This is a genomic window from Chromohalobacter sp. 48-RD10 (genome assembly GCF_029889785.1).
Classification (GTDB): domain Bacteria; phylum Pseudomonadota; class Gammaproteobacteria; order Pseudomonadales; family Halomonadaceae; genus Chromohalobacter.
On record NZ_JARANX010000014.1, the window covers coordinates 1 to 55,729 of the forward strand.

Consider the following 55,729-nt stretch of genomic DNA (forward strand, 5'->3'; position numbering starts at 1 on the left):
ACTGCGGCCTTACGTTCTTCGGAGTACCTTGGCATGGAAGCTCTCATACCACCCTCTCTGAGTGGGATTCAGGCGAAATCGCCATCTGGACAACTAGGCTGGCAGAGAGGGTCATCTTGTGGATGATAATAAAATATTTTAAACCCTTTTGCTTTTATATAACGTGGCTGTCTAGAAAATGCGTTGGAAATAATCCGTTTATAATCACGTCCGTTTAGCTTGCTAAAAATCTCACCATCAGCAGAAATGTTTGGATGCGAATTAAGTAATGAGACAAGGAGGTTTGAGCCGGTACGCGATCTCGTCAGCACGATAAATTTACGGTAGCGATTATCACCGATAACGCTAGCCCCTTTATAACGCACAACCCGTATAGCTTTTTTTGGGTTCCGGAACGCCTTCGTAACTATATTCACCATGTTAAGTCTCCTCCAGTGCTGCCTAACAGATATTAGACAGCGTGCTCGTTTATTGACTTGAACGAGCACGCGTGTTCAACAATCTTATCATCGCAAGCTTTTACCAGCTAACCCCTTGATCTCATGATTCCCAAAGAAAAACTTGGCCACCTATACAAAATTCGCACGCTTGCGCGTTTTGCCAGCGTCAATAACACTGTATGGACATCCATGAATCGGGAGGACGGGAGTATGGATACGCACAGCAAACCGCCGAAGCTGATGGACCGGGTCAGGGCCACCCTGCGACCTGAATCCGTGATGCCGGCGTCGACACTTTCCCTATCGCCGTCAGCGAGCATTTTTTGACCTCCGATTCCGTCTCAACCGCCGAATGCATCTCTGCCATGGCCAACCATAGCGGCATCGGCCGGCGACGATGCCCCGTTTGCTCATGCATTGCTACCCGCCGGGTACGGTGATGCTGGCTGCCGGTGACCGTCAGCCCTCTGCGTGGTGCCTTTGTCCGACAGACGATCGTTAGGCGGTCAAGCCGGACATTGTCCGAGAATAGCCTTGCTTGATGAGTTTTCGGACAATAAGATAGCCGGACGGATTAACGGACAAAAAGGCGGCCCATGGCACTGATCGGCTATGCGCGGGTCTCGACGGCGGAGCAGGACGCCGCCTTGCAGACCGATGCGCTTCACAAGGCAGGTTGCGAGCGAATCTTCGATGACACCGTCTCCGGGGCCAAGGCGGAACGCCCCGGCCTGACGGCCGCCCTGGAGTTCCTACGCGACGGGGATGTGCTGGTCGTATGGCGACTGGATCGACTGGGACGCTCGCTGCCGCATCTGATCGAGGTGGTCAGCACCCTGGAGGCGCGTGGTGTCGGCTTCCGGTCACTGACCGAAGCCATCGACACCACCACCCCCGGTGGGCGGCTGATCTTCCACGTGTTCGGCGCCCTGGGTCAGTTCGAGCGTGACCTGATCCGTGATCGCACCAAGGCGGGGCTGGCGGCTGCCGCTGCCCGTGGGCGCAAAGGGGGACGCAAGCCCGTCGTCACCGACGACAAGCTGAAGCGGGCAAGGGAGCACCTGGCCAATGGGCTAAACGTCCGTGAAGCCGCCACACGCATCAAGGTCAGCAAGACGGCCCTTTACGCCGCCTTGAAGGCCAGCCAGTCCGATGTCTCAGACCACAGTGCAGCCGACTCCTGACATGCCGTGTAGTCGCCTTATGAAAATGATGAAGAGGAACCTGGCCCTGACTCAGGGCTACTTCTCCTGCCGCCGTAGAGCGTCCACCAGGCTTCGCCAGTTCGGGGCGGTGTCGTCGGCTGGGGTGTCGTCCTTTCGCGGCTCCTGCGGCTTCTCCGGGCGATGTCGAGGGGTGTCTACCGTGTTCACCTCGTCCACCCTGGGCGGAGCCGGCAGAGCGCGCAGAGCTGACTCTAGCCGCTCGATGCGCTGGCTCATCTGCTCGATGATCGCGGTTTGCCGTCGAAGCTCGTCCAGGAGGGCCTGTTGCGGCTGTTGCGCGGTGTCGTCAGGAGGCGTTGCGTTCTGTTGCGTTTCGGGCGGCGCGTTGGGCGGTTCACCCCACAATCGAATCAACTCAGACAGGGCGATCACCCTCACGCCATCGCCCCGCACGCTGCATGACAGGCGGCCTGCGTCGATAGCGCGATGGATGGTAGAGCGGGCCTTTCCGTAGAGCTTGGCCGCCTGAGATATGGTCTGTTGCAAGGTGCCGCATCCTGTTGCGTTGCGTCTGTTGCGTCAGCACAGCATGGCGGCACCTAGGCCCGGTGTCACCTCGCACCGGTTCGCTGGGATCTCACCAGCTCGAGCTGCCACTGGTGAACTTCAACTGGCCCCGCATTCTGACGAAAGACACCGCCACGACGAGGTACCCGCTCATTTGTTCTCCGACCTGCTGGCAAAGTTGAATGCCCGCGTTGGGAGACGATAGAAGTCCTCCTTGGTGAGGAGGTGTGATATCTCGCCCCTCAGAAATGATAGGCTTATTTCTGTATTTATGCTTTTACGACTTTCCGTATTTCTCCATCAGCAGCTCCCTGACCTCATCGGCCATCTTGCGGCCGCGCATCGCACAGTCGGCCTTGAGCTTGGCATGTAGCTCGGCGGGGATGTCGATGGTCAGTCGCTTCATCGGCTCCTTGGAAGCCTCTTGGCCTCTGGAGCCAACCCAGGCATCCACGGCGGTATCGTCAGAGGCTTTCTTGGCGGAGGGCTTACCCCCGATAGAGACCTTCTTGCTGCTCATGCGAAACGCTCCTGTAGCTCACTCACCACTGCCTTGATCTCTTGTGAGGCCACGCCATCCCGGTCCTGCTCATAGATGGCCTTGCCGACAGCAGCCGCCTCAGCGAAGGCCACACGTTGCACGATGCTGGCTTCGAGGGTTGGAAGGTCATAGGCCTCCAGGGCCTCGCGGACATCGCGCCCGATGGCGGTATTGGCAATTTTACGGTTAATTACAAATACAGATTTCAAGTTTTCTTTAAATACAGAAGCTTCCTGGATGAGCTTCACCACTTCGTCAGCGGCCCAGATGTCGTAGGGCGACGGCTGAACCGGGATCAACACGATGTCGCTGGCCATGATGGCGGAACGAGCGAGATCCGTGACGCGGGGTGGGCCATCGATCACCACGACGTCATAGCCTTCGCCCACCAGGGCAAGCTCCTTGTGGATGCTGGGCTTGGGTAGGCCGACGACAGCGAACAGAGGGTCGCCTTCTCGAGCTGCCGCCCAATCCAGGGCGCTGCCCTGCGGGTCGGCATCGATCAGCAGCACGCGCTTTCCCGTGCGTGCCAGTGCCGCGGCGATATTGACGGCGAGCGTCGTCTTGCCGACGCCACCCTTCTGGTTGAGCACTCCGATGATCACGAGTTTTCCTTAAAGCTGTAAATACGCTTTTCAGTAAAGTCGTAAAAACGTGACACGTCAATCGTGCGAGGTCATCCCGCACAGTCCGGTGCTACTGGCTTGGGCGCGGCGTGCTATACTTGTATATCAAATTGCCTGCCTGTTGGAGGGCTTGAGCATGTTGGCGTTACGCCTACCTAGCGAAATTGAGGAGCGTCTTGAGGCCCTGGCCAAGGCGACCGGCCGTACCAAGAGCTTCTATGCCCGTGAGGCTATCCTGGAGCACCTGGACGACCTCGAGGACATCTACCTGGCCGAGAAGACCCTGGAGCAAGTGCGTCGGGGTGAGATGACGACCCACAGCCTGGACGACGTGGAGCGTGACCTTGGCCTGGCGGATTGAACTCACGGATGAAGCGGTCAAGCAGCTCAAGAAGATCGGTCATGCGGATGCCAAGCGCATCCGCAACTACCTGCGTGGGCGTATCCAGCCCCTGGAAGATCCGCGTCAGCTCGGTAAACCGCTGACCGGCCAGCTTGGCGAGCTGTGGCGATACCGGGTAGGCAACTACCGCCTCATCGCCAGCATCGAGGATGACGAGATCCGTGTGCTCGTCGTGCGGATTGGCCACCGTAGCAAGGTGTACCGGTAGCAGCGGGGGAGGAACCCGCTGCTGTTGGATCAGGCTTGTTCAGCCTCCACTGCCTGATCACGCTTCTTCTTCTGGAGGAGACGTAGTGCTGCATCCTCATAGCTCTCACCGGGGCGCGCCTGCTGCTCGATGAGATGGCGGGGAATGCCGAACAGTGCGCCTTGGCTGCCCTGGTCCGCGGATGCTGTGCGTTTGGGCTTCCGCCGCTTGTCAGTGATACCTGACGCCTTCTTGTCGGTCTTCTCTCCGAACATGAAGACGAAATGGCTGACACGTCGCCCGGTCTTTCGCTGACTCCACTTCACCCAGATAGGTGAATGCTCGTTGATCTGCTCAACGGCGGGCTCTATGACGCGCCGCTTGAAATCCTTGATAGCAGGGTACTTGTCGCCTAGCTGGAAGGATTCGCGTATCCACTCTATTGAGACTTCCCGCTGTCTGGTGTCCCGCCACTGGCATAGCAATTCGTAAAGGCGGATGGCGTGAGAGCTGGTCATCTTGGCTATGTCTTCCAGCGCATAGCGAGTGAACTGCTCAGTTAGCTGAGTCAAGTAGGGCAACATATCCTTAGAAAAACGCAGCTCTATACGGCCCTCTGACTCGATATATGCAATAGACTGCACCCACCCCGTTACTAATGTTCTGGGTCGTTTCCCGTTCCCGTTAGGATACTCCCTCAGCCATACTTCACGACGCTTGAGACGCAAGGCGGCATCTGCAAGCTCTTTATAGGTTGAATGAGAGGAAGTACCCACAAGAGAGGAATAATCGGAAACACTGACGCTGTACATCACCTCGTCGGTGATCGGTTGATCCCTTCGTACCTGAGAGATAAGTGCCTATTCAAAATTAATCGTGCGATCAGTTCCGTAGCCACCGAGCAGGCGGTGTACCTCATCACAGAGGCGGTCAAACGAGAGGTATGCACTCAGCGGCAGCCATGCGTACTTCATCTGCCGCCACAGAATCTCAATCAGGTTCAGCTCCGGCGAGTAAGCCGATAGGTAGACCAGGTGCACACGATGCGACATCCACTCCACAATCTTCCGCCTGAAGGCTTTGGAGCGATGCATGCTGGCATTGTCGAGCACTACGACGGCGAAGGTATCGGGGTCTTTCTGGGCTACAAACTGGTCAAATGCCTCGATAACCGTCTCGGTGGTCACGGATTCGGTGGTGGTGTGGTAGACCAGCTTCCCGGCTCGGCTGAGGAACCCCAATACGTTCAGCCTTCGGCTATGTGAGTAGGCGGTCACCTCGCAGGGTTTGCCGATGGGGCTCCAGGCGTACGGTACCGCCGATGATTGAGAAAACCCTGATTCATCAAAGTAATAGAGCTCATGATCACCTTGGTCTTCCCGCTTGTGAAGCGCCTTGAGGAGGCCCTGCGTGTTGCGGAAATCCGTCTCGTCACGCCTTGCCTTGAGTGAGTGCCGAATGCGCTTGAAGCTGAGATCATTTTTTTTTCAACGCCCGGCGAAGGGTCACCGTGCTGACCGTCTTGCCGGTCTCTTCTTGGAAGCGAGCCTGCAAGGATCGAATCTGGTGAGGCTGCTCGGCGACCAGTTCCTGCAATCGCTGGTGGTCGTGCTCATCCAGGATCGGCGTGCGGCCACTGCGGGGCTTGTCGATCAGCCCGTCGAGGCCTGAGGCTTCCCACTGCTTAAGCCAGCGTGATACAGCATCGCGGCGAACCTGCAGTATCTCACTGATTTGGTTGATTGTATGACCTTGATTACTCAACAGGATGGCATGCGCACGCCGACGTAGGGCGCGCTTCTCACCATGGTGATAGGCAGAGGTCAGCGTTTTTTGTTCAGATTCAGTGAGAGGGGCAACGAAGCGCCTTGCCATGGTTCCATCCGTGTCAGTGATCCTGAGGCGGATGATACTCGAAAATATCAGATCAGGCACTTAGTAGTTTACCAAGGCTGATGTTTGTCACTGTGGACCTTGCAGCTCTGTATGCCTCTTTGCCAATACAAAAAAGGTCAATATCCACTGACTCACGAAACTCGTGGAGTTCGAGGGCGATACGTGTACCTCCGCCGAATAGGATGTTGCTGTCGCGGAGAAAGTCAGGGTCAAATTTATTAAGTATTGCTTCAATTGCTTTGTGGTGGGGGCGTGTGAACATTACGCCACTAGCATATGGCCGTGGCCATAAGTCTGAGCCAGTTCCTTGATCAGAGCGCTCTCGTGATCGCGTAACCGCTCTTGCGCCACGAAACGCCATCTCTCCTCATAGAGATGGAATGCCACCTTGGGATCAATATACTTGTCGGCGCGGTCCCAAAGTATGGCATCGAGTTCTGGGTAATCATGTCGATTGATAGCGGCAGGTTTCATAGACTCACCAGTAAAAGACTGGATTACGCTTTTAAGTACTTGATATTCTAGTCTCCATTAGGCAGGACGTCAAAATGCGCCGAGCGCATCGGGTCAGGGGAGCATGTGAATCGTCCCGGAATTTCCGGAGGCTCCGAATCTTGAGAAGATGGAGCCATGAGCTCGTCGAAACGATACTCTCCCCAAGATATGCCAGCGGGCTGTCCGCATGGTCTTTGATCACAAGGCTGACTACCCATCCCAGTGGCGGCTATCGGCACCATTGCCCTCAGGATCGGCTGTACGCTACAAACCCTGTGGCGCTGGGCCCGGCAGGCTGAGCGTGATGCGAGGCGCCGTGAAGGCACCACGACGTCAGGGCGTGAACTGATCAAGGATTTGGAGGCGGATGGCTGGACGCTGGATCGCATCAAAGGCAGCCATCACTACTTTCGACATCCCACCAAGCCCGGCACCATCACGGTGCCCCATCCGAAGAAGGATCTGCCGACAGGCTTGATAAAAGGCATCAGGCAGCGAGCCGGTCTCAAGTGAAGCCGGCCATTGCGGCACGCCACAGGAGACACGACATGCACTACCCCATCGCCGTTGAAGTGGGGGATGAACATCACGCCTACAGCGTGGCTGTCCCGGACCTGCCGGGCTGCTTTTCGGCGGGAGACACCTTCGACGAGGCGGTCGACAACGCACGCGAGGCCATCGAAGGCCACTTTGAGAGTCTAGCCGATCACGATGACCCCATCCCCTCAGCCAGTGCTATCGAGCAGCACCTGGCGAATCCCGATTATGCTGGCTGGGTTTGGGCCGCGGTCGAGATCGACATGCTCCCCTGACTGGGGGAAAAGCCACAAGGTCAACGTTACCCTGCCAGACCTGCTCATCAAGCGTATCGATAGCGCCGTCGCGCGCCATGTCGAGTTCAAGAACCGCTCCGGCTTCCTGGCACGTGCGGCCCTGCATGAGCTTGAGCGCAGCGCGGGCTGACGTCCCTCGCTTACCACCCAAGCGCCCCGACCAATAGCCGGGGCGCTTGCAGTTACTCTGGAGCTAGCCTAAGGACGGCGCGACACATGGCGCTGGCAGGCAAGCAATCTGCAGGGATACAGCGACTAGGTGTCAGAGCCGAGGGCATAAGGCTCGAGCGCCGAGGTTTCGAAGGGCACGGGAAGAGGGCGATGGAGGCCTTGAGGGTCAATCGGTGAATCAGCCAATGTGAGGCGTTGGAATCACTCGTGCTCTGGTGAAGAGGTACACCGCCAGGAAGCGGGGACTCTCACGCCTCGGTATACCCTTCCAGCGCAAACGGATTCAGAAACTGCCTGCCCCACAGAAAGTCGCGGTCGACCGGGGTCAGGTCGGCCTCATCGCATACCGCATCCCAGTGGTCACGGATCGTGACGAGCTGATGGCTGATGATCTCCCGGGCGTGGGCATGGCTCAGTCCAAGCTGATCCGCGGCCGCCAGACAGTGAACGAGCTGGCTGCGGCGTTCCAGGCCATACAGTAGCATGGCCTGGGTGGCTTCCCCTCCGGTTCGTGACTGTGGGCAGATGTCATAGGCCGGCGTCAGTCGATAGCTCACGCCATCCCAGAAGGCAGCATGGTTGCGTGCATGGTCGTCGGTGTTGCCGCAAAGCACGTTGAAGACGATGCGGCCAAACAGCTCGCGTAGTGTTTGCCCTGGCTGGTCGAACTCGGCTCGGATTTGATGGGCGAGCTCCTCATAGCTGGCATAGCGTGCCGTCATCTCATCCAGTCCGAGCAATGTAAGTGCCGAGAGCACGATTTGTCTGCACCAACTGTTAGCGGTCTGCACCCTGTCGAAGCGTTCCACTAGCAGGACGTCTTTGCCCAGTGAGCGAGCCATCTCGACGGGAGCAACGTCAAGTCCCGCCAGCCTGGCGAGCCGCATGGCGACGAACTCCGCCTTCACGACGCTGTAGAGATCGGTGCTGGAGGAAAACTTTGCGACCAGCTTGCGATCCCGGTCGTCCAGCAGTGCTTTGGGACGAGCACCGCCGATGCTGCTGCCGTGTTGAATGGCCTGGTCCAGGGCAGGGGGTAGTGGCTCTCCTGCTTCCACGTACGCCGATGCTTCCTGCAATTCCGCCAGGGTCGCCTCCTGGTACTCACGCGGCCGGTAGTCGGTGGGAGAGAGTTGGAAATCAAGCGCACCGATCCTGTCCGACCCGGATTCCAGTAGGTAGACCAGCTCGTTGAAATTGACTTCACCAGCAGCTTCGCCCTTGTTCCCCGTCAGTCGGTTAATGATGACGCGGCGTCCCCACGCATCGGGAGAAGCGTCACGTAGGCAGGAGGGCAGTGCGCCATCTACCTGCTCCTGGCTCCCGGGCCGAAGAGGAAGCTCTCTTGGATAGAGGCTGATCGCGTCTTGACGCGCTAGATAGCGGCGACCATAGGTAAAGCGGTACCGATCTTGGTCATCACGCTCGACGAGACCGGCCACCACGGGGGATGCCTGGCCGGGCAGCCAGATCCAGACATAGGCGCGTCGGCTAGAAGTCATCATCTATGGGCTCTTGTGGCTGACGGCGAGCGCGCTTGGGCAGCAGCGTCAGCCGTTCCCGCTGGGTAGCATGCTCGCGTTTCAGCGTGTCCGGGTTATCGGTGAACAGCGACACGCCAACCAGCGCCGCCGCCTCGAAATAGGTGCCGATGGCCACACGGGGAGAGCCTTTGGCAACCTGGCGGATTGTCACTATGCCGACGCCGACGCGCTCGGCGAGTTCGTCTCGAGTCCACCCCTTGCGTAGCCGTCCCTCCTCGATTAGCCCGGCAAACAGGCTAAGCGACAGGGAAGCTTTGGGGCTTAGGGTGACGTGTCTCGTTTTCATACCGATAGTATGGCATCGCTTTGGCTATTTATCGACATTATAATGTCGATTCCTCCACGCATGCTGATCGCCGCCGAGCAGACCGCAGAGCGGCCTCGGGCGGCCTTTGAGCGCCCCGGCAGCCATCTGACGACCCGTCGGCGCTCGAGCGGAAGGCCTTGATGGCAGTGCTGGCCTGGCTGCTGATTGGCGAGTGGGCGTTGGCGCGAGATTTGGCGGAGCGGGACGAGGTGGTGGGCCGGTCGTTCGGGATAATGCGCGCTGGGCACTGTCCTGCTGCGCGCCGCTGTCGCTGCCTGGCGGGCCTGTACGGGAGGCTGGCATGGCAACTGGGGGCGTGCCGGTGATGATCGATGGCGGCTTACGGTACGGCAGCCAGGTGTTGAAGGCAAGGTCTTGGCGCTCTACCGCAAGCGCGGCAGCGCCGAAGCACACATGGGCGAGGTGAAGTCGGCGTTGGATGTGCATCTCTCGTCGACCGATCGCGGCGCCTCCACCGTCCAGGACGTCATGGCCCGCAACGAGGTGAGCTTGCTGCTGAGCCTCTACGCCTACCAGGTTCTGCATGGGCTGAGGCGCCTGCTGGAGAGCCGGGCGCGACAGGGTTGGAGCCTGATGCGGATGCGCGAATAGGTGCTTAAGGTCGCGGCCACGCTGACGGGACACGCCCGGCGTATCACTGTGCACCTCGGTGATGCCGCCGACAAATGGTGGCCCACCTTGCTGAAGGGACTGCCTCGGCTGACGGCCCTGGTCTGATCTTCGGCGTCACCACGTTCCATGCAGCAGGCAAGGCGACCACAGTGGAGGTCGCCGGCCACGGCTGTGCCGGCGATCGACATTGAGTCCTAAAAGCTATAAACAGGCCGGCCGAAAGCCGAGTCGGGTATAGATCAACCGGCTACTCAGTGGCCGCACGACGTTGAAGTGGGTCGATACCAGCAGGCCCTTGGCTCAACACCCTCATTCGGCACCCTGATGAATGAGGCGGGGTAAGGCAACAGGGAGCGGTTGAAGCAGGCCTGGCCGCCACTCCGGCCCCGCACCTTTTGCACCTTGACGGTGACGTCACCGATGCCGGTCTGCCCGGTACGTTCCGGCAATGGCCATGGCGCACCACCGTTTGTCGTCCGTCCTCCAGAGTCGTGTCGGCAAACTGGGCCAGGAACGTCGCCAGCTCGGCCTCCACGGCCTTGGTAATGAGGTCTCGTGCCCCTTGGCGCAGCAGCTCATGCTACGGGGAGGAGGTCTCGGATTCTGGCTGTGAAAGGGCTCGGAGGGTGGAATCGATCACGGCGTATCTGCACGTGTTGCGTGAGATCTTGGTCGTGATCCATCAACGGGATACGCCACCCTTCCTTCCTCCTCCCGCACACCAGAAAATCATTATAGCTCGGGCCGTTCGCGGGGGATGAGGAATGCCTACAGGTGTTTATCCGGGGAAAACACGACTTCTTTGGCACCATTGACCAAGGCCTGGAAGTCGGCGTGGTCAGGATTGACCAGATAGTTCGTTTCTCGGGGCACCACAACGCTCGGGACGGCCAGCACGAGACTTGAGTGGCTCTCGAGCCAACTGTCACCGATCTCAGCAGTCGAGGCTGACGCGGGCTCAACCATCCAGTCATCCCGAAGCCCGTCTTCAGGAAGATACATGAGCGCGTTGCTATGGAAGTTCACTTCCAGAAGCGCATACGACTCCAGCAGACGGTAGTCATCCAGGTGCAGCATGACCTCGAGCATGGCCAGAGACTGGGAACTCGCGAGGTACACGCAGGCCTTTCCTTTGCTGTTCCACCGGCCACCAAACAGGCGAACGCCTTCACCATCGAAGGCACTCTTGAGCCACTTTCTCTTGACGAGACGGTATCCATAAACCGAGCTCATGCGAAAACGCCGTGTTCAAGGCGGCCTATCAGGTCCAGCACGGCTTCCGCGCCAGCCGTCGTGGCAATCATCTCCACCGGGCGTTTCCCTCCCAGTCCGCGCACGGGATGGAGTAGCCACTTGCTCGCCTGTTCCTTGTCACCTTCGAACAGGTCGATCGCGCTCTTGTAAACCTCGGCGAAACGGTAGAGGCGATCTCCCTCATCCACGCTGAAGCGTCCTGCCTTGGCTCGACGTTGCAGCGTCGCCGGAGGGATGACGACGTAGCGCGCCAACTCCTTGTTCTCCAGGCCGGAAACCGAAGCGAGCTTGGTGTAGACCTGGTATGGGATGCCTTCACTCAGGGCTTCATGCAGTTTTGGCCCACGCGAGGGGAGGCCCAGGCTCTTCCAGAAGTCTTCCTTCCGAGCGGCGGCCTTCGGTCGATACGCTTTGATGTCGGTTTGCATGACTATCTCCCTGTCCAGTCAGGTGATGCATCATCATTGTATCAGTTGATCGAATGTGGCTTCCGGACTCACCGGATAGTGTATTCCCTGGGGCGCTACCGCCTGGGTGATTTCCTGCGAGTGAGCCTGACGGTCAGCGTGGCCTACTCGGTTGGCATGCTGATGCTGACGCTGGTCGTCTTGCCATTCACGCTGAGGCGGCGGCGTTGTGGGGTCGCCGTCGGCTATTTTCTGCGGCGAGGGATCGTGCGTGATCGAGCGCTGCTGGATTGGCTGTTCGCCGAGCAGGCCATCGAGGCGGTCGACCTGAAGGCGGTGGGCCGCCGCCCGGGACTTGCGATCTTCGGCGACGATTACCCTACCGAGGATGGCACCTGCGTACGCGATTCCCTGTACGTGATGGACCTGGCCGATGGCCACGTGGCCTCGCTGTCGAGCCTCGAGGCGCTTGACCTGCAGGTCTACAGCCGGGGCACGGGGCAGGGTGTCTCGGTACGGGAGATGGTTGAGACCTTCGAGCGGGTGACTGGCCAGCGGGTGCCGTACCGTATCGCGCCGCGACGGCAACCTGGTGGCGTTCTGGGCTGATGCCTCCAAGGCCGAGCGGGAGCTGGGCTGGCGGGCCGAGAAAGGCCTGGCCGAGAGGATGCGCGACACCTGGCGCTGGCAGAAGAAGAATCCGCAAGGCTATCGCGCCTAACCACAAGCTTCGGGCCACAAAACCGGGACGCAGCGACCAGACGGCAACTCGCTGCCCGACGTTTGCAGCCGGCCCGATGCATCGCCTCTCTCTGCAGCCAGCGTTAGAGGTCCCCATGTGTCCGGGGGAGCCTCGTCTGGCCTTTGGGGTGCCGAGACGATCGAGGTGGAATGCTATCTGGCCCCATGGAGAGAACGAACACCGATGATATAATTTCTGCACTGGCAGCGACTGACCACCTGGCTGTTGGGTGCCTTCGTCGCCTTGCTGATCATCGTGCCCTGGGGGTATGCCGTTGTGCCGCTGGCCTTCCTCGATTTCGGGCTGACCCAGTCCATGCTGCGCGATGTGCGCGGCTTGAGCGGGTATCTGGAGCTGTGCCCGGGGTGCTGGGCGGTGTTGCGTCGCGAGGAAGCCCGGTGGATCAGGCCATCGTCCGTGGCCGTCGCAGCCGAGCCGGTGAGGGGGTAGACCCCGCTATCCGCGTCAGGGGCAGAGCCTGTGGCCTCATGATGAGCTTGCCACCGTCATGGGGCCAGGGGCACGGCCAACACGGTGAGTGAGCGCTGCCGGGCACTGTTCCGACGGGACATGGAGTAGCACCAGTGGCTACCGGGGCTCTCATTATGGCGTCGACACTGGTTGGAAGATAGACTGATATCCAGTGTGCCACATCCTGTGTTGGTCGCGATTTGGCGTGATCAAGGCCGTGTGCCAGGATGCGCCACCCTGGCCACCCAGCCGAGGGAGAAGGACAGAATGACAACACCTGCCGAACGTACGCGTACCGTGAACCAGACACGAGCATTCCTGATCGACATTGCCCAAGACGTGTCGCTCCCCGAGTCCCGCCGCAACGAAGCCCGGCGCTTGCTCAGGCACTACCCGACCCAGGAAGAAATGCGGACGGCGGGGAAGCTGGAAGAGAGCGCCGAGCAGAGCACCTTGCTTCCGCTGGTCTTCAGCCCGAGCACGGAGGTGAAGCAGCTGGGGGACGAAGGCCGGCATGGTGCGACAGCGAAGGCATAACGGCGGCTACCTTGGGTATGCGTCGCCAGCGCCTGACGTGGTTGAAGGGAGGCGCGCGACGAGGACCGCCCGAGATCTGCAATACAGATCAGATTAGCCCGGCACAAGAAGCCGTTGCTGTCGGACTGGAAAATGCTTTGTTTTCCACGACGGCGTTGACCAGGCCGTAATCGTTGTCACGCCCCGTAGTGAAAAGGGTTCTTCGTCACATCATGTGGATTTGTTCTGATCCAGCAGGCGCCCCACAGGGCTCCCAATCAGGTAGATCATGGCGATGAAGTTGGCCTCGTTCCGGTAGCCGCGTGCGCGTGACCTGGCCGCCTGGAAGAGCCCGTTTATGCCTTCCAGGCGCGCGTTGGTCAGTGCCCATATCCAGCGCCTCACGACCTGCTCAGCATGCCGTTCAAGCGTGGTCAGAGCCTTCGCCATGGGCTTGAGCAGTGGCTGGTCGGTGACCGCCTTCCGCATCACCTTGAGATAATTTGTGATGCGCCATCGGGCGGCACGCGGTGTCGAGACCTGCTGGATCCACCGCAGCTTCTCCTTCATCACCCAGGCATCGGCAGTGGCACCTCGATCGGCCACCAGCTCTTGCAGGGCGGCCAGTTGCTTGGCCGTCAGGTTGCCGTTATCCAGGCTCTTCAAGACGGCAAGGCTGTACCAGGTAGGCTCACGCTCTCTCGAGCGTGCGGTCGATGAGGTGAAACAGCTAGCCGAAGCCGTCTGGTATCGAGCTTATCAGCCAACAAAGGCGGAATTGGAGCGACTGCGCGGCGTGATGCCTCGCGCGCGAGGACTTCCAGCGGACGCTTTGTGTGCTTGAGCTACTTAGTCAGTACCCGTTACGGCTCGACACCTGAAGCAGCTGACCCGGCTGTACCATCGGCAACTGCTCAGCAGCGACGACATGCCCACCCAAAGGCGATATTCACTCAGCAAGCGATGGGGCCTGAATGATACTACTGCGCCACTACGCAAAGCGCTGCTCCCTCTGCAAACGCGTACCCATGCCGGCGCAACAGGGCATCGGCATGGCCTGAGTGCCCGATGACCTGTCAGGTGGTCCAGTGAATGGGGTCCACTTCAGCCAGGTACGTCGATTTCTCCCGAGCCTGCTGTCAGACCCTCGCCAGCCATGGATACGTCAGTTTCTCCCGAGTCGTCCGCCTGTGACCTGGTGCCTGCCCTGGTACGTCGATTTCTCCCGAGTGCCGGGTAGTTCTGTTCGAGATCCAGGTGCGTCGGCTTCTCCCGAGTTGGCTGCCAGCCCCGCGCGGGCCATGGGTACGTCAGTTTCTCCCGAGTCGTCCGCCTGACCTGGTGCCTGCCCTGGTACGTCGGTTTCTCCCGAGTGCCGGGCAGGTCCGTTCCAGACCCAGGTGCGTCGGCTTCTCCCGAGTTGGCTGCCAGCCCCGCGCGGGCCATGGGTACGTCAGTTTCTCCCGAGTCGTCCGCCTGACCTGGTGCCTGCCCTGGTACGTCAGTTTCTCCCGAGTCGTCCGCCTGACCTGGTGCCTGCCCTGGTACGTCGGTTTCTCCCGAGTACCGGGCAGGTCCGTTCCAGACCCAGGTGCGTCGGCTTCTCCCGAGTTGGTTGCCAGCCCCGCGCTGGCCATGGGTACGTCAGTTTCTGCTGAGTCGTTCGCTGACCTGGCGCCTGCCCTGGTACGTCGGTTTCTCCCGAGTACCGGGCAGGTCCGTTCCAGACCCAGATGCGTCGACTTCTCCCGAGTTGGCTGCCAGCCCCGCGCTGGCCATGGATACGTCACTTTCTCCCGAGTTGGCTGCCAGGCCCCGTGCCAGCTACAGGTGCGTCGGTGACCTGATGCGCCAAGGTCGTCGAGGCCGTGCTGGCCACCTCTTGGTGCAGTATACTTATGAGCGGTTCGACGATGGACGCCAGGTTGTGGTCCGAAACTGAAAGCCGGAAAGGCCTTGGCGGCGTATCGGGAGACCGATTGCGCTATGTGGGGTGATGAGTTGTATTTTTGTATAACTGGGTGGTCCATCTCGCAAAGGAGGCCAACATGAGCACCACCAATCTTCGCCGCGTCGGCTGCTCCGTCATGATGGCGGTGCCGCGCGCACTGCTCGCTCAGCTGCATCTTCACGCTGGTTCTCACGTCAAGATCGAGGTCGATCAGGGGCGCCTGAGCGTGGAGCCGACCAAGCCACGCTACTCCCTCGAGGAACTGCTGGATCAGTGCGACAATACGGCGGAGATGTCCGCCGGCGAGCGCGAGTGGCTTGATGCTGAGCCCGTTGGCCGTGAGCTGCTGTAATGCGGGGTGACATCTATTTCGTCACGCTCAACCTCACTCGGGACCATGAACACCAAGGCATGCCTCCGGTGTTGATCAAATCGCTGGACGCGTTCGATCTCGCCATGGGCACACCCTTGTCGCGCCGATCATCAACGGTGGCGGCTTCCTATTCCCGAGAAGCTTATGATCTATAAAAATAGATCAGTGCACCATCTCTGATGCACTTTGATAGATTGGCGTTACTTGCTTTGTGATGGGAGAGTCTCTATGCCTGATATTCGCCTGCGTATCGAACTACTTGATACTGACCCGCTGGTCTGGCGCCGTGTGGTGGTGCCGGAGCAGATCAACCTGCACCGTCTCCACGAACTCATCCAGGATGTGATGGGCTGGGAAGATTGTCACCTCTATGAGTTTGAGTGCCATGGCCGCTACTACGGCGAGTCGGACGAGGGTAGTGATCGGTCCGTCGCGCTGGCACGTAACGCCAAGCTGAAGTCGCTGGCGGCTCGCGCCAAGGACGATGGCTTTCACTACCTCTACGACTTTGGCGATGGATGGGAGCACCGCATCGTTGTCGAGGCGACGGGGCTGGAGGAAACTGATCCTTGCCCCCGGCTGATCGACGGCGCTATGGCCTGCCCACCAGAGGATATTGGCGGCACGGGAGGCTATGCGGCCCTGAAGGCGGCAATCGCTGGTGAGAAGGATACCTATGGTCAGGAGCTGCTGGAGGCACTGGGTGGCGAGTTTGATTCCGAGTCGTTGGACCAGGAAGAGATCGCCGACATGCTTGAGCCCTTTCAGGCGAGCTTTCGGCGCCTGGGTGATACACCCCGCAAGCCTCGCCCGAAACAGGCACAGCCCCTCGACATGGAGCAGTCGCTGGAGGCCCAGGGCATTCACAGCATTGAGGAGCTGATGCAGATCCTGCAGGGCGAGATCGACAAGAATCGTCAGTAACCCGACGGCTCAGCTCTCTACCGGGCACGTTAGTATGTCACTGTGGATCAATCCGAGTGTATGCACATAGTGCTGCAGCAGGGTTTCAGGATTCCGATGACCAACCCATTTTACTACCCGCAAGAGCAGGGTGCCCCGTGTGATCGCATCCTCGCCTTCTGCGCCACAGAAATGCACTCGCAATGCTTCCAGCGCCTCGTCGGAAAACATCCAATGGTGGCGATGAAAGAGAGTGTCGGCGAATCCCGGTCTCTGCGCGGCATGTAGCCGGAGTAGTGTCCAGGAAACCGCCGCATGACGTAGCCCGTGGAAGTCGACACCATCGCCCATGATGCGGCGCATCCAGGCAATGACCGGGGTGATCAGTGACTGGCGCGTATAGGCGGCTGGGTTGCCCTCGGGGCCGAACAGCGCTATCTCGCTCAGTCGGTCGGTGGTCCGACAGCTGTTTCTTCTATAATGGACCCATGCCCCCAGGCTGTTCACTACCGAGGGTGGGGCCATCACATGCAGTGCTATGCGACGACGTGCCGCGCTGGACTTACCGTCTAATATCTCGACCCAGCATGTCTGCTGCCCGCGATCCTCACCTATCGCGATGTCTTTGAGCGTCAGTCCTCGAACTTCCGAGGCGCGTAGCCCCCCATAGAATCCCAATGCGATGACCAGGCCGAGCAGCTGCCCTCTTTCGCCGGAGAGCACTGTATGCGTCAGTCCATGCCACAGGTTGTGGAAATGGCCCGGGGTGAGGATCCGAGTACGTAAGGTGCTGACATTCTTTTTCTGTTCGTTTTGGGGTGGGGTGACATCCTCCAGCATGCCATGAAGCTGACAAAACTGGATGAACTGCCCGAATGCCCGGGTAAAAGCCTGTCGTGTGCTGGGCTTCCACTGCTGTTCTGTTAGTGTATCGGCCTGTAGTTCCTCCACCAGCTCGTTATTCCAGTCACTGAGATCCAAGCTGGCCACATGCCGCACAATCGTTAGCGGCGTGATGCGCGACAAATGGGTGTGTGCTGTCGACAGTGTGTTTTTCTCGATTCTGAGGAGATGGTAAAGCCAATGCAGCAGCCATTGCGCATAGCTGCCATGGTGACCTATTAGATCGACGATGGATGCTTCGTAGTCCACCAGCAATTGCTGCAGTGGTTTTGCATAGCGGTCCGTATGCACCTTCTTATTAGGCGTGAGTCGAGCGGCTTCCCTGATGAATTGATGGAGTCGGCGTTTGATCTGCCGCGGCCAGTCGGGTGGGAGGTGTGACAGGTCGAGTGTATGAACGCCGGCGGCTTGGGTGGTATCGCCTAGTGTTGGGAGCTCCGGTAGCGGCTGTTGTGCATCGATGCGTCCGTGGCTCTCGCCTGTCTCGTAGCGATGTGCCGTCGAGTCGTCCAACAGGGGCATTGGCGTGTCGCTGGGCAGTGGATATCGCTGCAGCAGGCCTGCCCATAATGGCGGTGTCCCTCTGAGGACCGGCACATGTCGTCCAGCTCGAGCGATCTGGCTCCAACTGCGGCGGGGTGTCGCCAAGGAGGTGTCGGACTTTGCAGCGAGATCACGCAGACACTGTGTGGCCATGGCGTTTAGCCGGCTTCGCAGGTTGCCTTCCCTCTGCGTTCGCGTGGTGAGTTCCGAATGGTTATTGGGCGGTAACAGCCATTGAGCGCTGCCCTGAGGGCTCCTGCTTAATATGGCTCGCAGCGGGATCCAGAGTGCACTGGGAAGTTGTAGTCGGTAATGGGCGCCGTCTGCCAGTGTTTCATCGGGCATCGAGGGCAGCAGTAACCAACCCTCGGTGACATGTGCCCGTGTCAGGCGTGCCAAGGTGCCCAGTAGCACGGCCTCGCCCATTCCGAGACGAGTCACGAGGCGTACTGCCAGCACGAACAGCCAGCTATCATGATGCTGGTGTTGCCGTGCCCAGTGCAGTAGTTGACGATCCAGCGCCATGACCTGGTGAGCCTCGACGAGCGTTGCGCCACGTCGTGGCATTGCCGTCTCACGATGGGGCCTCACGGGATGCGGAGGCAGCACAGCGGTAACGCCAGGTTGCTCGTTCAGTGATTGCAGCACGCGCGTTAGCCGTCGCCGGGCCTCGTGGCGTGAGATGGCTTGCTCGATCTCACGTCGCCAGTGGTAGAACTGGGTCTCCAGGGCTTCAATAGCGTGTCGATCCAGTTTCAATTCTGTATCGTCGGCAAACTGGAAGGCTGCCCCGACGATCCAGCGGGTATCCTGAGCGCGTCGTTTGTTCAGTAGCGGATGTCCCTCGGCTTCCCATTCCCCCAGGAGTGCATTGGCGCTCGATGTCAGCATTGCAACACCTTCCATGGCAGCGGTTCATAACCGGTGTGCTGTAGCCACTGTTGCAGCGCTTGGCGTAATTCGCGTTGCTTCCCGATGGCAGCGGTAGCATGGGGTGCGGTCAGGCCTTGCCCATAATGGTTATGGCCTAGCATGGCATCGATCTCACTAGCGGGTCGATGATGACGCAGCCAACTGGCCAGTGAATGCCGCGTTACATTGCTTGGCCAGCCGAGGGGGTCGTCGGTAAGGCCGGGCAGTGTTGCTATAATGTTCGTGAAATCGGCATGTGACATTTCGCGCAGTTTCATGGTATTGGCCCGTCGTCCTAGGCTGAGCCAGGCTGGGGTATCCAGATGGCTCGAGCGACAATCATCGAGTATTCCCCCACAACGCTGCCACTCACTAAGCCTGGCGGCGGTCCAGGCGGCATGCTGATTCAAGGCGTTGCTAGCCGGTTGGATCAGGGGAATCACTCGGCTTTCATCTCCGCGACCGGACGCTTTATCTCGGATCCACATCATGTCCTGACTGAGTCGATTGTGGCTTTCCTGGCCAATCGGGCGAGCCCCGGTAGCCAGTAGCCAGCACAGATACGTATGTGCCGCGGTGAGCTCGGCGACACGACTCAGTGGCTGGCGGGGCAGGGGCGTGCCTGGACGCCACTGCCGCCATTCACTTAGGGCGGGAGCGAGCGCTGCACGTAGTGCTTCGAACACTGGGGCAAACGACTGTGGTAGGAGCGCCTCTGGCGAGCCGTTTGCGCCTAAGCTGGGTGTCTGGAACGATACAGGTACATCGCTCAGTTGGGTTGGCATTCCCAGTGCTGCCAGGGTGTGCACGAAGGTGGATTGGATTTCATGTCTGTCGATTCGACGGTATGCCGCTGGAGCAGAGAGCCCCAGCCCCACGCGGCCGGTGAGCATTTGTGCCGAGATATCATCTCTCGCATGAGGGCGTCTCCATAGCCAGCTGCTAGCCCGTAGTCGGTGGGCTGTGGGGGTGAGTCCCGGCGTATTAGCGTATCGCTTCTTCAGCCAGCGGTTGAGCCGCGCGGCGGTGGATTTGAACGGCCGAACGCGTGTGCCATGAGATACGGCCGCGCGCCCCGGTTCATTGATGTCAGCCTCGGCTTTTACCAGAGAGGTCGTTAGCCAGGTGCTCATTTGCCTTGGTAGTCGCAGTGTGATCCAGCGATTGGCTGTCGCGGCATGGTCACGAGGGCCATCGGCGAGTCGATAGCTGAGAGTGGCGTTTATCGGATCCCAACGAGGGGCGTTGTCATCTGGCAGCGTGCTGCCCGCTTGCCACAGGTGTTCTTCGGCATGACATAGTCGGTTAAGCCTTTCCATCGGCATGCCGGTGGACAGCAGCAGTAATGTAAACACGCGTAAATCGTCTGGGAGCTCCGCGTTTAGGATAGTCCGTATACGCTCGTGAGGCAGGCGATGGACATCATGAATGGTAGCAAGATTGTCCGTGGCCGAGGCGCGAATCACGTGACGCACTAGCTGAATATCATCGCGGGGGGTGAGTATTGAGGGCGTTTGGCGCTGAAACACCACCTCAGCCTCATCATCCGAGGCCGCGCTAGAAATGTCACGCACTTGAATGCCCCACTGTACAGCTTCTTCCGGTATATCACCGATAGAAGGGCGGTCTTTTTGTTCTGGATCGAGACGATGTCGAGGAGGGCATGTCGATGCCTCAGCCAGTTTTTCGAGGTGTGATGCTTGCCATTGGTCGCGTTTTACGGCACGACGTTTACCTACTTTTCGCTCTGTGATATGACGTATCGGGACGCCGGGTTTTCGGCGATCCTTGGCAAAATCGAGAAACAGTTCGTAGTCCGCTTGAACCTTAGAGACTTGATGACTCATTTTTTCACTTCCCAATAGCGAAATCAGAGTGTTGGAAGCATTATCGCCGAGGCCAGATTCTGGCTTGTCAGCCTCAGTGGCAAGGCTGAGCACGCGTCGTATTGACAGAAGGTGATCATAATACAGTGACGCTTTTATATTGTCTGAAACGTCAGCAAACCATTCGTTAAGCAATCGACGTCCCAATTGGGCAATTAGTGAACCCTTGATGCCCAGATGTTGGGGGCTAGTCATGGCGACAAACAAGGGGAAGCGTGTAGCAATACGCCTCGGAAGAGACTGAGGAAGATATTTCAATAGATTTTGAAAGTCTTGTGGTGATGTCGTGTCATGATCAATATGATAAATGTCGACAGATTTTGAGATTGCCGTCGCACTGACTGGTGGCAACGTATACTCAATGATATGCATGACTTGACTATATGTGACATCATCTAATGATTGCCGAGTTAACGCTTCTCGCCAATCCTGGATGATGTCGCTAGGGGTGAGGTGTTTGTTGCTCATTTTTCCTCCGGAAAGAAGTGTTTGAGGTTAATCTTTAATGACTGAGTTCAAGAAAAAAGCGCAGCACCTTCGGTATTCAGTGCGCCTGAATATTCTCCCAGGAACACCTGTGCCGGTGTGCGATATCCGAAGTGCTTTCGGGGTCGGTCATTCAGTTTCTCGACCACCTTGCGTAGCTTGGCATCGGAGACCTGCCGGAAGTCAGTTCCCTTGGGGAAGTACTGTCGTATCAGGCCATTAGTGTTCTCATTGGTCCCACGCTGCCCGGAGCAGTAGGAATCGCAGAAGTATGTCGCTGCCGTTACTGCCTGGGCCACGGTCTCGTGATCAGCGAATTCCGAGCCGTTATCCAGGGTGGTGGTCTGGACGGCACCACGGCGGGGCTTCAGCAGGCGGATCATGGCCTTTTGCGTCAGCTCCGCCGATAGCTTGGGCAATCGTGCCGCCAGCAGGTAACCACTCCGTCGCTCAACCAGTGTCACCAGGCCCGATTGTTTGTGCCCCTGGACCACGATGTCACCCTCCCAGTGGCCAGTGAAGCGCCTGTCATCGATCTCAGCCGGACGATGCTCGATGCCCACGCGGTTGGGAATCTTGCCGAGTCCTGCGCTCTTCGCCTGCTCGCCGCTTGGGCTGGCGGAGATGCTGCCAGAGATCGCCACCGCGGGCTTTGTCATCCCAGATTAAGGAATAGATCCACTGGTGACTGACGCCGACGCCAGACAAGGGCGCCATGAAACCGCTGATCTGCTCTGGGCTCTATTCCTCTATCTGCTCTGGGCTCCATTCCTCTCGCAGCCGGTCGACGACAGCGGCAATCATGCTGGGCAAGCGCTTTGTCCTCTTCCAGGCGGTGCGACGCCGATGATCACTGCAGGACTGCGCCCGCTCAGGATCGTAACCGCTGTCGGTGGCGTTACGGCGCAGCTCCCGGCTGACCGTGCTGTTGTGGATGCCATGCTCTCTGGCGATTTGACGTCGGCTCATGCCCAAGTCATAGCGGGCGTGGATCTGGTATCGTTGGGTCTGGGTCAGCTGTCGGTATCCCATGCTCTGCTTTACTTTGGTAGGTGAGCCGAGAAGGGTACCGGCGCTTCCCCTCTCGCCTCTACCTCGTGGTCCAAAGTACTGCTTTTATTCTATGAATTCAGGGGTTACTCTGAAATTGAAAGAAGCCAATTAGAGCGATCTTTTATGTATTGGATTCGTTGCTCATTTTCGTCTTCTTTATTCGATATTTTTTCCATTTGTCGAGTGGATTTTTCCACCTTTTTATTTGGTAAATCTTCGGTGGATGTATTGTTTAATTTTTGAATAGGTGGTTTTTCATTGTCAGGAATAGGGGGCTTTTCGTTGATGTGATGTTGCATCGAATTTTCTCTGGTTTCTGCTTGTGAATTTTGGTTATAACGAAGGGAGCGAAGCCATTTTTCGATCGAGCTTTTGCTAAGGAGTCCCCCAAGCAAGTGCTCGTAATGTCGGGTTTCTAATTTCTCTGACTGGTATAAGTAAAAACTGACAATATCGCGAAGCGATTCACTTCTTTCGATTTGTTCAATAACCTGTTTCCAGCAAGGGTTTTTGCTGATTGGGTCACATGAGAAGTACGCGGCTCGTTGCAGAGGTCCGAGCAAGAAGTGCAACAACTCCAATTGCGAAGTGACCAAGTTTTCTGTTTTTACTTCCAAAACCATCAACGTGTCGATCTGATGCTGATCATGCTTTTTCATCCTCTTAATCTGTGCTAAAACGCTTTCACTATTCAGAAGATGGTGCCCGGGAATATCAGGGCCACGTAAAACGACCGGAGGGCTTGGTAGCATGACGCGTTGTTGCCCACCCGAAACAGTTAATTCGCGATGAGTGATGATTTTGGCTATAGATAATTCTGATAATGTGGCCTCAATACCGAATGGGCTTCCGGCCAGGGGCGTATAGAAGAAGGTGAAGAAGGTCATGTTGGGCTCCTAGAGTGTTTATGCGCTTAATTCTTTTACAGGGGCCCATTGCTCTGGTTTTGCGATAAAAAATTGATTTTTTATATGTTTTTGATATCTGGCGATATTTTTCCACGACTATCATGGTGTTCTGCCCTAGAATAGCTAGCCCGGTATTGCACCAGCGCTGCGACGTTGGCCTGCTGAGTGACCAGGCCAGCTCGTTACGCCAGTTTTAGCAAAGATCGATCATTTTTTGATCGATTTCCCGACATCAAGACGCACTGCCCCCTTACCCCCAGTGTTTATTCCGTGCCGGGGACAGCACCGCACCGGTCACCCCGGCACCAGCTTCTTGACCAGCTTGAGGAAGAGGTCCTGATCGGGGTAGTGACTGCTCAGCATCAGGCGGACGCGCCGGGTATTGCGGATTACCACGCCACCGATCTTCAGCAACTTCAGGCGCAGGGTGGTGACCTGGGCCGTGGCGTAGGCGGTGCGCTTCAGATACACCCGGCGCAGCCGTTCCAGCAGCCGTTCCAGCAGCCGATAGGCCAGACCGGCCAGCAGCAACCGGTACTGGTTGGGCCACCAGTCATGCCAGCTGGTGCGATCCGAGAAGAGCCACTGCTGTTCCTTGATGCGGTTCTCCATGTCGCCGCGCGGGCAGTAGCGATGGTCGTAGAGCCACTGCGGGCTACCATGCAGGTTGGTCACCACGTAGCGGGTGTTGAAGCCCCGATGGCTGGTCTCGGCCTTTACCACCACCTTGCGTCGCGGGCGCTTCCAGCTGTGAGCGGCATAGTGGATGCGCCCGAAGTGGCGCTGCTTGGTCCGCTCGGCCTCCCAGCGGATGGCCGATTCATAGCGAATATCGAGTGACAGCTTCTCGAGGCGGCTGTTGGTGGCCAGGCCGACGATGTACTCGACGCCATGGCGCTCACACCAGTTGAGGATCATCGGCCGACAGAAGCCACTGTCGCCACGGAAGACGACCTTGACCTCGGGCCAGGCCTGACGCAGGCGCCGGACCAGCAGGGCGAGGATAGCCCCGGCATGGTAGGCAGCATCGCGATAGACCGGGCGCAGGTAGCTGACCAGCAGCTGCTGGCCACAGAAGACGTAGAGAGGAAGAAAGCAGTACCCGTCGTAGAAGCCGGAGAAATGCCGGCCGAGTTGCTCGCCATGCACGGGGTCGTCGGTGGCGTCGAAGTCCAGGATCAGGCGCTTCTTCGGCGGCCGCCGAAAGGAGCGGATGAACTGCTCGACGATCTCCTCCTGAATGGCCACCGCCCATTGGCGACTGGCCTGCTGTTCGAAACGACACAGCGTCGATTGGCTGGCCAGCACACTATCGGTATCGACCGCGGTTTGCAGGGCGATGTCGCGGCGTAAGGCATGATGATCGTTGAGGTCTTCGTAGCCCAGCGCCAGGCCGAAAGCCCGCTGCCGAAGCATGGTCTCGGCCCGGTGCTGACAACGTCGAGAAGCCCGGGTGTCATCCCGGCGACGGGCGACGGGCGACGGGCGACGGGCGACGGGCGACGGGCGACGGGCGATGGTGCGGGTCAAGCCCCATTCACGACCAAGTTGGCGAAGCAACAGGGCACCGCCATCGGAGGTGATCTCGCCACCGTCAAAACTGGCGCTGACCTGGCGGCCCTTGCAGCGTGGAAACGAGGTGGTGGACGTGGTACATTTTGTCATGGCGGCTGTCTCGGTAGATTCTTGGTTAGGCTCTTGAATTATAACCGGTTTTCAGCCGCCTTTTTTTATGTCTGGTGCAATTTCCGGGGTCGCGTAAAAGCGATTCTTCGGAAGGAGAGACGCTCGACCAATGAAGAAGGGGGGGGGCACGGCGCCCCTCCCTGGTTACCGACATGCATCCTGTGCTATCGCGTGTTGGCACCATCTGGATCCTGTACAGCTTGTCTGGGGGCCAGTTTCTGAAGCGCGTTGAGCAGCGCCGGAGGTTCTCGGCCCTTCGTCGCGGGTTGCGAAGGCTCAGAGGGTCTTGTCCAATAGCTGCCTCGTCATCAATTGAGGATGTCTTTGTGTCAGATCCACGTCGTGACGACCTCGCCATCACACTGACCAACACCGTGCTTCAGATGGACTGGGCAAACTGTTTCGATCAGGGCGCTCTGGAACGCGGTCTCCGGTATGCCCGACAGGGCCGAGTAGCGAGCGGCATGAGCCTGGAGGTCGAGGACGATAGAATCGTATTAAGCGCCGAGGTGGTGGGAAGCCAAAAGCAACACTATGTCACTGAGGTAGCAGTGGATGCTGATGGCAGCGGGAACGAGCTGTTAGCGGGATGCTCCTGCCCGGTCGGTTTTGGTTGCAAGCATGCGGTGGCGCTGATCCAGACCTTTCTCGATCAGATGGAGGACGATCACGCCTCGCAGGCCAGCCCGGCGAGGGAAATGGAGTCGTCACGACTGACGCGTGATTGGGAAGCCTGGTTGGAGCGGCTGGAGCGTTCGACACGCGTGGCTGCGACTGGGTCTACCGTCGACGCGGAGTATCGGTTGGGGCTGTTTCTCGACGTGGTACAGCGTCGCTGGGAATCGGTGCTCAGCGTCCTGCCAGTATGGCTGCGCCCTTCGCGGCAGAGTAAACGCCACGGCGGATGGGTCGCGCCGCAGACCGTCGAGGCGCACCCTCACGGGCTGAGGCCGGCGCCCCTGAACGGCTGGTCCGAAACCCAAGAGGATGCGCTGAGCTTGCTGTTGCGCGGCACCCGTGACTCGCACTGGGAGGGTGGTCAGCAACGCCACTGGACGATCGTTTCCCAGCCCTTCCAATCGCGTGCGCTCTGGGCACTGTTAAATGATGCCGAGCCGCCGCTTCTGTTCTTCCGAAAGCAGACAGGTAAGCGGCTTGAACTGGGCACCGACTGCGAGCTGTCGCTCGGCTGGCAGCCCGATGCCGAGGGCAATCAACATCTTCAGGCCGAAACACTGCCGCGAGAGACACTGTCCGCCGAGGCCATGGTGGCGCAAGCCGGACGCGGGCTCTGCTACCTCGACCCTGAGCAGGGGCTGTTCGGTCGCATGTCGGGAAGCCCTGACCTGCTGCGTCAACTGCGCTATTCCCCGCCGCTGCCGCCGGAGATGAGTGAGTGGCTTGGCGAGCGGCTGAGCAACACGCCGGCGCTGGCCGACCAAGTGCCGCCGCCTCAGGCGGTGGAGGAGCGTACCCTGGCGCAGGTAGCGCCGCGAATCATGGTCACCATGCGGGTGGCGAACGGCCAGCTTTCCTACCGCGACGGTGTGCCGATGCCACAATGGGTCAGCGTGGGCGCCGCCGAGGTGGGGTTCGACTATGACGGCATCAGGGTGACCGCGCGCTGGCAGGACATAGACCCTGTCTTTCAGGAAGGCCAGCGGGTGACGGTGCACCGGGACAGGGAGGCGGAGACGGCCCAGATCCGTAACCTGCCGGCGGGGATGATAACGCTGGAGTCGCTCATAGCGGAGGGGGCCGTGCCGGCCAAGCTGGATGTGCCAGCCTGGTCATTAATGCTGCCCAGTGGCGACACCCCTCCGGCCAGTGCCGCTGAGTGGCCCTCCCATCTGGCGCGGCCCGACGGGTGGTGGGACATGATCAAGCGACTGCGCGAGTCAGGCTGCCGGGTTGATTTCAGCGACGAGTTCCCGGAAGAGCCGCGCGAACTCGCGCCGGAGGCCTGGCATGGCGAACTTGAGTCGGCCGGCAACGGCTGGTTTGATCTGGCGCTGGACATCGAGGTGGAAGGGGAGCGTCTCAACCTGTTGCCGATTCTGCGTCAGCTGCTCAAGGACCCGGACTTCCCCCTGGAGCCTGCAGACGACGAGCCCGACGCAGTCACATGGACGCTCACGCTGGACCGGGACCGCCGGCTGGTATTGCCGCTCGCTCGCCTGCGCTCGCTGATGGCGCCGATTCTGGATTGGCTGAATGACGAGACCGATCCGGAGGCGGCGCTTCAGCTACCGCTCACCGCTGCCGAGAGTGTGGCACCGCTGGCCGAACATGAGCGTTGGGTTGGGCGCGAGGGAATGGCGAACCTGGCCGAGCGGCTCAAAGCACTGCCCGACAGCCTGCCGGTTCCCCAGGGCTTCATGGGGGAGCTACGTGACTATCAATCCCGTGGCCTAGCCTGGCTGCGTTTCCTCTCCGAGCTCGGTACCGGCGGCATCCTGGCTGATGACATGGGCCTAGGCAAGACAGTGCAGGTGTTGGCGCATGTGCTGGATGAGCGGGCCCGTGGCATGTTGCAAGCCCCGGTGATGGTCGTGGCCCCCACTAGCCTGGTGGGCAACTGGTGCGCCGAAGCGGCTCATTTCGCACCAGATTTGGAGGTGTTGGCACTGCAGGGCGGCAAGGCCCAGCGTCAACGTCAGATCGAGGAAAAGCTGCCCCATGCGGATCTGGTGGTGACCACGTATCCATTGCTGATGCGTGATGTGGAGCGTCTGCGAGATAGTGCGTTTGGCTTGCTGGTGCTTGACGAGGCCCAGGCAATCAAGAACGCGGCCAGTCAGACAGCGCACTCTGTGCGCGAGATCACGGCTGACCGGACGCTGGCGATGACTGGTACGCCACTGGAAAACCATTTGGGCGAGCTCTGGGCTCAGCTGGATGCGGTCGCACCTGGGGCGTTGGGCAGCCAACAGTGGTTCGGCCAGCATTTCCGCACTCCCATCGAGAAGGAGAACGACGTAGGGCTGAGTCAGCGTCTCTCACGGCGTATTGCGCCGCTGCTGCTGCGCCGTACCAAGCAACAGGTACTGGAGGAGTTGCCTGCCAAGACTGACACGCGTCGTGAGATCACGCTAACCGGCAGCCAGCGTGAGCTTTACGAGAGTCTGCGCCTAGCCCAGCACCAACGGGTACAGCAAGCTATTTCGGAACGTGGCCTGGCCGGTTCCGGTATCGTGATGCTCGATGCGCTGCTCAAGCTGCGCCAGGTCTGCTGTGATCCCCGTCTGGTCAAGCTGGATAGCGCTAAGGAGGTGCGTCGCTCGGCCAAGCTGGATCAGCTGCGAGCGCTGCTACCGCCGCTAATTGAGGAAGGGCGGCGTATCCTGGTGTTCTCGCAGTTTACCGAGATGCTCGGGTTGATTGGCTCGAGTCTGGAGCGCGATGCTATCCCCTATACTCTCCTCACCGGCGATACCCCTGCCCAGACCCGCACCCAGCGTGTGGAGTTGTTCCAGCAAGGAGAGGTGCCGGTCTTTCTGATTAGCCTCAAGGCTGGCGGTACCGGCCTCAATCTTACGGCCGCGGATACGGTGATCCACTACGACCCCTGGTGGAACCCCGCAGTTGAGGCCCAGGCCACCGGCCGCGCCCACCGATTGGGCCAGCAGAACCCGGTGTTCGTCTACAAGCTGGTATGTGCCGGAACGGTGGAGGAGCGCATTCTTGAACTGCAGGCCCGAAAGGCCGATCTGGCGGCCTCGATCCTGGCGGGTGGCAGCAAGCAGCAGAGCGATGGCCCGCTGTTCGACGAGGAAGACCTGGCGCTGCTCTTCGCGCCGGTGGCGTAAGACAAGTGGGTTTAACCGCCCCGAGATTGCCGGACGCCCCCGGCCGGGCCTGGCGTGCATAGGCCGTTGAGGTAGGCCAACAAGATTCTGGCTAAGGGACAACCCTGTACCGTCATGCCACGAGCCCAGCATGATGCCGGGCTTGCTGGCGATGGGGTGGTTGTCTTCCCGGGCGTTCGCGTGTCATGTCCCGCTTTGTAGTTGCTCGTTGGGAGGTGAAGTGGTCCAATTGGAACAGACACCCCGATAAGTCTCATAAGGAGGCAGTGGAGGTGTCCCTGACCAAGAAGACTCGACGTTGGTTTTCCAATGAATTCAAGGCGGATGCGGTGAGCCTGGTGATCAATCAGGGTATGCCGTACCCGAGGCTGCTGGACGCCTGTGCGTGGAGCGCAGCCTACTGGTGAGCGCTCCGCAGGCACTGCGAGAGCAACTGCTTAAGCCAAACGCGGCAGCATGTGTGGCAGCCTGCCTGGAGCTGGTGCCAGAAGATGATTCAGTAATGCTCCGGTCCCAGACATCGACCCTGCAGCTACTTGCCCGACGCTGGCAGGCCCTGACCGGGGAGCTTCGGGAGCTAGATACCACATTGGAGCGGCTCGCACATCAAGCCGCTCCCAGCTTGGCACCTGCTCGGGTATCGGCGCACAGGCAGCGGCGAACTACGGATGACCACCGGTGACAATCCCGAGCGCCTTCGCAGTGATGCAGCCCTTGTCGCACTCTGTGGTGTAAGCCCGCGTGAGGCCTCTTCGGGCAAGGTCATTCACCATCGGCTCAACCGTGGCGGCGATCGACAAGCGAATAATGCGCTCTGGACAATTGCCATGGTGCGTATGCGCAGCGAACGACGCATACGCGCCTACGTTGGGCGGTGAACGCAGGAGGCCGCTTTACCAAAGAGATCCACCGCTGTCTCAAGCGCTATATGGTGCGCGAACTCTACCCACTGATTACCAAGGATTTACAGGCTGCCGGCGCTGCGACTAGACTTAGGAGCGTCAATGCCGTCATGGAGCACTTCTTCGGCTCACTGACAAGCGAGTGGCTGGCAGGTCAGCGATACTGGAGCCGCCAGGCAGCACGGCGGGATGTGATCGAATACATCGAGATGGAGTACAACAGCTGCCGGCCCCATTCGACCCTTGGCTACCAGGTGCCGAGGGAGATTGAGCGGGCAGTTGCAGCTTGAAAATGTTTCCGCTCTGACTTGGCCAGAACATTTCGAGGTCTCGCCCTTGATCATCACACCCTTTCGGGCTCGCCTGGCAGTGGCAGTCCTGGTCCCCATGGCATTGGTCACGCTGACAGTGGCCCCCATCTTCATGTCGCACCTGGAAGAGCGGACTGACGCTACGCGCCGGTCGGCCGAGGCGATGCTCTCCTCCGAGTATGAACTACTCTTGAGAGGCATGAACGAAAGTTTCAATCAGGTGTTATCCACCGCGGAATATCCCCTGCTAAGGCGCTTCCTGTCTCGTCAAACAGTAAGCCAAAAGCTCAGATGGGATCGAGCGTCGCAGCGCGACTGGGAACAGCTGGACGCACTGCTTCGCACTCTGCTGACGCATTTCGATCGCTATACCCGCCTTATGGTGGTGGATGTCGAAGGCCGTGAGTGGGCAGTTGCCTCTAAATTACCTCTAGAATCGCAGTCTCCGGCGATTGCACATGACGCTACTGACACCTTTCACAAGGCGATGAGCCTACATTCGCGGGACCTCTATGTTTCCCCGCCACGCCTGGGGGCGTCCGGCAAGGAAGGGGCACCGGTGACGACCGTCATCGATATCGCCACACCGATTGTTGATGAGCGAGGTGAACGTCTGGGCATGCTGTTGTTCACGCTCGACTGGTCCAAACTCACGGAGTCACTGCCTCATGCCCATGGGACCCAGGGCCAGGCGCTGCTGGTGGATGCCCAAGGTCAGTGGTTGCTGCCTGATGGCGGTGGCTCAGGCGCGCGCTTCGGTCAGTCGCTGTCAACACAGTGGCCCGCTGCCTGGGAGGTCATGGCTACCCGTAACCAAGGTAGCATGACCTTGGACAATCATCTGCTTGCCTTCCGCAGCCATGATCTGCGTACTCAGCATTATCGAAGTCAAGCGGGCACGATCATCAGTGACCGGGGCACCCAGCCTTGGCGCCTTGGCATCCTCATGTCGAGGCCCAGCTTCTTGGGGCTGCTGTTGGAAAATCCGGTGCAGCTGCTGGCGATCGTCTTGGTCTACCTCTTATCGATAGCTTTCGGGGTGTTCTGGGTGCTCAGTAACCATCGGCTGCGTGGGCTACGGCAACGGGCGCTAACGTTCTCGCGCGAGGCCCGCCAGTACGCCAGTGAGGTTCAAGATCTCTATGAGTACGCCCCTTGCGGCTATCACTCGCTGGACAGTGAGGGCCGGATCATCAAGATCAATCGCACCGAGCTCGAGTGGCTGGGCTACCGCGCTGACGAGGTGATCGGCAAGCGTCACTATCGAGACTTTGTGACGTCGGAGACTCGTGAGGCCTTCGACGCCGCCTTTCAGAAGGTGTTGGGCGAGGGGCGGGAAGGGGGTGCGGAATGCGAACTCCTGTGTCGCGATGGCACTCGTCTGCCAGTAGCCATCCAAGGCAAAGCGCACGTGACCGAGGAGGGCTTTCAATATTCTCGGGCCATGGTATTCGACCTCAGCGAGCGGAAGGCAATGGAAGCGCGTCTGCAGCAACAGGCGCTCACCGATCCGCTCACCGGCCTGGGGAACCGTCGTGCTTTGGAAGACCAAGCAGCCATGGAGATCGCCCGTGCCGAGCGCAACGGCGCCCCGCTGTCGCTGTTGGCTATCGATCTCGACCACTTCAAGCACATCAACGACACCTACGGCCACGATGTGGGTGATTTGGTGCTGGAGGCCTTTGCTCTGCTTGCTCGGGAGGTGCTGCGTGACGGCGACGTCCTGTGTCGCATTGGCGGTGAGGAGTTCGCCGTACTGTTGCCGAACACGAGCAAAGAACAAGCTCTGAAGGTTGCCGAAAGGCTACGCCAGGCAATCTCCCTCACCCCTGCCAAGATCGGTCAGGCCATGAATGAAGACACGACGTTGGCCTATACCGCCTCACTAGGAGTGACGCTGGTCTGCGCTGGGGAGACTACGCTGAAGCCGGCGATCAGGCGCGCCGACCAAAAGCTCTACGCTGCCAAGGAAGCGGGTCGCAATCGGGTGCACTGGGAAGAGGCTTGAAGTGCCTCTGGCCGGGAGCCAGCCCATATGGAAGATGCCCGGGGCAGGTACCCACGGCAGGCTAGGGCTCGTCCGTGAAGCTCTGTTTGGCCAGAGGCACGTGCCGACGTCGAGCAGGGCTGTCTGCTGGATATCCGCACACTCCTAGCATGCCTCGGATAGCATGGTGAGCCCCCTGACGACGCTGGAGCGGCATGCCAAGCAATTAGTGAGGTGCTGGACTCTGGTCTGACCAACGCCCGTCGGGTAAGGCATGAACGGGCTCTTCCAGGCGGCCAGGTCACGCGCACGCGGCTACCGGAACGAGGCCAGCTTCATCGCCATGATCTACCTGATTGGGAGCCCTGTGGGGCGCCTGCTGGATCAGACCAAATCCACATGATGTGACGAAGAACCGGAAAAGGCGTGTCCACCCCTTGGAGTAAAGCACTCCCAGTATTCTCTCGTTCATGCGCGTGCCCTCAGTCGGCTGTAAGTCCATGCTTCATGCGATAGTCCTGCAGGGCTTCATCGAGTAGATCCGCTTCACTGACTCGATAGCCTTTCTTCGTGGACTCAGCATAGACCGCATCCTTGAAAGTCTTAGACTTGTATCTTCCGTGGCCGCCCTCCCTTGGCGCCATTGGCCTGGGCTGCATTGCGTTTGGCTGGACTACGGCTACGGCCCCCTGCGGCGCCTAGCTGACGAGCCATCCATTGTTTAGAGCCAAACTGCCCTTCCAAGAGAGCGGGCACGTAGAGGTCGGCATCGAGCTGAGGCCAGTGCAGGCCAAGCCCGGAGGGGGATACCTCGATCTCGGCCAAGGCCTCCGATGTGGCATCGGCGAGGCCTTCCACGAGATGCGGAGGGATCGCGAGCTCAAGCCCAGAGTGCAGACGCACGATCACTCGGCTGGTGCGGCGGTCGTAGCGTGCGGCCTCAGCATGGGCATGGTCGCGTTCGGCGGCCATGCGAGCCTCTGCCTGCTGGATAACATCATCAGTAATGGCCATGAATCTCCCTCCATTTGGCACATAACGCCAACAGTTCTTCTGACAGTGCCGACGCGATACGGTTGAGGTCCTTCGAGTTGAATTGGTAACTCTCACGCAACTCGGGAGGACCACTCGGACAGTGCAGGATGAAGACCGCTTCACCGCCCTTGCCGATGACGTGCACATGCGCCGGTCGATGGTCGTTGGGGTAGATGACGGCTCTCAGGCCATCGAAACGGAGAATGGTTGGCATGAGGACAGTCTAGCATAAACCTAACCGTTTGGGTTTATGCTGGATCAGCGTGGATCGGAGAGGTAGTACACTGTCTGGTCTCCAACTAGGAGCCGAAGGTGGGTACGGTTCCTAATAGACGGCGCTAGCATCCCTGCGGTCCCTGAAATGACGTGCCTGTCCACAGGCTTGGGAGCTTCCGAGAAGCACCCTGCATCCCTGAAATGACGTGTCCGGCGGTTCCTGAAATGACGTGCCTCGAGGCAGGCTGATACTGTCCGGGTTTTAACCATATCGAAGCTTGTCGCACCTGTTATCAGGTGTATGACCTATCTGCTAGGCGCCGCACTTCGACGTGAGAAAGCCAACCAATGTTCCTGGCACAGCCCTCCAGGCGCCGTTCAACACTTTTGCTATCAAAGGGCGACTGCTCCTCCAAACAGACCACCACCGTGACCGCCCCCTCCAGGTAGTGCAGCTCCATATCGCGAATCGCCGCCCAGACGTCCAGCTGCCCCCAACATTCCCTCAGGGCAGCCTCGACCTCGGGGCGCAGTGGTAGACCCGGGAAGCGGCTGGGTTCGTCCTCGCCAGTGTCGTCCTCAGGATCGATATGGAAAGTGAGGTCGGTGAGAGCGGGAAAGGCGTTGCGAAGGCGGCGGCTCACCTCGTTGCCGATCTCGTGGCCCTCGGAGACGCTGATCCGCGGTGACACCACCACGTGTAGGTCGAGCATGGTGTGCCCGGCCGACTGGCGGGTACGCAGATCGTGGATGCCCTCGACGCCGGCCACGCTTTTCGCCACCTGGCGCATCTCCTCCTGGGTAGCCACCGGCAGGGCGGTATCCACCAACTCGCGGCCTGACTCCCACAGAAGGCCCCAGCCCACCTTGCCGACCATCAGGCCGACGATCACTGCAGCAACCGTATCGATCCAGGTGGCGCCGAACTGGCTGCCGACCAGGGCCACCGTCACCACGCCAGTCGAGAGCACGTCACTGCGGTGGTGCCAGGCGTTGGCCTCGAGCATCTTCGAGCCGATGCGCCGCGCCACCTGACGAGTCAGGTGGAAGAGCCACTCCTTGGACAGCAGTGCCAAAGCGGTCAACAGGATCGCCCAATAGCCTGGCGGGGGGATCTCGGCGGAAGAGATCAGACGCTCGAGGCTCGACCAGGCGATACCACCGGCGACGAAGATCAGCACGCTACCCAGGAACAGTGTGGCCAGGGTCTCGATACGGCCGTGGCCGTAGTGGTGATCGTGATCAGGTCCCTGATGGCCATAGTGGGAGGCAGCAAGCACAAAGCCGTCGGTCACCAAGTCAGAGAAGGAGTGGATGCCGTCGGCGACCAAGGCCGCGGATCCGACGATCCAACCGACCAGGATCTTTGCCACGCCCAGCAGGGTGTTGATCGCCGCGGACAGGCAAGTAATGCGTCGGGTCGCCTGATGCTTCGCGAGATTGGTCTGCATGAACGTTCCCTGAGGTGCTTGACGGTGCAGGTGGCCATGAGGCGGCAGGAAATGGTACCGAAAAGGTCCAGATTGGCACAAGGCAGCGACTTGGAAGACGTATCGTCATTGGGCGGATGCAGGCTCTGAGTGCAACACCATCCCTGAAATGACGTGCCTCGAGGCGGCTGATACTGTCTGGGATTTAGCTGAAAACCTGAAGTGGTCCAATTGGAGCGGACACCCTGATAAGCCTCATAATGTAGGCAATGGAGGTGTTCATGACCAAGAAGACTCGACGTCGGTATTCCGATGAGTTCAAGGCGGATGCGGTGAGCCTGGTGACCGAGCAGGGGTATTCCGTATCCGAGGCCGCCCGGCGCCTAGGCTTGGAGCGCAGCGTACTGGACCGCTGGTGCCGCCAGCACCGTCAGCAGGTCGCCGGAAGCTCAGGGCGGCAGTAGGACGATCCCGACGCAGAGATCAAGAAGCTCCGCGAAGAAGTTCGTAGGCTTCAGATTGAAAAGGATATTTTAAAAAAGGCGGCGGCCTTCTTCGCCAAAGAGTCGAGCTGAGATACCAGTTCATCGAGTCGGAGAAGGCCACCTATCCTGTGGCCGTGTTGTGTCGAGTCATGCGGGGCAGCCGGAGTGGTTTCTATGCCTGGCGACGGCGTGGCCCTGATGACCATCGACAGGCCCTGCTCCGTGAGGTCAGAGGGATCCATCGCCGGAAGCGCGGCAGCTACGGCAGCCGCCGCATGGCCAAAGAGCTGCGACGCTGCGGCTATGAGGTCGGCCGTTACCAGGCCCGAAGCCTGATGCGGGAAGCCGGCGTCGAGGCACGGCAGCGTCGACGCTGGCGTCATACGACTGACAGTCAGCACACTCTACCGGTGGCCCCCAACTTGCTGAACCGCCAGTTCATGGTTGCAGCGCCGAACCGGGCCTGGGTGGCCGATATCACGGCGATCTGGACGCTGGAAGGGTGGCTCTATCTGGCGGCGGTGCTCGACCTCCACGACCGGCAGCTGGTGGGCTGGGCGATGGCGGATCACATGCGCACGCAGTTGGTACTGGATGCCCTGGAGATGGCCGTAGGCCGCCGGCAGCCCGAGAAAGGACTCATCCATCACAGCGACCGCGGCAGTCAGGGCGGATTCAATTGGTCGTCGCAACATCTCGATATTGGAGGTGTTGCATGGGACGATCACGTGGCTGGGGCGCTGCTGAACAGACGGGGCGGGCACCGATGCGTTCGCCTGGCCGACCGGGCGTCAATCAGCGGGATGCCAAGCGCGCGTTCTGGGAGCGCATTACTGAGGGACTATCGAGATGGAATACAACAGCTGCCGGATACACTCGACCCTAGGCTACCAGACGCCGAGGGAGGTTGAATTGGCAGTTGCAGCTTGAAGATGTGTCCGCTCTGACTTGACCAGAACATTAGGTCGCGGATCGTCGGAAGTGGACCCCATTCACGGCTGCAGCGGCAATGCGATATTGGTTGTGGGGTGACTGATATGACCACTAAAACTCTGCGAGACTCCTTCCCCGACCTGGCCGATTACCACGCCCCCGCGTCGTTCGAGTGTTTTGTGGCCGATCTGAAGGCCTCGGCACGTGCCGGTGGCGAGCCAGTCATTAACCCTCGGTTATTTGCCAGCGCCTTGGGCATGGACATCCAGACGCTGGCCGCCCGTGCCCATGTGCACCGGACAACGATCAACCGCGCCCAAGGCGCGGAGAAACTGCAGTCTTTCCTTCGCGATGTGCTCCGCGTGCTGGGCGCGGCGGCGGATATCAATGGCAAATTGCCGGATGTCCTGTTCTGGTTCCGCAATGAGCCGATCTCTACTTTCGACTACCAGCCCCCCGAGCAGCTGGTGAGCGAGGGTCGGGCCGATGACCTGCTGCGTTATGTGCAGTCGCTCAAAGCAGGGGGCGTCGGGTGATCCAGTGCCTGCTGAGAGAGTGGCCTATCGCGTCCAAGTGCCCAAGTGGGTCTTTGCCTCCGCCATCGCCGGGGACCCTGCTCCTCGGAGTGGGCCGACTGGTTCAAGTATCGGTGGCTTGTGGAGCCGATCGGCAACATACCGCCGGCCGAATGAAAATCGCTGTATTATGAGCAACAGGGTCAGACCAGGAAGGCAGCCTGACTCGAGCCAACGGGTCTCCGATAAAGTCGGGGCGGTTCACTGGGGGCCATTGCCGCTCATGGTTCATCACGAGGCGGGCGGTGGGTCTTCGGCTGGCCTGGCTCTTCGGTTGTGCGGGAATTCTGGTAGCATGCTCGGTCATTCCCTTCACGATGATATAGGCGGCAGACACCCGTGTTTCCCCCGTTTTTGCCTTCTAGCAGGTTACCCTCTCATTTCTTTCCCGAAGGGCAGCTGCCGCGTGTTCTGACATGGCTCGGGCTGGTGGCGACTTTCCTGTATGCGGCGGGCCACATTGTGTGGCCGGCGGTGGGCCAGCAAGCGGGCACGCTGATGGCACTACTGGGACTATTCGCGGTGTTGTGCTGGGGTCGGGAGCTACGCGCGTCGGCGCCGTTGTGGCTGTTGTTGGCGATTATCCTGGTTCAGTTACTGAGCTGGGTGCTGGGATATCTGCATCATCCACAATGGGTGCCGGATAACCCCGAATTGGATCGTATGGCCAAGTGGTTTCTGTTTATCGGCATGGCCTGGTGGCTGGGTGGCAGCTCTCGGCTGACGTTATGGGTCTGGGCGATAGCCGTGCCGGGTTGGCTGCTGGCAGTGTGGCTCGAGGGCCATGGCTGGCAGAGCTGGCAGCGGGGCCTGGCAGGGCAGCGGGTCGATTTCGGGATTCACAATGCCCAGCATGTGGCGATGCTGTTCGGGGCGGCTGCCCTGGGGCTGGCGTCCTTCGCGCCGCGCATGCTGAGGGCGGGGCGCTTGGCCTGGGGGCGGCGTTTGGCCTGGGGAATCATGGCGCTCGTCTGCCTGGCGGGGGTTGTCGTGACTCAGACGCGAGGCGTCTGGCTGGCGTTCAGCGCGGCGGCTCTTGGCATGCTGGGGGGCTGGGCCTGGCGAGCTTGGCAGCTTAGTGGGTCTGCCCAGGGCGCCACACGTCGAGGGGTGGCAGCCGCCATCGGCGCCTTACTGGTTATCGGGGTGTTGGCGGCGGCCTTCCATGACACCGTCGAGCGCAGGGTGATGGCCGAACGGGAGGTGATCGCCAGCGTCATCCAAGGCGACTGGAGCGGAGTGCCCTATTCCAGCGTGGGTATTCGAATTCACTCCTGGCGTGCTGCCACCGAGTGGATCGCTGAGCGCCCCCTCGTCGGCTGGGGCGGGGAAGGGCGCAGTCTGGTGATGGAGCAGACGGAGTGGCTGCCCGACAGCGTTAGTCAGCGCTTCGGCCACCTTCACAATACCGTCCTGGAAGTGCTGGTCGGCTATGGCTTGCTCGGTGCGAGCGTAGTGGCACTGCTGGCCATCTGGGTGGCGCGGGGGACCTGGCTGGCTTGGCGTGGCGGTGCGCTGCCGGGCGATGTAGCGTTGTTTGGTGCTGGCTTCTTTGTGTTTTTCATGATCGCCAATCTGTTCGAGTCCTATCTGGCCTTTTGGTCCGGCGGCTATGTGTTCACCCTGGTCATGGGCGGGCTGGTCACCCATATCTGGCGGTGGCAGCGCGCGACCGGCTCGTCGGTTTTCGGCTGGCGCCGGGAGGGCCGATGAGCTTCCTGGTGGTACCTTCCCTCGGGATGGGCGCAGTGGGCGCCATGATGGCGTCAGACTAGGTTCGGCTCAACTACAACCTGCCGAGGAAACCACATCATGCGTGTGTCAGCGGTTAAAGGGAGCTGGCTGCGGCTAGCGGTCATGCTGGTGTTGCTGGGGAGCCTGTCCGGCTGCGCGATGTTCGCGCCGGCACCGCCGGAACGGCAGTCCAATATCTGCGAGATCTTCCGCGAACAGCCGGACTGGTATGACGCGGCCAAGGCTTCGGAGCAGCGCTGGGGAACGCCCATCTCGACGCAGATGGCCTTTATCGAGCGGGAGTCGTCCTTCCGCAGCCATGTGCGGCCGCCGCGCACCTATCTGCTGGGCTTCATTCCCTGGAAGCGACCGTCTTCGGCCTTTGGCTATGCCCAGGCGCTGGATCCGGTGTGGGACGAGTATCATGACGATGTCGGCGGTATCTTCGCCAGCCGCTCGGACATGGAAGACGCTACTGACTTCATCGGTTGGTATAACGCGCGCACTCAACGCATGACCGGGGTATCGCTGAACAATCCACGGCATCTTTACCTGGCCTACCACCAGGGCCAGGGCGGCTATAACCGCGGCAGTTACCGTGGTAAGCCGGCCGTGCTACGCGCCGCCCGCGAGGTAGCCACCAAGGCCTCGCGCTACCGCTCGCAACTGCCGTCCTGCGAAGCCGAGTTCCAATGCGACGCCTTCTATCAGGTGTGGCCCTTCTGTCGGGGGTGAGGGGGCAGGAAAGAGGCGCGATGCCAATTTGTCAGGCCCTGATGCGTTACCCGTATAACTGTAGGGCCTCGGATGAACGTTGTGGGCACATCGAGTGCTACTGTCGCGAGTTTCGTAACGGCCCCGGCCTCCATGCCCACCATCGACGTGATCCTCGAGCTTTCCCCCGCCGCTTGCGGCGTGGCCTTATCGGGAGGTCATGGCGTCGCCCCAGCTTGCCACGAAGTCGGCCGGGGATAGCGGGCGGCCGAAGTGGAAGCCCTGGGCCTGGTCGCAGCCCAGTCGGGCCAGTTCGCGGGCCTGTTTCGGTGTTTCCACCCCTTCGGCGATGGCCTGCATGCCCAGGCTGCGGGCCATGGCGATGATGGTTTCCACGATGGCGCGCTCGTGGGGGCCGTCGAGCATCTCGCGCACGAAGGAAAGGTCGATCTTGAGGGTGTCGGCATCGAAACGACGTAGGTAGGCCAGCGAGGAATAGCCGGTGCCGAAGTCGTCGATCGAGAGGGTGTAGCCGGCCTTGCGCAGGGTCTGGGTGATGGCGATGGCCTGTTCGGCGTCGCGCATCACGTCGCTTTCCGTCAGTTCCAGGTCGATGGACGAGGTTGGTGTGTGGCGGGTCAGCTCGGCGATGCGCCGGGCCAGGTTCGGGTCGGCGAACTGCTGGGCCGAGACGTTGATCGACAGCCGGCCCGGCAGGGGATGGCCGTTGCATCGCCAGGCGGCCAGTTGGCACGCGGCCTTTTCGAGCACCCATTCGCCCAGCGGACGAATCAGTCCGCGCTCCTCGGCCAGCGGGATGAACTCCCCGGGGCTGACCCAGCCCCAGTCCTCTTCGTACCAGCGGCATAGCGCCTCGGCCCCCACCAGCTTGCCGCTGGCGAGATCGAACTTCGGCTGATAGTAAAGCTCGAGCTTGCCCTCACCGAGAGCTCGGTGGAGTCGTTCGGTCATCCGCTGGCGGCGCTGCAGGGCCAGGGTCATCGAGGGGGCGAAATGGCAGGTGCCGTCGGCCTGGTGCTTGGCGTGGTAGAGGGCGGTGCTGGCGAACTTGAATAGCTCCTCGGACGTGTCGGCATCCTGCGGGTATTGAGCGGTACCGATGCTGATCGAGAGCGTAAAGTGGTGGTGGTCGAGGGTGAGGGGGCGGCCTACGGCTTGGCGCATGCGCTCGAGGCATTGTTCCAGCTCTGGCGCCGAGGCTCGGGGGACCAGCAGGGCGAACTCGTCGCCGGAGAGCCGGGCCAGGCGCTCGTGCGGTGCCAGGGCAGAGTGCAGTCGTCCGCCAAGGATCGCGAGCAGGCGGTCGCCTACCTGATGGCCCAGGGTGTCGTTGATTTCCTTGAACCGACGGATGTCGATCAGCAGCAGTACCAGCGGGTAATGGTTGCGCTCGGCAGCCTGCCGGTGATGGTTCAGGTCTTCCATGAAGTGAATGCGATTAGGGAGGCCGGTGGTGCCATCGGTATAGGCCAGCTGGTGCATGCGTCGGTGGTCGTTGCGACGTTCCAGCTCGGCGGCGGCGCCGGTGGAGAGTATACGCATCACCGAGGTGGCGAAGGCGTCGGCCTCTAGCGGCTGGCGATACAGCACCATGATGAAGCCGATGGGCTCGCCTCGGGTATTGTCCAGCCGACGGCCGATCCAGGCACAGGTATCCGCCGGGAAGCCCGGCAGCCCGGCGGGGCCTTCGTGCTGGATCATGATCTCCTGTTCGTGGAGCAGCGTCGCGCAGGGCGTGCCAGCCAGGGGCAGGCGGCAAGGTGGCAGGCTTTGCTCATCGGAGAGGGCGCTGATCAGGCTGATCATGGTCTCGTCGGGAGGGGACGAGGCAACGGCTCCCGTCGGAGGTAGCGGTTCCAACAGGGCGACGAGACCGGCATCGGCTTCGAGGGTGCGGGTGAGCGTGTCCACTAGATGATGGAAGTAGTCGTCTCCTGTTTGGCTGGTGACGGTGGAGGCGATCTGCGTCACTGCTTCCTGCACACGCTGGGCTTCGTGCTGCTCGGTAATGTCGGTGATGAAGCCTTCCAGGCTGTCGACCTGGCCGTTGGCGTTGAACACCGCCTGGCCCTGTTCCCACATCCAGCGAAGGCCGCCGTTGGCGGTCTGCAGGCGATAGACGATCTTGAACGGCTCTCGCCGGGCGATGGCCTGCTGCACCATATCGTCGGCGTGCTGTCGATCATCAGGGTGTATGAGCTGCGCATAGCTGATGTGCCGGCTCTGGACAAGGTCATCGGGGGAGTAGCCGGTCAGGTCGGTGGCCCCTTGACTGACCAGCAGCATGGTCCAGTCCGTGTCGTTGAGGCAGCGGTAAGCCATGCCTGGCAGATGATTGAGCAGGGTGTTCAGCCGGCGCTCGCTCTCGCGGGCGTGACGCTCGCTTGCCTGCAGGGCGCACTCGGCTTCTCGTCGGCCCAGTTCGGCACCAGCCTGGGTCGCGGCGATGCGCAGCAGCTCGTACTCCTGGTCGCTGGGCGCGATGGGACGGTTGGCGAGGACAGCTAGAAATCCCAGGTGGGCACCGTCTGTCGTGAATAACGGCAGTCCCAGGTAACTCTCGGCCTCAAGCTCCTGCAGCATGCTGTCATGGGGGAAACGGGACTGCACATTGCTGGGGTACAGGCACATTGCGTGGCTGGCCACCGTCTCGCAGGGCGTGCCGGCCAAGGCATACTGTACGTTTGCCAGATGCTGCCCCCAGGACCAGATGGCCAGGGTCTGGGCCTTGCTGTCCTGCACTCGAGCGATCAGGGCATGGTCGACCGTGAGAAGCTGGGCCAGCCGCTCCACCAGTGTGTTGAAAAAGTCAACGGAACCGCTGTGACCAAGCCCTTCGGCGAGTTGCCGGAAGGCCTCCTCGGCAGTGATCCGAGCAGGCATGAGTGCACTCTCCCAGGTCATGGATGTCCGGTGCCGTAGTGTACGGCATCATATCCAGAGGATGCGGGCTCTGGCAGGCATATGGCAAGACCCGGTGGTTCGGGTGCAAGTAAAGCCGTGTAGTGTCCGGGATGATCAAATAGAGAGGGAGCTCCTGCAGCAATTCATCCGGGAGCACGTTCATGGACATCAAGCTGCATAAACAAGCGACCACGACACCGAAGATCCGGGCCGATATTCAAGCAGCGCCCTCCAGCATCACGGACAGTGAGCTTGCCCGCTAGTATGGTGTCGCCACCGCGACCATCCGGCGCTGGGGGTACGTGACAATGTCTACGGCCGGTCGCATACGTGTCACAACCTGCTGGCCACGCTCACGCCCGAGCAGGAAGAAGTGCTGATCGCGGCTCGCGATTTCTTTCGCCTCGGCCTGTATGACCTCCTCGTCGTGGGGCGTGAGTTCCTGAACCCCTGCCTGTCACGCTCCGGGCTGCATCGCATGCTCCAATGGCGCGAGGTGCCAACACTGGCGGAACTGGCTCGGCAGGACGCCGGAGATGACGAGAAGCCACGGCACAAGTCCTTCAAGGACTACGAACCGGGTGATGTGCACATTGGAGTTCCCCCCGATTCAGTGGACGGTACACGGCTTTAGCCTGAGGCTGCCGTATGCTGTCGCTCGAACTGGATAGGACTGGCATAGCCAATCGCCGAGAGGCGGCGGTGTGGGTTGTACCATCCCTCGATGAAGGCGAAAACCGCGTGTTTCGCTTCCGTCGGCGTGGCGAATCGGTTCCTGTCGAGCAACTCGCATTCCAGGGTGGCAAAGAAGCTCTCGGCCATCAAGTTATCGTAGCGGCGGATTCAATTGGTTGTCGCAACATCTCGATATTGGAGGTGTTGCATGGGACGATCACGTGGCTGGGGCGCTGAACAGACGGGGCGGGCACCGATGCGTTCGCCTGGCCGACCGGGCGTCAATCAGCGGGATGCCAAGCGCGCGTTCTGGGAGCGCATTACTGAGGGTCTATCGAGTGAGGATGCAGCCATGGCGTGTGGTGTATCGCAGCCGGTGGGATCACGGTGGTTCCGCGAGGCAGGAGGGATGGCACCGGCCAGCTTGGCGCCGCACTCAGGGCGTTATTTGTCGTTTGCAGAGCGCGAGGAACTGGCGCTGTTGCGGGCCCAGGGTCATGGGGTTCGCGAGATCGCCCGTTGTCTGGGGCGGTCGCCGTCGACAGTCTCGCGCGAGTTGCGCCGTAATGCTGCCACCCGGGGTGGGATGCTGGCGTATCGGGCCACGGTCGCACAGTGGAAAGCGGAGCGGGCCGCCAAACGGCCCAAGGTTGCCAAGCTCGTCAAGAATGATCGGCTTCAGGCGTACGTGCAATCACGCCTCGCCGGCGTGGTGGCCGATGCTGAGGGTAGGCCCATTCCCGGCCCCAACGCCCCCTGGAGGGGACGGCGACATGGTCGCCGAGCCGACCGACGATGGGGAACCAGCTGGAGCCCCGAGCAGATCAGCCGGCGACTGCGGGTCGACTTTCCGGATGATGAGACGATGAGGATCTCTCACGAGGCGGTCTATCAAGCCCTCTACATTCAAGGCAGAGGCGCACTGCGACGCGAGCTGTCCGCGTGCCTGCGAACTGGCCGGGCGTTGCGGGTGCCTCGTGCGAGGAGTCGGCAACGAGGCAAACACTTTATCTCACCCGAGGTCATGATCAGCCAGCGCCCGGCGGAGGTTGCCGACCGTGCCGTCCCCGGCCACTGGGAGGGCGACCTGATCATCGGACTGAACAGCTCGGCGATCGGCACCCTCGTTGAGCGCTCAACCCGGTTCACGTTGCTGCTGCACTTGCCGCCCATGCCTAATCATGGATCTGGTGCCAGAACCAAGAACGGGCCGGCATTGGCAGGTCACGGGGCCGAGGCTGTTCGCGATGCCATTGCCACCAAGATCGCGATGCTGCCCGAACAACTGCGCAGATCGCTGACCTGGGACCAAGGCGCGGAACTGGCTCAACATGCGCAGCTACGGATTGATACTGGCCTGGCGATCTACTTCTGTGACCCCCACAGTCCCTGGCAGCGTGGGACCAACGAGAACACTAATGGTCTGCTGCGCCAATACTTCCCTAAGGGGACCGACATCAGCAGGTATTCCGAGCATGAGCTTGACGCTGTTGCGAATACCCTCAACAGCAGACCCCGAAAAACACTGGACTGGAAAACACCTACTGAAGCTCTCAAAGAACTATTATCCTTGGCATCATAAGCCAGTGTTGCGACGACCCCTTGAACCTAAGCAGTACGTGTCGATCCGCTATACAGAGCGCTTGGAGGAAGCCGGCATCGCCCCGTCTGTCGGGAGTGTCGGCGACTCATATGACAACGCGCTGGCCGAGACGGTGATCGGGTTGTTCAAGACGGAGGTGATCCGCCGAAGTGGGCCATGGCGGCACCTGGAAGCCGTTGAGTTCGCTACCCTGGAGTGGGTCGACTGGTTCAATCATCGGCGGCTCTTGGAGCCGATCGGCAACATGCCACCGGCCGAGCGAGAAGCGCTGTATTATGAGCAACAGGGTCAGGCCAAGAAGGCGGCCTGACTCAAACCAGCGGGTCTCCGAGAAAGCCGGGACGGTTCAACCGGCAGCCTCACCCGTATGTTTGAGTCCGACATGTAACCGGGGAAGGCGATCGCGGGATGCCAAGGGAGTGCGGCCCCGATGCCCCGATGCCCCGATCGCTGGCGGAGCGTCCGTAGTAGTCCGCGGCCGGGAAAGCCGGTCACATGGCGAAGGGGCGCAGCTTGAGTGCTGGTAGAGCCGATTAACTGACCGTAGAGAGGTGAAGACCCAAGCTGGCGACATGGTCGACAGAGGATGGTCAACGCAGGTTCGACCGTCTGCTGCGACTGATGGCTGATCGGACGTGGCTGGCCGAAGCCGCCCGTGTGACGCTGGCATCTTCAGGTGCCTACTCGCCGGGTATCGATGGGATCGGCAAATCGACGCTGGCACCGGTGCTTGATGAGGAGCTGACCCGCCTGCAGGCCGAGTTGCTCTCGGGCGATTACCGGCCTTCGCCCGCCCGACGCGTCACCATCCCCAAAGCCAATGGTGAGCTACGTCCGCTGGGGATTCCCACGCTACGTGATCGGATCGTACAGCGCGCCATGCTGATGGCCATGGAGCCGACTGGGAGAGCGATTTGCACCGCGACTCTTACGGCTTCAGGCCGCAGCGCAGCGTGCATCATGCGATCCGCACCATAAAGCTTCAGCTGCTGGACGGCACCGAGGCCAAGGGGCGCTGGGTCATTGAAGGCGACCTGGCGAGTTACTTCGACATGGTGCATCACCGGTTGCTGATGCGCTGCGTGAAAAAGCGTATCCGGGATCGGCGTTTCCTGATCCTGCTCTGGCGATTGATCAAGGCAGGCCACGTAGATCGGGGACTGTTTCGTGCGTCGAGTGAAGGCGTTCCGCAAGGTGGGGTGATTTCACCGTTACTGTCCAACATCATGCTCCACGAGTTTGATGTGTATCTGGAAGCGAAATACCTGAGCAAGAAGCGCGCAAAGATCGCTGGGCCTGGAACTTCGGCATCCTGCAGGGCCGGCCCATTACGATTCGCGAGAATCGTCAATGGAAACCGGCCGTAGCCTACTGCCGATACGCAGGTGACTTTTTCGTTATCGTCAAAGGAAACAAGCATCATGCCGAAGCGATCCGCACGGAATGCCGGGAGTTCCTGGAGGGCGAACTACAATTGACGCTGAATATGGACAAGACCCATATCACCCACGTCAACGACGGCTTCGTCTTCCTGGGGAACCGCATTATCCGCAAGCGCGGGCCACGAGGCACGATGCTTCCGGTAAGCACCATTCCTCGAGAGAAAGCGCGGGCGTTTGCCCACAAACTCACCGCACAACTCTCCGGCCATGACCACGTGAACAAGATCGATCAGGTCGAAACCATCAATCGGCAACTGGCCGGATGGGCGAACTTCTACCAGTACACGGACTATACCGCCATGGTGTACCGGCATGTAGACCGCGTGGTTTTCTGGAAGCTGGCGCACGGGCTGGCCCGTAAGTACAAGACATCGACCCGATCACTGATGCGGCAATGGATAAGGCGGCCCACGCCTGAGCAGGCCAAAACGTGGTTGCTCTGGGGTCGTAGCGGGAGCGGCAATCTATGCGGCAGCGCGTTGCGGCGGCTGGTGACCAGTCGTAAGCAGCGCTTCCACTGGCGTACGCCAGCAGGGAATCCGCATCTTGCCGAGTATCGAAATCGGTGGGCCACCACGTCCGGTTACCGTGATGTCGCATTGGCGCTTAGCCATGCTTGAGTGGAGAGCCGTATACGCTGAGAGGTGCACGTACGGTTCGGAGAGGAGAAGCAGGGAAATAGTGCGACTACGCCCTGCTTCTTACTCTACTCCCCATGGCACGTGGGTCCATGTACCTGGTGGCTATCCTGGACTGGTACAGCCGCCGTGTGCTGGCTTGGCGAGTATCGAACACTCTGGATGCGGACTTCTGAACCGACGTCCTGGAGGATGCCCTGGCGCAGCGTGAAGTACGAGTGCGTCTACCTGAAAACGTATCGCGCCATGCTAATCTGAGGGACCTTCTCTTTATGAAGCAACTACGGCGGTGAGGGCGACAACGGGGCCATCTTTCATGCCCGGCTTAAGTGGTTATGTGCGGAAGGTATATACGCTAGCGTTAAGTTGGTCTTTATATTCTAAATCGATATAACGTTAGAACCATTTTGGCGTTACTCTAGGGGTATGTTTTCCTATGGAGCCGTCATGAATACCTTTGCTCTCTCCCAGGGTGATACGCACGGGGGGCGACCCGACGTCGCCGGTTTTTTCGATCCTCGCACCTTCAGCATCCAGTACGTCGTCAGCGACCCCGCCACGCGCCGTTGCGCGATCATCGACCCGGTGCTCGATTACGATGAGAAGTCCGGCGCCACGGCGACGTTCCAGGCCGATGAGCTGCTGGCCTACATCGAACGCGAAGGGCTCGAAGTCGAGTGGATTCTGGATACCCATCCGCACGCGGATCACTTTTCCGCCGCGCGCTATCTGCATGACAAGACCGGCGCACCTACCGCCATCGGACAGCCGGTTACCCAGGTTCAGACCTTGTGGAAGGCGATCTACAACTGGCCGGATCTGCAGGACGACGGCAGCCAGTGGGACTACCTGTTCGACGAAGGAGACACCTTCAAGTTGGGCGAGATCGATTGCCGCGTGATGCACTCGCCGGGTCACACGCTGGCCTCGATCACCTACGTGGTGGGCGATGCCGCTTTCGTTCACGACACCCTGTTCCAGCCTGACTTTGGTACTGCTCGCGCCGACTTTCCCGGCGGCAGCGCTCACCAGCTGTGGAATTCGATTCAGGCGATCCTCGCGCTACCCGACGAGACGCGCCTGTTCACCGGTCATGACTATATGCCCGAGGGGCGCGAACCGCAGTGGGAAAGCAGCGTGCGCGAGCAGCGCGAGACCAACAAGCATCGCTTGGGCGACAGTAGCGAGGCCGAGTACGTCGAGCTTCGCAATCGTCGCGACAGCGAATTGCCGATGCCGAAGCTGATCCTGCACGCGCTGCAGGTCAACATCCTCGGCGGCCGTCTCCCCGAACCGGAAAGCAACGGCAAGCGCTATCTGAAATTGCCGCTCGACGCCCTGGAAGGCGCCGCGTGGGAGTGAGAAGGCGTCGTCGCCAGGCCACATCGCGTCGCGCCGAATCTACCAACGGGAGCCAACCATGAACGAATCGACAGCCGTTAATGAAACGCAGACCGAACACGACAAGCGCCATGACGTTGTCATCATCGGCGGTGGAGCGGGAGGCATCGCGGTCGCCGCGAGTCTTCACAAACGCCGTGCTGACCTCGATATCGCCATCGTCGAGCCGGCAAAGGATCATTTCTATCAGCCCGGCTGGACGCTGGTGGGCGGTGGCGTGTTCACTCCGGAGCAGACCCGGCGTTCGATGCAGTCGGTGATGCCGAGCTTCGTGACCTGGCACCAGACCGCCGCAGAGCGGCTGCAACCAGATACACGCCAGGTCGTGCTGGGTAATGGTTCGACGCTCGGCTACCGGGCGCTGGTGGTCGCGCCGGGTCTCGAAATCGACTGGCAGGCGATCGACGGCCTCGAGGAGACGCTGGGCAAGAATGGCGTGACGTCGAACTACCGGTTCGATCTGGCGCCCTACACCTGGTCGCTGGTTCAGGCCATGCAAGGCGGCAAGGCGCTCTTTACCCAACCGCCGATGCCCATCAAGTGCGCCGGTGCGCCACAGAAGGCGATGTACCTTGCCTGTCACGAGTGGGAGAAGCAGGGCGTTCTGAAAAATATGGACGTTCACTTCCATAATGCCGGCGGTGTCATGTTCGGCGTCTCGGACTTCGTGCCGGCGCTGGATCAGTATGTTCAGCGCTACGGCATCCATAAGCAGTTCCAGCAGAACCTCGTCGCCGTGGATGGTCCGGCCCAGAAAGCACGTTTTCGTGTCACGAGCGAGGAGGGTAGCGAAGAGATCGAGACCGAGTTCGACATGCTTCACGTCGTGCCTCCGCAGCGGGCGCCTCGGCTCGTGCGTGATTCGCCCCTGGCCAACGAGGGCGGCTGGCTCGATCTCGACGCCGACACTCTCCAGCACGATCGCTTCAGTGATGTTTTCGGTCTTGGCGACGCTAGTGGCACCGGCAACGCGAAGACGGCTGCCGCCGTGCGCAAGCAGGCGCCGGTGGTGGCGGACAATCTGGTCGCCTCACTCGAGGGCAAGCCAATGCCTTCGGGCTACCTGGGCTATGGGGCCTGTCCGTTGACCGTCGAGCGCGGGCGCGTGGTGCTGGCAGAGTTCGGTTACGGCGGTCAGTTGCAGCCGACATTCCCCTCATGGATCAACCAGGCCACACGGCCAACCAGGCTTGGTTGGAACATCAAGGCACAACAGCTCCCCTTCATTTACTGGAATCTGATGCTCAAGGGACATGAATGGTTGGCCAAGCCACAGGCGCGCACTTGATCGCTGCCGGCGGCATGTTCCTGCGGCTGGGACACGGCTCGAATAGCGAGGCCGGCAGATCATGAATCAGCCGCGTAAAGCCGGCCTGGCACGCTGGCTGCCGGTCTTCGACTGGGGACGGCGCTACAACGCTCAGTGGCTGGGCGAAGATCTGCTGGCGGCCGTGATCGTGGCGCTGATGCTGATCCCGCAGGCGTTGGCCTACGCCATGCTGGCGGGGCTCCCGCCTGTGGTAGGGCTGTACGCGAGCCTCGTGCCGCTGGTCGTCTATACCCTGCTGGGGAGCAGCGCGACGCTCTCCGTCGGTCCGATGGCGGTGGTATCGCTGATGACGGCATCGGCGCTGTCGCAGGTAGCCGAATCGGGGTCGCAGGACTATATCGTCGCGGCCCTGGTACTGGCGCTGCTTTCCGGCGCCATTCTACTGATCATGGGACTCTGCCGGCTGGGCTTTCTGGTCAACTTCCTGAGTCACCCGGTGATGACCGGCTTCGTCAGCGCCTCGGGTGTGCTGATCGCGGCGAGTCAGTTTAAACAGCTGCTCGGTATCGATCTCTCAGGCTCGACGCTACCGGCGCTGTTGTCCCAGCTACCTACGGCACTGGGTGGCGTCAGCCTGCCGACCGTGAGCATCGGGTTGGGGTCGCTCCTGCTGCTGTGGCTGGTACGGCGGTGGGGTAAGCCCGCCCTGGAGCGTTGCCATGTACCGCCCCGCGTGGCGGGCGTACTGGTCAAGCTGGCGCCCATCGTTACCATCTTACTGGCGGCGTTGGTGGCCAGTGCGGCGGGGTGGCTCGGCCGCGACGTTGCCGTTATCGGCGCGATTCCCGCCGGGCTTCCGCCGCTGACCTTGCCCGACTGGGAGCCGGGGCTGTGGCGTTCGCTGATCGGTTCGGCGGTGCTGATCAGCATTGTTGGCTACGTGGAGTCGGTCTCGGTGGCGCAGGCGCTGGCGGTGCGCCGCGGCGAACGCGTCGACCCGGATCAGGAGTTGATCGGGCTGGGCGGGGCCAATCTGGCAGCCTCGTTCACCGGCGGTATGCCGATCACCGGCGGTTTTTCCCGCTCCGTGGTCAATTTCGATGCCGGCGCTCGCACCCCGGCCTCCAGTGCGTTCACCGCGGTGGGTATCGCGCTGGCCATGCTATTTCTGTCGCACTGGTTGCGAGAATTGCCAATGGCGACGCTGGCGGCGACCATCGTCATCGCCAGCCTTTCACTGATCGATCTGGCAGCGTTCAGGCGCGTCTGGCGCTATGCTCGCGGTGAGGGCATCGCGATGTCGGCGACGGCGCTGGCAACGCTGATACTGGGCGTGGACGTGGGCATTCTGGTCGGTGTCGCCATGTCGCTGGCGCTGCACCTGTATGGCACCAGTCGGCCGCATAGCGCGGAAGTCGGGCGCATTCCCGGCACCGAGCATTTTCGCAACGTCCGCCGCCATGCCGTGGAAACCGACGCCAGGGTCACCATTCTGCGCGTCGACGAGAGCCTCTATTTTGCCAACGTTCGCCACCTGGAAGACCTGGTCACGGTGGTGGTCAATCGCGACCCGCCGCCACGGGACCTGGTGCTGGCTTGCCAGGCGATCAATGTCATCGACGCGACGGCGCTAGAGAGTCTCGAGGCGCTCAACCGGCGCCTTCAGGACCGGCAGATCGGGCTGCATCTGGCCGAAGTAAAGGGGCCGGTGATGGATCGATTGAGTCGTACCGAGCTGCTCGACACGCTCAATGGCCGGGTTTTTCTGAGCACCTTCGATGCCTGGAGCGAGCTGCATGGCCGCGATGCGGCGCCGTTGAGTCATCCGTGTATCGAGTCGCCGGCGTCCGGGCATTCGGTGATTGCCGATTGATGACAATGGTGATGAAGATACTGGCAAGAGGAACGAGATGGAAACGATGAGTGCGTTGCAGGGGCTGCTGGGCGGGGTTCTGATCGGGCTTTCCGCCACCCTGCTCATGGGGCTGCTGGGCCGGATCGCCGGCATCAGCGGAATTCTCTCCGGGCTGATTTTCGAACGCGGCGGTGATAGGCCCTGGCGCTTTGCGTTTCTGCTGGGCATTGTCTCGGGGCCGGGATTGTTGATCCTGGTCGGCCTGGATTGGGGCAATGTGGCAGGCGGCAGCGGGATGGTGGTCGGTGTCCCGGCAAGTGGGCTGACCACGATGTTGGTGGCCGGCTTGCTAGTCGGGTTGGGCACCGGTATGGGTAGCGGCTGCACCAGCGGACACGGGGTCTGCGGGTTGGCGCGCCTCTCGTTCCGCTCGATGGCCGCGACGCTCGTCTTTGTGCTGGTCGCCATGCTGACAGTGTTCGTTTGGCATCACTGGCTGGGAAGCACGGCATGAAGGCATTGGCAGGCTATTTGGCAGGTTTACTGTTCGGGCTCGGCCTGGCGGTCAGCGGCATGACCGATCCGGCGCGGGTCATCGGCTTTCTCGATGTTGCAGGCGCCTGGGATTCAACCCTGATTTTTGTGCTGGGCGGTGCCGTCGTTACCACGTTCATCGGTTACCGGCTCGTCTGGCGACGCCAGATGCCGCTATTCGAATCCCAGTTTCAACTACCCACACGCCGTGACCTCGACGCCCGACTGATGGGCGGCGCCGCACTTTTCGGCATCGGTTGGGGGCTTTCCGGCTATTGTCCGGGGCCGGCGATCGCTTCGCTACCGGGGCTGAGCTGGCCGCTGGCAGCATTTCTTGTGGCGCTGGTACTGGGTTGGTGGTTGGCGCGTCGGCTCTCTCCGGCTCATTAGTCAGTGAGTTCATCCTGACATCATCACCGTTCGCCAAACTGCGGGGGGAATGGGTGAGGTAAAATGGGAGAGACATGCGCGTACTACTCGTCGAGGACGATGAGTCGGTGGCGGCAGGCATCGAAGCGGGCCTGGCGCTGAGCGACTTTGTCGTCGATATCGTGACCTCGCTGGACGGTGCACGTGGGGCGCTAGCCGTGATCGACTACGATGCTGTGGTGCTCGACCGCCGTCTGCCCGATGGCGATGGTCTGACGCTGCTGCAGCAGTGGCGGCGCGCGGGCGTTGCCATGCCGGTGTTGATACTGACGGCGCGAGATGCCGTGGCTAGTCGTGTCGAAGGGCTGCAGGGCGGCGCCGACGATTACCTGGTCAAACCCTTCGACCTGGATGAGTTGACGGCGAGGCTTCAGGCGCTACTGCGCCGTGCGGTGGGGCAGGCGGATGCCTCGCTGCGTCACGGGGCGCTGACGCTGGATCCGGCCGCGCGAAGCGTCACCTTGAACGGGCAGCCGGTGACGTTGGTACGACGCGAGCTGATGTTGCTGGAGGCGCTGATGCGGGCTCGTGGGCGTATCCTCAGCGCAGACCAACTGAAGGATAGCCTTTATGGTATCGATGATGAAGTCGAGAGCAATGCCCTCAACGTGCATATTTATCAGCTTCGCCGCAAGCTGGGACGCGAGATGATCGAGACGGTTCGCGGTGTAGGGTATCGCCTCGCTACCCCTTCTGGAAATGGTACGTCATGAGCCTGCGGCTGCGCCTGGTGGCTACGCTCGGCATCACCCTGGCATTACTGTGGGGAGGCACGGCGGCCTGGTCGATGCGCGATCTGTCGACGCAGCTCGAACATTCTCTGGATCAGCGTCTGGCACAATCGGCGCGCATGGTGGCGGGGCTGATGGATCGTGTGCCGGCGGAGCTGTGGCGTCGTAAGGCGGGCAATATGTCGACCATTCCGGCGCTTGAGGGTGTGGCCTGCCGGGTGTCGTCGCTGCGCGGACAGGTGGTCGCCGGTACGCACCCCGAGATGAACGACGTGCTGAAGAGCGACCGCGAGGGCTATCGTTATCGTGAGCACAAGGGACAGCGTTGGCGCGTCTACACATTGGTGGATGACGACAAGCGTATCACCGTGGCGGATCGGCTGCGGGAACGCACGGCGCTTCTGGAGCAGGTCCGCCGTGCCGCCTTTTATCCCTTCCTGCTGGCTTCGGTCGGCAGTCTCGTCGCGCTGTGGTGGGGCGTGGCGCGGGGGCTCTCGCCACTGGCGCGCTTGCAGAGACGACTGGTATCGCGTGCCGACGGCGACCTCTCGGCATTGCCCATGCGTGGTTTGCCTGCTGAAATCCGGCCGTTGATCGATGGTTTCAATACGCTGTTGCTGCGCACGCGGCGCGTGCTCGACATGGAGCAACGCTTCACCGACGATGCTGCTCATGAGCTGCGCACGCCATTGACGGCCATCCGCACCCATCTACAGGTCTCGCAACGGGTCGAAGGGGAGCAGCGTCGCTATGCGCTGCAACAGGCGGAAGCCGGTGTGGCTCGCCTGTCGAAGACCCTTGATCAGCTGTTGCTGCTGGCGCGCATGGAAAGTGAGGCGGCACTGCAGGATGACCCCCAGCAGGCGGATTTCCACGCAGCACTGGACATGGCCATGGCGGAGACCGGCTGTCGAGATTATTGCCGTATCGATGTGGATGCCAACTTACGGCATGTCGCCATCTCGGATTCGATGCTAACGACCGTACTACGTAACCTGCTCGAGAACGCACGACATCATGGTGAACCCGAGGCGTCGATCGATATTCATGCCTGGGCCAGCAGCAACGGAGTCGTGATCGAATTGGCCAACCGTGGCGAGACGATTCCGCCGGAGCGGCTGGCCAGACTGACAGAACGCTTTCAGCGTGGCCACCACCCGCGTGGCAGTGGCTTGGGTCTCTCGATCGTCGACGCCATCACCCATCGCGCAGGCGGCAGCCTGGCGCTGGAATCGGGTGCTGGCGTCGGCCTGCGTGTGCGCCTGCGCTTGCCCCTGGCGTGATATTACCCCGGCATGCGGCCAGTGCTCAGGGCGCCTCGCCGCCCATGATCTCACGTAGCTTCTCGGGCGACGGCGCACCCATCACGCGATGCACTTCCTCGTCGTCGCGATAGAAGGTGACGGGTGTGGCGTGAAGCTGATTGTTAGCCATGAGTTGAGTGTTCTCGCTGACGTGGCGCTCACTCTCATCGCTGCCCTTGATGTCCGGCATGGTGTCGGTGCGGTAATGCTCGGCGATGGCTTCACTGGGGTTATCGGCGCTGAGCAGGGCGGCGGCCTTGGGTCCACTACTGGGCTTGAGGACACCGACCATCAGGTGTCGAATCTGCACCTGGCCGCTCTCGACCCAGGGTTGGGCATCTTCCCAGAACTTACGGCAATACGGGCAGTTGGGGTCACTGAAGGTATACACCACCCGTTCGGCGTCTGCAGAGCCATCTCTGACCCAATGCTGGTCGGCCATCTTGTCCCAGAGCTTGGCGTTCTTGGGACCATTGACCAGCTTCTGCAGTGTGTCCGCCGCGACATTGTTGCCCTGAGCATTGATTAGGGTGCCCACTACGGCATGCTGGCCGTCCTGGGTCAGGTACGCCGCCACGGTCTGGCCTCTGGCACTGGCGGCGTAGCCTGTCAGGCCGCTCGGAGCGTCGAACTGACCATGGAAGGTTAAACCTTGCTGCTTCAATGCTTGCAACGGTTTGGGAAGCTCATCGGCACTGGCGGGCAGGCTCGCCGCCAGGGCGATACCAGCGCCCATGGCGAGTGTCAGTGGCAGAGAGGCTTTGCGAGCGTTGTGGGTGGTCGGCATGTTGGTGGTCTCCATCATGGGAAGAAGCATCAGGGGTCGATCTGTTCGAGACTACGGTCGAGCGTGGCACGTGAAAGCTCGCCGAAATGGGTGTCGATGAGGGTGCCGTTGGCATCGAAATAGAGCGTGGTTGGCATGGCCATGGCACCCACTTCCTGGCCGAAGGCCATGTTCGGATCGCGGTAGACGTGATCCAGTGCCAGGGACTCCTGTTCGAGAAAGTGCTTGAGTGTGGCGGTATTCTCGCCCTGGTTGACGAATACGAAGGTCACGTCATCGCGCTCCTGCTGGGCTTGCTCCAGCATCGGCATCTCGCGACGACAGGGTGGGCACCAACTGGCCCACAGATTGACCACCATGGGCTGTTGGTCGGCTTGGTCCCGAATGGTCGACAAGGGCAGTGTCTCGCCGCTGCTGGCGGTCAGTGGCGTCGTCGGCAGGCTGGTCTGCTGCGTGTGCATGACGGTCAGCGCCCCTGCCGTCAACGACCAGGCCATCGCGCCAGATACCACTGCACCGGCGAGCGCCTTGCGCTCTGCGGGGAAGCGCCACAACCGCCAGGCGAGATAGGGCGCGGCCGCAGCCAGTCCCGCCAGCGGTTCAAACCCTCTGTCGCGAATATCCAGCCATGACCAGACGGAGTCGTAGCTCTCCCAGTAGAGCGCGATGAACACGACGCGCGCTCCCACCAGGCCGATCAACAGCGCATTGAACAGGCTGTCGCCCACACGGACCTGGCGGCGTCGGCCCAACCAGGCACCGACGGTCAGTGCCACAATCAGCACGACGATCAGCAACAGCTGGCCCAGGCTCATGCCGAGCGGACCGATGGCGATACTTTGCTCCAGCGGGCTCATGAGCTGTCTCCTGTGGTGGTGCTGGCTGGCTGTCTGGCCTGATCAAAGCGCTCCAGGAACGACTCGGCATCCAGTTCTCCAATGATACGGGCGCTGCGTTGCTCCTGGCCGTCAGGGCCGAACCACATCAATGTCGGCGGACCGACGACGCTGAAGTGCTGCATGATTGCCTTATCCATCGTGTCATACTCGGTGACGTCGATACTCAGGCGCTGCACACCCTGCATTGGGGTCTTGACGCTCGGGTCGGTGTAGACCTCCTGCTCGATCACCTCGCAGGAAATGCACCACTCGGCGGTGAATTCGACGAGGGTCATCTGGTCACGACTCGCCGCTTTCGCGAT

Annotated in this window: 54 protein-coding genes and 10 pseudogenes (1 of these 64 cut by a window edge); 37 read left to right on the forward strand and 27 right to left on the reverse strand. The window is 60.7% G+C overall.

What is annotated here, in order from left to right; genetic code table 11:
• Positions 1-68 precede the first annotated feature (68 nt).
• Entirely contained in the window at positions 69-419 is a 351-nt protein-coding gene (locus OP496_RS13135) for a hypothetical protein (RefSeq protein WP_280564143.1), read from the reverse strand.
• 617 nt (positions 420-1,036) lie between these two features.
• Between OP496_RS13135 and OP496_RS13140 the strand changes: the two genes are divergently transcribed.
• The gene (locus tag OP496_RS13140) at positions 1,037-1,624 is read left to right on the forward strand and encodes a recombinase family protein (RefSeq protein WP_280564145.1); all 588 of its coding nucleotides are present in this window, start codon (positions 1,037-1,039) and stop codon (positions 1,622-1,624) included.
• 57 nt (positions 1,625-1,681) lie between these two features.
• Here the strand turns inward: OP496_RS13140 and OP496_RS13145 are convergent, their stop codons facing one another.
• The 3 genes from OP496_RS13145 to parA form a co-directional block, all read right to left on the reverse strand.
• Complete coding sequence (locus tag OP496_RS13145; RefSeq protein WP_280564146.1) at positions 1,682-2,152, reverse strand: hypothetical protein; 471 nt, start codon at positions 2,150-2,152, stop codon at positions 1,682-1,684.
• A 298-nt stretch (positions 2,153-2,450) separates the two neighbouring features.
• Entirely contained in the window at positions 2,451-2,693 is a 243-nt protein-coding gene (locus tag OP496_RS13150) for a hypothetical protein (RefSeq protein WP_280564147.1), read from the reverse strand.
• Positions 2,690-3,319 (reverse strand): ParA family partition ATPase, encoded by a 630-nt coding sequence (gene parA / locus OP496_RS13155; protein WP_280564148.1) that lies wholly within the window; start codon positions 3,317-3,319, stop codon positions 2,690-2,692. Before parA ends, OP496_RS13150 begins: the two co-directional genes overlap by 4 nt.
• 157 nt (positions 3,320-3,476) lie before the next feature.
• Here parA and OP496_RS13160 point away from each other — a divergent pair, with 157 nt between their 5' ends.
• Entirely contained in the window at positions 3,477-3,701 is a 225-nt protein-coding gene (locus OP496_RS13160) for a DUF6290 family protein (RefSeq protein ID WP_150094867.1), read from the forward strand.
• The gene (locus OP496_RS13165; RefSeq protein WP_280564149.1) at positions 3,685-3,951 is read left to right on the forward strand and encodes a type II toxin-antitoxin system RelE/ParE family toxin; all 267 of its coding nucleotides are present in this window, start codon (positions 3,685-3,687) and stop codon (positions 3,949-3,951) included. Before OP496_RS13160 ends, OP496_RS13165 begins: the two co-directional genes overlap by 17 nt.
• A 29-nt stretch (positions 3,952-3,980) precedes the next feature.
• Here the strand turns inward: OP496_RS13165 and OP496_RS13170 are convergent, their stop codons facing one another.
• From OP496_RS13170 to OP496_RS13180, 3 genes are all read right to left on the reverse strand, one after another.
• A complete protein-coding gene (locus tag OP496_RS13170; protein ID WP_280564228.1) occupies positions 3,981-4,784 on the reverse strand; it encodes a replication initiation protein in 804 nt (267 codons plus the stop codon).
• A 6-nt stretch (positions 4,785-4,790) separates the two neighbouring features.
• Positions 4,791-5,805 (reverse strand): IS630 family transposase gene (locus OP496_RS13175; RefSeq protein WP_280564151.1). Its coding sequence is split into 2 segments (ribosomal slippage): positions 4,791-5,417 and positions 5,419-5,805, totalling 1,014 coding nucleotides; the frame shifts between segments, so codons are not numbered across the junction.
• Positions 5,806-6,087: 282 nt separating this feature from the next.
• Entirely contained in the window at positions 6,088-6,300 is a 213-nt protein-coding gene (locus tag OP496_RS13180) for a hypothetical protein (RefSeq protein WP_280564153.1), read from the reverse strand.
• A 243-nt stretch (positions 6,301-6,543) separates the two neighbouring features.
• On the opposite strand from OP496_RS13180, the gene OP496_RS13185 reads away from it, so the two are divergent.
• Genes OP496_RS13185 through OP496_RS13195 form a run of 3 tightly spaced genes read left to right on the forward strand, consistent with a single transcriptional unit; the run spans position 6,544 to position 7,284 of the window.
• Positions 6,544-6,834 carry a type II toxin-antitoxin system HicA family toxin gene (locus tag OP496_RS13185; protein ID WP_280564155.1) on the forward strand — a complete coding sequence of 97 codons (291 nt, stop codon included), beginning with the start codon at positions 6,544-6,546 and terminating at the stop codon, positions 6,832-6,834.
• A gap of 35 nt (positions 6,835-6,869) precedes the next feature.
• Positions 6,870-7,133 (forward strand): type II toxin-antitoxin system HicB family antitoxin, encoded by a 264-nt coding sequence (locus OP496_RS13190; RefSeq protein WP_280564157.1) that lies wholly within the window; start codon positions 6,870-6,872, stop codon positions 7,131-7,133.
• Positions 7,087-7,284 (forward strand): type II toxin-antitoxin system HicB family antitoxin, encoded by a 198-nt coding sequence (locus OP496_RS13195; RefSeq protein ID WP_280564159.1) that lies wholly within the window; start codon positions 7,087-7,089, stop codon positions 7,282-7,284. Before OP496_RS13190 ends, OP496_RS13195 begins: the two co-directional genes overlap by 47 nt.
• A 289-nt stretch (positions 7,285-7,573) precedes the next feature.
• Here the strand turns inward: OP496_RS13195 and OP496_RS13200 are convergent, their stop codons facing one another.
• Both OP496_RS13200 and OP496_RS13205 read right to left on the reverse strand, forming a co-directional pair.
• Complete coding sequence (locus tag OP496_RS13200) at positions 7,574-8,830, reverse strand: type II toxin-antitoxin system HipA family toxin (RefSeq protein ID WP_280564162.1); 1,257 nt, start codon at positions 8,828-8,830, stop codon at positions 7,574-7,576.
• Positions 8,817-9,155 carry a helix-turn-helix transcriptional regulator gene (locus OP496_RS13205; RefSeq protein ID WP_280564164.1) on the reverse strand — a complete coding sequence of 113 codons (339 nt, stop codon included), beginning with the start codon at positions 9,153-9,155 and terminating at the stop codon, positions 8,817-8,819. Before OP496_RS13205 ends, OP496_RS13200 begins: the two co-directional genes overlap by 14 nt.
• A 390-nt stretch (positions 9,156-9,545) precedes the next feature.
• Here OP496_RS13205 and OP496_RS13210 point away from each other — a divergent pair.
• Positions 9,546-9,914: pseudogene (locus tag OP496_RS13210) on the forward strand (transposase); the annotation flags it as partial.
• A gap of 236 nt (positions 9,915-10,150) precedes the next feature.
• Here OP496_RS13210 and OP496_RS13215 read toward each other — a convergent pair.
• The 3 genes and pseudogenes from OP496_RS13215 to OP496_RS13225 all read right to left on the reverse strand — a co-directional run.
• A pseudogene (locus tag OP496_RS13215) lies at positions 10,151-10,449 on the reverse strand (IS256 family transposase); the annotation flags it as partial.
• Between the two features lie 128 nt (positions 10,450-10,577).
• A complete protein-coding gene (locus tag OP496_RS13220; RefSeq protein ID WP_280564166.1) occupies positions 10,578-11,042 on the reverse strand; it encodes an RES family NAD+ phosphorylase in 465 nt (154 codons plus the stop codon).
• Entirely contained in the window at positions 11,039-11,491 is a 453-nt protein-coding gene (locus tag OP496_RS13225; protein ID WP_280564168.1) for an antitoxin Xre/MbcA/ParS toxin-binding domain-containing protein, read from the reverse strand. Before OP496_RS13225 ends, OP496_RS13220 begins: the two co-directional genes overlap by 4 nt.
• A gap of 36 nt (positions 11,492-11,527) precedes the next feature.
• Between OP496_RS13225 and OP496_RS13230 the strand changes: the two genes are divergently transcribed.
• The 4 genes from OP496_RS13230 (at position 11,528) to OP496_RS13245 (ending at position 13,220) form a co-directional block, all read left to right on the forward strand.
• Positions 11,528-12,079 carry a hypothetical protein gene (locus OP496_RS13230; protein WP_280564170.1) on the forward strand — a complete coding sequence of 184 codons (552 nt, stop codon included), beginning with the start codon at positions 11,528-11,530 and terminating at the stop codon, positions 12,077-12,079.
• Positions 12,063-12,191, forward strand: a complete 129-nt coding sequence (locus tag OP496_RS13235; RefSeq protein WP_280564173.1) for a hypothetical protein — start codon at positions 12,063-12,065, stop codon at positions 12,189-12,191. The genes OP496_RS13230 and OP496_RS13235 overlap by 17 nt, the downstream gene beginning before the upstream one ends.
• A gap of 246 nt (positions 12,192-12,437) precedes the next feature.
• Complete coding sequence (locus tag OP496_RS13240) at positions 12,438-12,662, forward strand: hypothetical protein (protein ID WP_280564174.1); 225 nt, start codon at positions 12,438-12,440, stop codon at positions 12,660-12,662.
• 288 nt (positions 12,663-12,950) lie between these two features.
• On the forward strand, positions 12,951-13,220 hold the full coding sequence (locus tag OP496_RS13245) for a BPSL0761 family protein (RefSeq protein ID WP_280564175.1): 270 nt from the start codon (positions 12,951-12,953) through the stop codon (positions 13,218-13,220).
• A 210-nt stretch (positions 13,221-13,430) separates the two neighbouring features.
• On the opposite strand, the gene OP496_RS13250 is transcribed toward OP496_RS13245, so the two are convergent.
• Positions 13,431-13,865 (reverse strand): transposase, encoded by a 435-nt coding sequence (locus OP496_RS13250; RefSeq protein ID WP_280564176.1) that lies wholly within the window; start codon positions 13,863-13,865, stop codon positions 13,431-13,433.
• 1,382 nt (positions 13,866-15,247) lie between these two features.
• On the opposite strand from OP496_RS13250, the gene OP496_RS13255 reads away from it, so the two are divergent.
• The 3 genes from OP496_RS13255 to OP496_RS13265 all read left to right on the forward strand — a co-directional run bounded on the left by OP496_RS13255 (position 15,248) and on the right by OP496_RS13265 (position 16,447).
• The gene (locus tag OP496_RS13255) at positions 15,248-15,502 is read left to right on the forward strand and encodes an antitoxin (RefSeq protein ID WP_280564177.1); all 255 of its coding nucleotides are present in this window, start codon (positions 15,248-15,250) and stop codon (positions 15,500-15,502) included.
• The gene (locus OP496_RS13260) at positions 15,502-15,678 is read left to right on the forward strand and encodes a type II toxin-antitoxin system PemK/MazF family toxin (RefSeq protein WP_280564178.1); all 177 of its coding nucleotides are present in this window, start codon (positions 15,502-15,504) and stop codon (positions 15,676-15,678) included. The genes OP496_RS13255 and OP496_RS13260 overlap by 1 nt, the downstream gene beginning before the upstream one ends.
• 73 nt (positions 15,679-15,751) lie before the next feature.
• Positions 15,752-16,447, forward strand: a complete 696-nt coding sequence (locus OP496_RS13265) for a plasmid pRiA4b ORF-3 family protein (protein ID WP_280564180.1) — start codon at positions 15,752-15,754, stop codon at positions 16,445-16,447.
• 9 nt (positions 16,448-16,456) lie between these two features.
• On the opposite strand, the gene OP496_RS13270 is transcribed toward OP496_RS13265, so the two are convergent.
• The 6 genes from OP496_RS13270 to OP496_RS13295 all read right to left on the reverse strand — a co-directional run bounded on the left by OP496_RS13270 (position 16,457) and on the right by OP496_RS13295 (position 24,782).
• Positions 16,457-18,763 carry a hypothetical protein gene (locus OP496_RS13270; RefSeq protein ID WP_280564182.1) on the reverse strand — a complete coding sequence of 769 codons (2,307 nt, stop codon included), beginning with the start codon at positions 18,761-18,763 and terminating at the stop codon, positions 16,457-16,459.
• Positions 18,757-21,138 carry a hypothetical protein gene (locus OP496_RS13275; RefSeq protein ID WP_280564183.1) on the reverse strand — a complete coding sequence of 794 codons (2,382 nt, stop codon included), beginning with the start codon at positions 21,136-21,138 and terminating at the stop codon, positions 18,757-18,759. The genes OP496_RS13270 and OP496_RS13275 overlap by 7 nt, the downstream gene beginning before the upstream one ends.
• A 47-nt stretch (positions 21,139-21,185) precedes the next feature.
• The gene (locus OP496_RS13280; RefSeq protein WP_280564184.1) at positions 21,186-21,815 is read right to left on the reverse strand and encodes an IS30 family transposase; all 630 of its coding nucleotides are present in this window, start codon (positions 21,813-21,815) and stop codon (positions 21,186-21,188) included.
• A gap of 82 nt (positions 21,816-21,897) precedes the next feature.
• On the reverse strand, positions 21,898-22,188 hold the full coding sequence (locus tag OP496_RS13285) for a helix-turn-helix domain-containing protein (RefSeq protein ID WP_348522008.1): 291 nt from the start codon (positions 22,186-22,188) through the stop codon (positions 21,898-21,900).
• Between the two features lie 104 nt (positions 22,189-22,292).
• Entirely contained in the window at positions 22,293-23,096 is an 804-nt protein-coding gene (locus OP496_RS13290) for a hypothetical protein (RefSeq protein WP_280564187.1), read from the reverse strand.
• 315 nt (positions 23,097-23,411) lie between these two features.
• Entirely contained in the window at positions 23,412-24,782 is a 1,371-nt protein-coding gene (locus OP496_RS13295; protein ID WP_280564188.1) for an IS1380 family transposase, read from the reverse strand.
• 347 nt (positions 24,783-25,129) lie between these two features.
• Between OP496_RS13295 and OP496_RS13300 the strand changes: the two genes are divergently transcribed.
• From OP496_RS13300 to OP496_RS13320, 5 genes and pseudogenes are all read left to right on the forward strand, one after another.
• On the forward strand, positions 25,130-28,612 hold the full coding sequence (locus OP496_RS13300; RefSeq protein ID WP_280564190.1) for a DEAD/DEAH box helicase: 3,483 nt from the start codon (positions 25,130-25,132) through the stop codon (positions 28,610-28,612).
• Between the two features lie 278 nt (positions 28,613-28,890).
• Positions 28,891-29,015, forward strand: a pseudogene (locus OP496_RS13305) (transposase); the annotation flags it as partial.
• Between the two features lie 600 nt (positions 29,016-29,615).
• A pseudogene (locus OP496_RS13310) lies at positions 29,616-29,804 on the forward strand (integrase core domain-containing protein); the annotation flags it as partial.
• On the forward strand, positions 29,794-31,833 hold the full coding sequence (locus OP496_RS13315) for a diguanylate cyclase (RefSeq protein WP_280564192.1): 2,040 nt from the start codon (positions 29,794-29,796) through the stop codon (positions 31,831-31,833). The pseudogene OP496_RS13310 and the gene OP496_RS13315, both read left to right, overlap by 11 nt.
• A gap of 250 nt (positions 31,834-32,083) precedes the next feature.
• Positions 32,084-32,215: pseudogene (locus OP496_RS13320) on the forward strand (ISL3 family transposase); the annotation flags it as partial.
• A gap of 200 nt (positions 32,216-32,415) precedes the next feature.
• Here OP496_RS13320 and OP496_RS13325 read toward each other — a convergent pair.
• The 3 genes from OP496_RS13325 to OP496_RS13335 form a co-directional block, all read right to left on the reverse strand.
• Complete coding sequence (locus OP496_RS13325; protein ID WP_280564194.1) at positions 32,416-32,826, reverse strand: DUF2442 domain-containing protein; 411 nt, start codon at positions 32,824-32,826, stop codon at positions 32,416-32,418.
• Positions 32,813-33,061 carry a DUF4160 domain-containing protein gene (locus OP496_RS13330; RefSeq protein WP_083868104.1) on the reverse strand — a complete coding sequence of 83 codons (249 nt, stop codon included), beginning with the start codon at positions 33,059-33,061 and terminating at the stop codon, positions 32,813-32,815. Before OP496_RS13330 ends, OP496_RS13325 begins: the two co-directional genes overlap by 14 nt.
• A gap of 295 nt (positions 33,062-33,356) precedes the next feature.
• Positions 33,357-34,514 carry a cation diffusion facilitator family transporter gene (locus tag OP496_RS13335; RefSeq protein ID WP_280564198.1) on the reverse strand — a complete coding sequence of 386 codons (1,158 nt, stop codon included), beginning with the start codon at positions 34,512-34,514 and terminating at the stop codon, positions 33,357-33,359.
• A 260-nt stretch (positions 34,515-34,774) separates the two neighbouring features.
• Between OP496_RS13335 and OP496_RS13340 the strand changes: the two are divergent.
• The 4 genes and pseudogenes from OP496_RS13340 to OP496_RS13355 form a co-directional block, all read left to right on the forward strand.
• Positions 34,775-35,646: pseudogene (locus OP496_RS13340) on the forward strand (IS3 family transposase); the annotation flags it as partial.
• Between the two features lie 369 nt (positions 35,647-36,015).
• Positions 36,016-36,447, forward strand: a complete 432-nt coding sequence (locus OP496_RS13345) for a DUF2384 domain-containing protein (RefSeq protein WP_280564200.1) — start codon at positions 36,016-36,018, stop codon at positions 36,445-36,447.
• A gap of 378 nt (positions 36,448-36,825) precedes the next feature.
• Entirely contained in the window at positions 36,826-38,199 is a 1,374-nt protein-coding gene (locus OP496_RS13350; RefSeq protein WP_280564202.1) for an O-antigen ligase family protein, read from the forward strand.
• Positions 38,200-38,298: 99 nt separating this feature from the next.
• Complete coding sequence (locus tag OP496_RS13355; protein WP_280564203.1) at positions 38,299-38,955, forward strand: lysozyme-like domain containing protein; 657 nt, start codon at positions 38,299-38,301, stop codon at positions 38,953-38,955.
• A 186-nt stretch (positions 38,956-39,141) separates the two neighbouring features.
• On the opposite strand, the gene OP496_RS13360 is transcribed toward OP496_RS13355, so the two are convergent.
• A complete protein-coding gene (locus OP496_RS13360) occupies positions 39,142-41,838 on the reverse strand; it encodes an EAL domain-containing protein (protein ID WP_280564207.1) in 2,697 nt (898 codons plus the stop codon).
• A gap of 182 nt (positions 41,839-42,020) precedes the next feature.
• Between OP496_RS13360 and OP496_RS13365 the strand changes: the two are divergent.
• Positions 42,021-42,454, forward strand: a pseudogene (locus tag OP496_RS13365) (IS481 family transposase); the annotation flags it as partial.
• A 35-nt stretch (positions 42,455-42,489) separates the two neighbouring features.
• On the opposite strand, the pseudogene OP496_RS13370 reads toward OP496_RS13365, so the two are convergent.
• A pseudogene (locus tag OP496_RS13370) lies at positions 42,490-42,693 on the reverse strand (IS3 family transposase); the annotation flags it as partial.
• A gap of 49 nt (positions 42,694-42,742) precedes the next feature.
• On the opposite strand from OP496_RS13370, the gene OP496_RS13375 reads away from it, so the two are divergent.
• The 13 genes and pseudogenes from OP496_RS13375 to OP496_RS13425 all read left to right on the forward strand — a co-directional run bounded on the left by OP496_RS13375 (position 42,743) and on the right by OP496_RS13425 (position 53,720).
• Positions 42,743-44,116, forward strand: coding sequence for an IS30 family transposase (locus OP496_RS13375; protein WP_280564209.1), 1,374 nt, complete (start codon positions 42,743-42,745; stop codon positions 44,114-44,116).
• Between the two features lie 31 nt (positions 44,117-44,147).
• Positions 44,148-44,447 (forward strand): annotated as a pseudogene (locus OP496_RS13380) (integrase core domain-containing protein); the annotation flags it as partial.
• 311 nt (positions 44,448-44,758) lie between these two features.
• On the forward strand, positions 44,759-45,115 hold the full coding sequence (locus OP496_RS18375) for a hypothetical protein (RefSeq protein WP_348522009.1): 357 nt from the start codon (positions 44,759-44,761) through the stop codon (positions 45,113-45,115).
• Positions 45,052-45,504, forward strand: a complete 453-nt coding sequence (locus tag OP496_RS18380; RefSeq protein ID WP_348522010.1) for a reverse transcriptase domain-containing protein — start codon at positions 45,052-45,054, stop codon at positions 45,502-45,504. The genes OP496_RS18375 and OP496_RS18380 overlap by 64 nt, the downstream gene beginning before the upstream one ends.
• 107 nt (positions 45,505-45,611) lie before the next feature.
• Entirely contained in the window at positions 45,612-46,199 is a 588-nt protein-coding gene (locus OP496_RS18385) for a group II intron maturase-specific domain-containing protein (protein ID WP_348522011.1), read from the forward strand.
• A gap of 68 nt (positions 46,200-46,267) precedes the next feature.
• Positions 46,268-46,390 (forward strand): annotated as a pseudogene (locus tag OP496_RS13390) (IS3 family transposase); the annotation flags it as partial.
• 274 nt (positions 46,391-46,664) lie between these two features.
• Positions 46,665-47,579 carry an MBL fold metallo-hydrolase gene (locus tag OP496_RS13395; protein WP_280564210.1) on the forward strand — a complete coding sequence of 305 codons (915 nt, stop codon included), beginning with the start codon at positions 46,665-46,667 and terminating at the stop codon, positions 47,577-47,579.
• A 58-nt stretch (positions 47,580-47,637) separates the two neighbouring features.
• Complete coding sequence (locus OP496_RS13400; RefSeq protein ID WP_280564213.1) at positions 47,638-48,906, forward strand: FAD/NAD(P)-binding oxidoreductase; 1,269 nt, start codon at positions 47,638-47,640, stop codon at positions 48,904-48,906.
• Between the two features lie 61 nt (positions 48,907-48,967).
• The gene (gene sulP / locus OP496_RS13405; RefSeq protein WP_280564215.1) at positions 48,968-50,761 is read left to right on the forward strand and encodes a sulfate permease; all 1,794 of its coding nucleotides are present in this window, start codon (positions 48,968-48,970) and stop codon (positions 50,759-50,761) included.
• A gap of 37 nt (positions 50,762-50,798) precedes the next feature.
• Positions 50,799-51,257 carry a YeeE/YedE family protein gene (locus OP496_RS13410; protein ID WP_280564217.1) on the forward strand — a complete coding sequence of 153 codons (459 nt, stop codon included), beginning with the start codon at positions 50,799-50,801 and terminating at the stop codon, positions 51,255-51,257.
• Complete coding sequence (locus tag OP496_RS13415) at positions 51,254-51,667, forward strand: DUF6691 family protein (RefSeq protein WP_280564218.1); 414 nt, start codon at positions 51,254-51,256, stop codon at positions 51,665-51,667. Before OP496_RS13410 ends, OP496_RS13415 begins: the two co-directional genes overlap by 4 nt.
• A gap of 74 nt (positions 51,668-51,741) precedes the next feature.
• Positions 51,742-52,419, forward strand: a complete 678-nt coding sequence (locus OP496_RS13420; RefSeq protein ID WP_280564219.1) for a response regulator — start codon at positions 51,742-51,744, stop codon at positions 52,417-52,419.
• Positions 52,416-53,720 (forward strand): ATP-binding protein, encoded by a 1,305-nt coding sequence (locus OP496_RS13425; protein ID WP_280564220.1) that lies wholly within the window; start codon positions 52,416-52,418, stop codon positions 53,718-53,720. Before OP496_RS13420 ends, OP496_RS13425 begins: the two co-directional genes overlap by 4 nt.
• A gap of 25 nt (positions 53,721-53,745) precedes the next feature.
• Here OP496_RS13425 and dsbG read toward each other — a convergent pair whose 3' ends face one another.
• The 3 genes in view from dsbG to dsbD are tightly spaced (at most 29 nt apart) and all read right to left on the reverse strand, a layout consistent with a single transcriptional unit that may run on beyond the window.
• A complete protein-coding gene (gene dsbG, locus OP496_RS13430) occupies positions 53,746-54,528 on the reverse strand; it encodes a thiol:disulfide interchange protein DsbG (protein ID WP_280564222.1) in 783 nt (260 codons plus the stop codon).
• Positions 54,529-54,557: 29 nt separating this feature from the next.
• A complete protein-coding gene (locus OP496_RS13435) occupies positions 54,558-55,385 on the reverse strand; it encodes a TlpA disulfide reductase family protein (RefSeq protein WP_280564223.1) in 828 nt (275 codons plus the stop codon).
• A protein-coding gene (gene dsbD / locus OP496_RS13440) for a protein-disulfide reductase DsbD (protein WP_280564224.1) crosses the window boundary here: on the reverse strand, positions 55,382-55,729 show its 3' end. 1,566 nt of this gene lie beyond the right edge of the window; the window shows 348 of its 1,914 coding nt (coding positions 1,567-1,914); its start codon lies off the right edge, out of view; its stop codon occupies positions 55,382-55,384. Before dsbD ends, OP496_RS13435 begins: the two co-directional genes overlap by 4 nt.

What these genes read in the sequence shown, in the direction of transcription:
- OP496_RS13150 (WP_280564147.1), bottom strand. Translation starts at nt 2,693, where the DNA reads ATGAGCAGCAAGAAGGTCTCTATCGGGGGTAAGCCCTCCGCCAAGAAA.
- OP496_RS13435 (WP_280564223.1), bottom strand. Translation starts at nt 55,385, where the DNA reads ATGAGCCCGCTGGAGCAAAGTATCGCCATCGGTCCGCTCGGCATGAGC.
- OP496_RS13290 (WP_280564187.1), bottom strand. Translation starts at nt 23,096, where the DNA reads ATGACCTTCTTCACCTTCTTCTATACGCCCCTGGCCGGAAGCCCATTC.
- OP496_RS13280 (WP_280564184.1), bottom strand. Translation starts at nt 21,815, where the DNA reads ATGACAAAGCCCGCGGTGGCGATCTCTGGCAGCATCTCCGCCAGCCCA.
- OP496_RS13265 (WP_280564180.1), top strand. Translation starts at nt 15,752, where the DNA reads ATGCCTGATATTCGCCTGCGTATCGAACTACTTGATACTGACCCGCTG.
- OP496_RS13195 (WP_280564159.1), top strand. Translation starts at nt 7,087, where the DNA reads ATGCTGGCTGGGTTTGGGCCGCGGTCGAGATCGACATGCTCCCCTGAC.
- OP496_RS13330 (WP_083868104.1), bottom strand. Translation starts at nt 33,061, where the DNA reads ATGCCAACCATTCTCCGTTTCGATGGCCTGAGAGCCGTCATCTACCCC.
- OP496_RS13335 (WP_280564198.1), bottom strand. Translation starts at nt 34,514, where the DNA reads ATGCAGACCAATCTCGCGAAGCATCAGGCGACCCGACGCATTACTTGC.
- sulP (WP_280564215.1), top strand. Translation starts at nt 48,968, where the DNA reads ATGAATCAGCCGCGTAAAGCCGGCCTGGCACGCTGGCTGCCGGTCTTC.
- OP496_RS13160 (WP_150094867.1), top strand. Translation starts at nt 3,477, where the DNA reads ATGTTGGCGTTACGCCTACCTAGCGAAATTGAGGAGCGTCTTGAGGCC.
- OP496_RS13410 (WP_280564217.1), top strand. Translation starts at nt 50,799, where the DNA reads ATGGAAACGATGAGTGCGTTGCAGGGGCTGCTGGGCGGGGTTCTGATC.
- OP496_RS13285 (WP_348522008.1), bottom strand. Translation starts at nt 22,188, where the DNA reads ATGGGATACCGACAGCTGACCCAGACCCAACGATACCAGATCCACGCC.
- OP496_RS13360 (WP_280564207.1), bottom strand. Translation starts at nt 41,838, where the DNA reads ATGCCTGCTCGGATCACTGCCGAGGAGGCCTTCCGGCAACTCGCCGAA.
- OP496_RS13135 (WP_280564143.1), bottom strand. Translation starts at nt 419, where the DNA reads ATGGTGAATATAGTTACGAAGGCGTTCCGGAACCCAAAAAAAGCTATA.
- OP496_RS13220 (WP_280564166.1), bottom strand. Translation starts at nt 11,042, where the DNA reads ATGAGCTCGGTTTATGGATACCGTCTCGTCAAGAGAAAGTGGCTCAAG.
- OP496_RS13180 (WP_280564153.1), bottom strand. Translation starts at nt 6,300, where the DNA reads ATGAAACCTGCCGCTATCAATCGACATGATTACCCAGAACTCGATGCC.
- OP496_RS13205 (WP_280564164.1), bottom strand. Translation starts at nt 9,155, where the DNA reads ATGAAAACGAGACACGTCACCCTAAGCCCCAAAGCTTCCCTGTCGCTT.
- OP496_RS13425 (WP_280564220.1), top strand. Translation starts at nt 52,416, where the DNA reads ATGAGCCTGCGGCTGCGCCTGGTGGCTACGCTCGGCATCACCCTGGCA.
- OP496_RS13400 (WP_280564213.1), top strand. Translation starts at nt 47,638, where the DNA reads ATGAACGAATCGACAGCCGTTAATGAAACGCAGACCGAACACGACAAG.
- OP496_RS13260 (WP_280564178.1), top strand. Translation starts at nt 15,502, where the DNA reads ATGCGGGGTGACATCTATTTCGTCACGCTCAACCTCACTCGGGACCAT.
- OP496_RS13325 (WP_280564194.1), bottom strand. Translation starts at nt 32,826, where the DNA reads ATGGCCATTACTGATGATGTTATCCAGCAGGCAGAGGCTCGCATGGCC.
- OP496_RS13355 (WP_280564203.1), top strand. Translation starts at nt 38,299, where the DNA reads ATGCGTGTGTCAGCGGTTAAAGGGAGCTGGCTGCGGCTAGCGGTCATG.
- OP496_RS13295 (WP_280564188.1), bottom strand. Translation starts at nt 24,782, where the DNA reads ATGACAAAATGTACCACGTCCACCACCTCGTTTCCACGCTGCAAGGGC.
- OP496_RS13190 (WP_280564157.1), top strand. Translation starts at nt 6,870, where the DNA reads ATGCACTACCCCATCGCCGTTGAAGTGGGGGATGAACATCACGCCTAC.
- dsbG (WP_280564222.1), bottom strand. Translation starts at nt 54,528, where the DNA reads ATGCCGACCACCCACAACGCTCGCAAAGCCTCTCTGCCACTGACACTC.
- OP496_RS13415 (WP_280564218.1), top strand. Translation starts at nt 51,254, where the DNA reads ATGAAGGCATTGGCAGGCTATTTGGCAGGTTTACTGTTCGGGCTCGGC.
- OP496_RS13270 (WP_280564182.1), bottom strand. Translation starts at nt 18,763, where the DNA reads ATGCTGACATCGAGCGCCAATGCACTCCTGGGGGAATGGGAAGCCGAG.
- OP496_RS13140 (WP_280564145.1), top strand. Translation starts at nt 1,037, where the DNA reads ATGGCACTGATCGGCTATGCGCGGGTCTCGACGGCGGAGCAGGACGCC.
- OP496_RS13395 (WP_280564210.1), top strand. Translation starts at nt 46,665, where the DNA reads ATGAATACCTTTGCTCTCTCCCAGGGTGATACGCACGGGGGGCGACCC.
- OP496_RS18375 (WP_348522009.1), top strand. Translation starts at nt 44,759, where the DNA reads ATGGCTGATCGGACGTGGCTGGCCGAAGCCGCCCGTGTGACGCTGGCA.
- OP496_RS13275 (WP_280564183.1), bottom strand. Translation starts at nt 21,138, where the DNA reads ATGAGCAACAAACACCTCACCCCTAGCGACATCATCCAGGATTGGCGA.
- OP496_RS13420 (WP_280564219.1), top strand. Translation starts at nt 51,742, where the DNA reads ATGCGCGTACTACTCGTCGAGGACGATGAGTCGGTGGCGGCAGGCATC.
- OP496_RS13225 (WP_280564168.1), bottom strand. Translation starts at nt 11,491, where the DNA reads ATGCAAACCGACATCAAAGCGTATCGACCGAAGGCCGCCGCTCGGAAG.
- OP496_RS13245 (WP_280564175.1), top strand. Translation starts at nt 12,951, where the DNA reads ATGACAACACCTGCCGAACGTACGCGTACCGTGAACCAGACACGAGCA.
- OP496_RS13345 (WP_280564200.1), top strand. Translation starts at nt 36,016, where the DNA reads ATGACCACTAAAACTCTGCGAGACTCCTTCCCCGACCTGGCCGATTAC.
- OP496_RS13255 (WP_280564177.1), top strand. Translation starts at nt 15,248, where the DNA reads ATGAGCACCACCAATCTTCGCCGCGTCGGCTGCTCCGTCATGATGGCG.
- OP496_RS13375 (WP_280564209.1), top strand. Translation starts at nt 42,743, where the DNA reads ATGGGACGATCACGTGGCTGGGGCGCTGAACAGACGGGGCGGGCACCG.
- OP496_RS13200 (WP_280564162.1), bottom strand. Translation starts at nt 8,830, where the DNA reads ATGATGACTTCTAGCCGACGCGCCTATGTCTGGATCTGGCTGCCCGGC.